At 73.4% G+C, this 52,687-nt stretch carries 66 protein-coding genes and 3 pseudogenes (2 of these 69 cut by a window edge); 31 read left to right on the top strand and 38 right to left on the bottom strand.

The window, feature by feature from the left end:
* Both ACQ614_RS35535 and ACQ614_RS35530 read left to right on the top strand, forming a co-directional pair.
* Positions 1-1,091: the 3' portion of a glycoside hydrolase family 64 protein gene (locus ACQ614_RS35535; RefSeq protein ID WP_431683241.1), read on the top strand. It extends 604 nt beyond the left edge of the window; 1,091 of the gene's 1,695 nt are visible here — the last part of the coding sequence; its start codon lies beyond the left edge, outside the window; it ends in the stop codon at positions 1,089-1,091.
* A 226-nt stretch (positions 1,092-1,317) separates the two neighbouring features.
* The gene (locus tag ACQ614_RS35530; protein WP_431683240.1) at positions 1,318-2,442 is read left to right on the top strand and encodes an NADH:flavin oxidoreductase; all 1,125 of its coding nucleotides are present in this window, start codon (positions 1,318-1,320) and stop codon (positions 2,440-2,442) included.
* 52 nt (positions 2,443-2,494) lie between these two features.
* Here ACQ614_RS35530 and ACQ614_RS35525 read toward each other — a convergent pair whose 3' ends face one another.
* From ACQ614_RS35525 to ACQ614_RS35515, 3 genes are all read right to left on the bottom strand, one after another.
* Positions 2,495-3,361, bottom strand: a complete 867-nt coding sequence (locus ACQ614_RS35525) for a glutathione S-transferase C-terminal domain-containing protein (RefSeq protein ID WP_431683239.1) — start codon at positions 3,359-3,361, stop codon at positions 2,495-2,497.
* Between the two features lie 112 nt (positions 3,362-3,473).
* A complete protein-coding gene (locus ACQ614_RS35520; protein WP_431683238.1) occupies positions 3,474-3,620 on the bottom strand; it encodes a putative leader peptide in 147 nt (48 codons plus the stop codon).
* 83 nt (positions 3,621-3,703) lie between these two features.
* Positions 3,704-3,967, bottom strand: a complete 264-nt coding sequence (locus ACQ614_RS35515; RefSeq protein WP_431683237.1) for a DUF6296 family protein — start codon at positions 3,965-3,967, stop codon at positions 3,704-3,706.
* 255 nt (positions 3,968-4,222) lie between these two features.
* On the opposite strand from ACQ614_RS35515, the gene ACQ614_RS35510 reads away from it, so the two are divergent.
* On the top strand, positions 4,223-4,642 hold the full coding sequence (locus ACQ614_RS35510) for an STAS domain-containing protein (RefSeq protein WP_431683236.1): 420 nt from the start codon (positions 4,223-4,225) through the stop codon (positions 4,640-4,642).
* Between the two features lie 23 nt (positions 4,643-4,665).
* Here ACQ614_RS35510 and ACQ614_RS35505 read toward each other — a convergent pair whose 3' ends face one another.
* The 6 genes from ACQ614_RS35505 to ACQ614_RS35480 form a co-directional block, all read right to left on the bottom strand.
* Positions 4,666-4,932 carry a hypothetical protein gene (locus tag ACQ614_RS35505; RefSeq protein ID WP_431683235.1) on the bottom strand — a complete coding sequence of 89 codons (267 nt, stop codon included), beginning with the start codon at positions 4,930-4,932 and terminating at the stop codon, positions 4,666-4,668.
* 254 nt (positions 4,933-5,186) lie between these two features.
* Positions 5,187-5,606: an ATP-binding protein gene (locus ACQ614_RS35500; RefSeq protein WP_431683234.1), complete on the bottom strand. Its 420-nt coding sequence runs from the start codon at positions 5,604-5,606 to the stop codon at positions 5,187-5,189.
* A gap of 136 nt (positions 5,607-5,742) precedes the next feature.
* Complete coding sequence (locus ACQ614_RS35495) at positions 5,743-6,114, bottom strand: STAS domain-containing protein (RefSeq protein ID WP_431683233.1); 372 nt, start codon at positions 6,112-6,114, stop codon at positions 5,743-5,745.
* 218 nt (positions 6,115-6,332) lie between these two features.
* Entirely contained in the window at positions 6,333-6,500 is a 168-nt protein-coding gene (locus ACQ614_RS35490) for a hypothetical protein (protein ID WP_431683232.1), read from the bottom strand.
* Positions 6,501-6,667: 167 nt separating this feature from the next.
* Positions 6,668-8,293, bottom strand: coding sequence for a helix-turn-helix domain-containing protein (locus ACQ614_RS35485; protein WP_431683231.1), 1,626 nt, complete (start codon positions 8,291-8,293; stop codon positions 6,668-6,670).
* A gap of 106 nt (positions 8,294-8,399) precedes the next feature.
* Complete coding sequence (locus ACQ614_RS35480; protein WP_431683230.1) at positions 8,400-8,690, bottom strand: hypothetical protein; 291 nt, start codon at positions 8,688-8,690, stop codon at positions 8,400-8,402.
* Between the two features lie 222 nt (positions 8,691-8,912).
* Between ACQ614_RS35480 and ACQ614_RS35475 the strand changes: the two genes are divergently transcribed.
* From ACQ614_RS35475 to ACQ614_RS35460, 4 genes and pseudogenes are all read left to right on the top strand, one after another.
* Positions 8,913-9,377 carry an SRPBCC family protein gene (locus ACQ614_RS35475; protein WP_431683229.1) on the top strand — a complete coding sequence of 155 codons (465 nt, stop codon included), beginning with the start codon at positions 8,913-8,915 and terminating at the stop codon, positions 9,375-9,377.
* A gap of 93 nt (positions 9,378-9,470) precedes the next feature.
* Positions 9,471-9,741 (top strand): annotated as a pseudogene (locus ACQ614_RS35470) (ornithine decarboxylase); the annotation flags it as partial.
* Positions 9,742-10,007: 266 nt separating this feature from the next.
* Positions 10,008-10,331: a plasmid stabilization protein gene (locus ACQ614_RS35465; protein ID WP_431683228.1), complete on the top strand. Its 324-nt coding sequence runs from the start codon at positions 10,008-10,010 to the stop codon at positions 10,329-10,331.
* 92 nt (positions 10,332-10,423) lie between these two features.
* Positions 10,424-11,440, top strand: coding sequence for a PP2C family protein-serine/threonine phosphatase (locus tag ACQ614_RS35460; RefSeq protein WP_431683227.1), 1,017 nt, complete (start codon positions 10,424-10,426; stop codon positions 11,438-11,440).
* Positions 11,441-11,536: 96 nt separating this feature from the next.
* Here the strand turns inward: ACQ614_RS35460 and ACQ614_RS35455 are convergent, their stop codons facing one another.
* Positions 11,537-11,938 (bottom strand): ATP-binding protein, encoded by a 402-nt coding sequence (locus ACQ614_RS35455; RefSeq protein WP_431683226.1) that lies wholly within the window; start codon positions 11,936-11,938, stop codon positions 11,537-11,539.
* A gap of 206 nt (positions 11,939-12,144) precedes the next feature.
* Here ACQ614_RS35455 and ACQ614_RS35450 point away from each other — a divergent pair, with 206 nt between their 5' ends.
* Positions 12,145-12,381 (top strand): hypothetical protein, encoded by a 237-nt coding sequence (locus ACQ614_RS35450; protein ID WP_431683225.1) that lies wholly within the window; start codon positions 12,145-12,147, stop codon positions 12,379-12,381.
* Positions 12,382-12,402: 21 nt separating this feature from the next.
* Here ACQ614_RS35450 and ACQ614_RS35445 read toward each other — a convergent pair whose 3' ends face one another.
* The 3 genes from ACQ614_RS35445 to ACQ614_RS35435 all read right to left on the bottom strand — a co-directional run bounded on the left by ACQ614_RS35445 (position 12,403) and on the right by ACQ614_RS35435 (position 14,705).
* Positions 12,403-12,894 carry a hemerythrin domain-containing protein gene (locus tag ACQ614_RS35445; RefSeq protein WP_431683224.1) on the bottom strand — a complete coding sequence of 164 codons (492 nt, stop codon included), beginning with the start codon at positions 12,892-12,894 and terminating at the stop codon, positions 12,403-12,405.
* Between the two features lie 84 nt (positions 12,895-12,978).
* The gene (locus tag ACQ614_RS35440; RefSeq protein ID WP_431683223.1) at positions 12,979-13,440 is read right to left on the bottom strand and encodes a hypothetical protein; all 462 of its coding nucleotides are present in this window, start codon (positions 13,438-13,440) and stop codon (positions 12,979-12,981) included.
* A gap of 317 nt (positions 13,441-13,757) precedes the next feature.
* Entirely contained in the window at positions 13,758-14,705 is a 948-nt protein-coding gene (locus tag ACQ614_RS35435; RefSeq protein ID WP_431683222.1) for a helix-turn-helix domain-containing protein, read from the bottom strand.
* A gap of 196 nt (positions 14,706-14,901) precedes the next feature.
* Here ACQ614_RS35435 and ACQ614_RS35430 point away from each other — a divergent pair, with 196 nt between their 5' ends.
* A complete protein-coding gene (locus ACQ614_RS35430; RefSeq protein ID WP_431683221.1) occupies positions 14,902-15,459 on the top strand; it encodes a hemerythrin domain-containing protein in 558 nt (185 codons plus the stop codon).
* Positions 15,460-15,536: 77 nt separating this feature from the next.
* Here ACQ614_RS35430 and ACQ614_RS35425 read toward each other — a convergent pair whose 3' ends face one another.
* From ACQ614_RS35425 to ACQ614_RS35415, 3 genes are all read right to left on the bottom strand, one after another.
* The gene (locus tag ACQ614_RS35425; RefSeq protein WP_431683220.1) at positions 15,537-16,016 is read right to left on the bottom strand and encodes an ATP-binding protein; all 480 of its coding nucleotides are present in this window, start codon (positions 16,014-16,016) and stop codon (positions 15,537-15,539) included.
* A gap of 87 nt (positions 16,017-16,103) precedes the next feature.
* Positions 16,104-16,592: a DUF6480 family protein gene (locus ACQ614_RS35420; RefSeq protein ID WP_431683219.1), complete on the bottom strand. Its 489-nt coding sequence runs from the start codon at positions 16,590-16,592 to the stop codon at positions 16,104-16,106.
* A 157-nt stretch (positions 16,593-16,749) separates the two neighbouring features.
* On the bottom strand, positions 16,750-17,850 hold the full coding sequence (locus ACQ614_RS35415) for a carboxylate-amine ligase (protein WP_431683218.1): 1,101 nt from the start codon (positions 17,848-17,850) through the stop codon (positions 16,750-16,752).
* A 92-nt stretch (positions 17,851-17,942) separates the two neighbouring features.
* Here ACQ614_RS35415 and ACQ614_RS35410 point away from each other — a divergent pair, with 92 nt between their 5' ends.
* Positions 17,943-18,164 carry a hypothetical protein gene (locus ACQ614_RS35410; RefSeq protein WP_431683217.1) on the top strand — a complete coding sequence of 74 codons (222 nt, stop codon included), beginning with the start codon at positions 17,943-17,945 and terminating at the stop codon, positions 18,162-18,164.
* Between the two features lie 26 nt (positions 18,165-18,190).
* On the opposite strand, the gene ACQ614_RS35405 is transcribed toward ACQ614_RS35410, so the two are convergent.
* The 4 genes from ACQ614_RS35405 to ACQ614_RS35390 all read right to left on the bottom strand — a co-directional run bounded on the left by ACQ614_RS35405 (position 18,191) and on the right by ACQ614_RS35390 (position 19,537).
* Entirely contained in the window at positions 18,191-18,571 is a 381-nt protein-coding gene (locus tag ACQ614_RS35405; RefSeq protein WP_431683216.1) for an STAS domain-containing protein, read from the bottom strand.
* 89 nt (positions 18,572-18,660) lie between these two features.
* Positions 18,661-18,891, bottom strand: coding sequence for a hypothetical protein (locus tag ACQ614_RS35400; protein WP_431683215.1), 231 nt, complete (start codon positions 18,889-18,891; stop codon positions 18,661-18,663).
* A 35-nt stretch (positions 18,892-18,926) separates the two neighbouring features.
* A complete protein-coding gene (locus ACQ614_RS35395) occupies positions 18,927-19,313 on the bottom strand; it encodes a DUF2267 domain-containing protein (protein WP_431683214.1) in 387 nt (128 codons plus the stop codon).
* A gap of 35 nt (positions 19,314-19,348) precedes the next feature.
* Positions 19,349-19,537 (bottom strand): hypothetical protein, encoded by a 189-nt coding sequence (locus tag ACQ614_RS35390; RefSeq protein WP_431683213.1) that lies wholly within the window; start codon positions 19,535-19,537, stop codon positions 19,349-19,351.
* 246 nt (positions 19,538-19,783) lie between these two features.
* Here ACQ614_RS35390 and ACQ614_RS35385 point away from each other — a divergent pair, with 246 nt between their 5' ends.
* From ACQ614_RS35385 to ACQ614_RS35370, 4 genes are all read left to right on the top strand, one after another.
* Positions 19,784-20,425: a nucleotidyltransferase family protein gene (locus ACQ614_RS35385; protein WP_431683212.1), complete on the top strand. Its 642-nt coding sequence runs from the start codon at positions 19,784-19,786 to the stop codon at positions 20,423-20,425.
* The gene (locus ACQ614_RS35380) at positions 20,422-20,703 is read left to right on the top strand and encodes a hypothetical protein (protein WP_431683211.1); all 282 of its coding nucleotides are present in this window, start codon (positions 20,422-20,424) and stop codon (positions 20,701-20,703) included. Before ACQ614_RS35385 ends, ACQ614_RS35380 begins: the two co-directional genes overlap by 4 nt.
* Positions 20,700-21,464 carry a metallophosphoesterase family protein gene (locus ACQ614_RS35375; protein ID WP_431683210.1) on the top strand — a complete coding sequence of 255 codons (765 nt, stop codon included), beginning with the start codon at positions 20,700-20,702 and terminating at the stop codon, positions 21,462-21,464. The genes ACQ614_RS35380 and ACQ614_RS35375 overlap by 4 nt, the downstream gene beginning before the upstream one ends.
* A 279-nt stretch (positions 21,465-21,743) precedes the next feature.
* Positions 21,744-22,460, top strand: coding sequence for an SDR family NAD(P)-dependent oxidoreductase (locus ACQ614_RS35370; protein WP_431683209.1), 717 nt, complete (start codon positions 21,744-21,746; stop codon positions 22,458-22,460).
* A 78-nt stretch (positions 22,461-22,538) separates the two neighbouring features.
* On the opposite strand, the gene ACQ614_RS35365 is transcribed toward ACQ614_RS35370, so the two are convergent.
* The gene (locus tag ACQ614_RS35365) at positions 22,539-23,024 is read right to left on the bottom strand and encodes an ATP-binding protein (protein WP_431683208.1); all 486 of its coding nucleotides are present in this window, start codon (positions 23,022-23,024) and stop codon (positions 22,539-22,541) included.
* A gap of 331 nt (positions 23,025-23,355) precedes the next feature.
* Positions 23,356-24,213, bottom strand: coding sequence for a SecDF P1 head subdomain-containing protein (locus ACQ614_RS35360; RefSeq protein WP_431683207.1), 858 nt, complete (start codon positions 24,211-24,213; stop codon positions 23,356-23,358).
* A gap of 261 nt (positions 24,214-24,474) precedes the next feature.
* Between ACQ614_RS35360 and ACQ614_RS35355 the strand changes: the two genes are divergently transcribed.
* From ACQ614_RS35355 to ACQ614_RS35335, 5 genes are all read left to right on the top strand, one after another.
* Positions 24,475-26,538, top strand: coding sequence for a SpoIIE family protein phosphatase (locus ACQ614_RS35355; RefSeq protein WP_431683206.1), 2,064 nt, complete (start codon positions 24,475-24,477; stop codon positions 26,536-26,538).
* A 95-nt stretch (positions 26,539-26,633) separates the two neighbouring features.
* Positions 26,634-27,002, top strand: coding sequence for a helix-turn-helix transcriptional regulator (locus tag ACQ614_RS35350; protein ID WP_431683205.1), 369 nt, complete (start codon positions 26,634-26,636; stop codon positions 27,000-27,002).
* 45 nt (positions 27,003-27,047) lie between these two features.
* Positions 27,048-27,311 (top strand): hypothetical protein, encoded by a 264-nt coding sequence (locus ACQ614_RS35345; protein ID WP_431683204.1) that lies wholly within the window; start codon positions 27,048-27,050, stop codon positions 27,309-27,311.
* Positions 27,312-27,438: 127 nt separating this feature from the next.
* On the top strand, positions 27,439-27,750 hold the full coding sequence (locus ACQ614_RS35340; RefSeq protein WP_431683203.1) for a hypothetical protein: 312 nt from the start codon (positions 27,439-27,441) through the stop codon (positions 27,748-27,750).
* Positions 27,747-28,115: an STAS domain-containing protein gene (locus tag ACQ614_RS35335; RefSeq protein ID WP_431683202.1), complete on the top strand. Its 369-nt coding sequence runs from the start codon at positions 27,747-27,749 to the stop codon at positions 28,113-28,115. Before ACQ614_RS35340 ends, ACQ614_RS35335 begins: the two co-directional genes overlap by 4 nt.
* 51 nt (positions 28,116-28,166) lie before the next feature.
* Here the strand turns inward: ACQ614_RS35335 and ACQ614_RS35330 are convergent, their stop codons facing one another.
* The 3 genes from ACQ614_RS35330 to ACQ614_RS35320 form a co-directional block, all read right to left on the bottom strand.
* Entirely contained in the window at positions 28,167-28,922 is a 756-nt protein-coding gene (locus ACQ614_RS35330; RefSeq protein ID WP_431683201.1) for a nucleotidyltransferase domain-containing protein, read from the bottom strand.
* A 1,013-nt stretch (positions 28,923-29,935) separates the two neighbouring features.
* Positions 29,936-30,319 carry a DUF4331 family protein gene (locus ACQ614_RS35325; protein WP_431683200.1) on the bottom strand — a complete coding sequence of 128 codons (384 nt, stop codon included), beginning with the start codon at positions 30,317-30,319 and terminating at the stop codon, positions 29,936-29,938.
* A gap of 513 nt (positions 30,320-30,832) precedes the next feature.
* On the bottom strand, positions 30,833-31,288 hold the full coding sequence (locus tag ACQ614_RS35320) for a MarR family winged helix-turn-helix transcriptional regulator (protein ID WP_431683199.1): 456 nt from the start codon (positions 31,286-31,288) through the stop codon (positions 30,833-30,835).
* Positions 31,289-31,407: 119 nt separating this feature from the next.
* Here ACQ614_RS35320 and ACQ614_RS35315 point away from each other — a divergent pair, with 119 nt between their 5' ends.
* Positions 31,408-31,800, top strand: coding sequence for a nuclear transport factor 2 family protein (locus ACQ614_RS35315; protein WP_431683198.1), 393 nt, complete (start codon positions 31,408-31,410; stop codon positions 31,798-31,800).
* Positions 31,801-31,844: 44 nt separating this feature from the next.
* The gene (locus ACQ614_RS35310; RefSeq protein WP_431683197.1) at positions 31,845-33,065 is read left to right on the top strand and encodes an alpha/beta hydrolase family protein; all 1,221 of its coding nucleotides are present in this window, start codon (positions 31,845-31,847) and stop codon (positions 33,063-33,065) included.
* Positions 33,066-33,207: 142 nt separating this feature from the next.
* Here ACQ614_RS35310 and ACQ614_RS35305 read toward each other — a convergent pair whose 3' ends face one another.
* Positions 33,208-34,059: a LysR family transcriptional regulator gene (locus ACQ614_RS35305; RefSeq protein ID WP_431683196.1), complete on the bottom strand. Its 852-nt coding sequence runs from the start codon at positions 34,057-34,059 to the stop codon at positions 33,208-33,210.
* A gap of 95 nt (positions 34,060-34,154) precedes the next feature.
* Here ACQ614_RS35305 and ACQ614_RS35300 point away from each other — a divergent pair, with 95 nt between their 5' ends.
* A complete protein-coding gene (locus tag ACQ614_RS35300; RefSeq protein ID WP_431683195.1) occupies positions 34,155-34,886 on the top strand; it encodes an SDR family NAD(P)-dependent oxidoreductase in 732 nt (243 codons plus the stop codon).
* A gap of 37 nt (positions 34,887-34,923) precedes the next feature.
* Entirely contained in the window at positions 34,924-35,133 is a 210-nt protein-coding gene (locus ACQ614_RS35295) for a hypothetical protein (protein ID WP_431683194.1), read from the top strand.
* Between the two features lie 29 nt (positions 35,134-35,162).
* Here ACQ614_RS35295 and ACQ614_RS35290 read toward each other — a convergent pair whose 3' ends face one another.
* Positions 35,163-36,488 carry an MFS transporter gene (locus ACQ614_RS35290; protein WP_431683193.1) on the bottom strand — a complete coding sequence of 442 codons (1,326 nt, stop codon included), beginning with the start codon at positions 36,486-36,488 and terminating at the stop codon, positions 35,163-35,165.
* A gap of 71 nt (positions 36,489-36,559) precedes the next feature.
* Here ACQ614_RS35290 and ACQ614_RS35285 point away from each other — a divergent pair, with 71 nt between their 5' ends.
* Positions 36,560-37,600 (top strand): DUF5937 family protein, encoded by a 1,041-nt coding sequence (locus tag ACQ614_RS35285; RefSeq protein WP_431683192.1) that lies wholly within the window; start codon positions 36,560-36,562, stop codon positions 37,598-37,600.
* Positions 37,601-37,680: 80 nt separating this feature from the next.
* Here ACQ614_RS35285 and ACQ614_RS35280 read toward each other — a convergent pair whose 3' ends face one another.
* A complete protein-coding gene (locus ACQ614_RS35280) occupies positions 37,681-38,700 on the bottom strand; it encodes a helix-turn-helix domain-containing protein (RefSeq protein WP_431683191.1) in 1,020 nt (339 codons plus the stop codon).
* 105 nt (positions 38,701-38,805) lie between these two features.
* On the opposite strand from ACQ614_RS35280, the pseudogene ACQ614_RS35275 reads away from it, so the two are divergent.
* Together ACQ614_RS35275 and ACQ614_RS35270 are read left to right on the top strand one after the other, a co-directional pair.
* Positions 38,806-39,144 (top strand): annotated as a pseudogene (locus ACQ614_RS35275) (aldo/keto reductase); the annotation flags it as partial.
* A gap of 98 nt (positions 39,145-39,242) precedes the next feature.
* Positions 39,243-39,650, top strand: a complete 408-nt coding sequence (locus tag ACQ614_RS35270) for a hypothetical protein (RefSeq protein ID WP_431683190.1) — start codon at positions 39,243-39,245, stop codon at positions 39,648-39,650.
* A 115-nt stretch (positions 39,651-39,765) separates the two neighbouring features.
* On the opposite strand, the pseudogene ACQ614_RS35265 reads toward ACQ614_RS35270, so the two are convergent.
* Positions 39,766-42,145: pseudogene (locus ACQ614_RS35265) on the bottom strand (FHA domain-containing protein).
* Between the two features lie 271 nt (positions 42,146-42,416).
* On the opposite strand from ACQ614_RS35265, the gene ACQ614_RS35260 reads away from it, so the two are divergent.
* Positions 42,417-43,652: a glycosyltransferase gene (locus ACQ614_RS35260; RefSeq protein WP_431683189.1), complete on the top strand. Its 1,236-nt coding sequence runs from the start codon at positions 42,417-42,419 to the stop codon at positions 43,650-43,652.
* 7 nt (positions 43,653-43,659) lie between these two features.
* On the opposite strand, the gene ACQ614_RS35255 is transcribed toward ACQ614_RS35260, so the two are convergent.
* Both ACQ614_RS35255 and ACQ614_RS35250 read right to left on the bottom strand, forming a co-directional pair.
* Positions 43,660-44,028 carry a hypothetical protein gene (locus tag ACQ614_RS35255; protein ID WP_431683188.1) on the bottom strand — a complete coding sequence of 123 codons (369 nt, stop codon included), beginning with the start codon at positions 44,026-44,028 and terminating at the stop codon, positions 43,660-43,662.
* A gap of 195 nt (positions 44,029-44,223) precedes the next feature.
* The gene (locus tag ACQ614_RS35250) at positions 44,224-44,451 is read right to left on the bottom strand and encodes a hypothetical protein (protein WP_431683187.1); all 228 of its coding nucleotides are present in this window, start codon (positions 44,449-44,451) and stop codon (positions 44,224-44,226) included.
* A gap of 427 nt (positions 44,452-44,878) precedes the next feature.
* Between ACQ614_RS35250 and ACQ614_RS35245 the strand changes: the two genes are divergently transcribed.
* Complete coding sequence (locus ACQ614_RS35245; protein WP_431683186.1) at positions 44,879-45,082, top strand: cold-shock protein; 204 nt, start codon at positions 44,879-44,881, stop codon at positions 45,080-45,082.
* 197 nt (positions 45,083-45,279) lie between these two features.
* Here ACQ614_RS35245 and ACQ614_RS35240 read toward each other — a convergent pair whose 3' ends face one another.
* From ACQ614_RS35240 to ACQ614_RS35230, 3 genes are all read right to left on the bottom strand, one after another.
* A complete protein-coding gene (locus ACQ614_RS35240) occupies positions 45,280-46,071 on the bottom strand; it encodes a maleylpyruvate isomerase family mycothiol-dependent enzyme (protein WP_431683185.1) in 792 nt (263 codons plus the stop codon).
* Between the two features lie 666 nt (positions 46,072-46,737).
* Complete coding sequence (locus tag ACQ614_RS35235) at positions 46,738-47,271, bottom strand: ferritin-like domain-containing protein (RefSeq protein ID WP_431683184.1); 534 nt, start codon at positions 47,269-47,271, stop codon at positions 46,738-46,740.
* Between the two features lie 134 nt (positions 47,272-47,405).
* A complete protein-coding gene (locus tag ACQ614_RS35230) occupies positions 47,406-47,795 on the bottom strand; it encodes a DUF6343 family protein (protein WP_431683183.1) in 390 nt (129 codons plus the stop codon).
* 161 nt (positions 47,796-47,956) lie between these two features.
* Here ACQ614_RS35230 and ACQ614_RS35225 point away from each other — a divergent pair, with 161 nt between their 5' ends.
* Complete coding sequence (locus ACQ614_RS35225) at positions 47,957-49,825, top strand: transketolase (protein ID WP_431683182.1); 1,869 nt, start codon at positions 47,957-47,959, stop codon at positions 49,823-49,825.
* Between the two features lie 100 nt (positions 49,826-49,925).
* On the opposite strand, the gene ACQ614_RS35220 is transcribed toward ACQ614_RS35225, so the two are convergent.
* Positions 49,926-50,084 carry a hydrophobic protein gene (locus tag ACQ614_RS35220; protein ID WP_431683181.1) on the bottom strand — a complete coding sequence of 53 codons (159 nt, stop codon included), beginning with the start codon at positions 50,082-50,084 and terminating at the stop codon, positions 49,926-49,928.
* A 90-nt stretch (positions 50,085-50,174) separates the two neighbouring features.
* Here ACQ614_RS35220 and ACQ614_RS35215 point away from each other — a divergent pair, with 90 nt between their 5' ends.
* Both ACQ614_RS35215 and ACQ614_RS35210 read left to right on the top strand, forming a co-directional pair.
* Positions 50,175-50,546, top strand: coding sequence for a low affinity iron permease family protein (locus tag ACQ614_RS35215; protein WP_431683180.1), 372 nt, complete (start codon positions 50,175-50,177; stop codon positions 50,544-50,546).
* A gap of 104 nt (positions 50,547-50,650) precedes the next feature.
* On the top strand, positions 50,651-51,214 hold the full coding sequence (locus tag ACQ614_RS35210; protein ID WP_431683179.1) for a hypothetical protein: 564 nt from the start codon (positions 50,651-50,653) through the stop codon (positions 51,212-51,214).
* A gap of 30 nt (positions 51,215-51,244) precedes the next feature.
* Here ACQ614_RS35210 and ACQ614_RS35205 read toward each other — a convergent pair whose 3' ends face one another.
* The 3 genes in view from ACQ614_RS35205 to ACQ614_RS35195 are tightly spaced (at most 43 nt apart) and all read right to left on the bottom strand, a layout consistent with a single transcriptional unit that may run on beyond the window.
* Positions 51,245-52,300: a proton-conducting transporter membrane subunit gene (locus ACQ614_RS35205; RefSeq protein ID WP_431683178.1), complete on the bottom strand. Its 1,056-nt coding sequence runs from the start codon at positions 52,298-52,300 to the stop codon at positions 51,245-51,247.
* Positions 52,297-52,593 carry a cation:proton antiporter gene (locus ACQ614_RS35200; RefSeq protein ID WP_431683177.1) on the bottom strand — a complete coding sequence of 99 codons (297 nt, stop codon included), beginning with the start codon at positions 52,591-52,593 and terminating at the stop codon, positions 52,297-52,299. The genes ACQ614_RS35205 and ACQ614_RS35200 overlap by 4 nt, the downstream gene beginning before the upstream one ends.
* Before the next feature lie 43 nt (positions 52,594-52,636).
* Positions 52,637-52,687, bottom strand: partial view of a monovalent cation/H+ antiporter complex subunit F gene (locus ACQ614_RS35195; protein WP_431683176.1) — the end only. Its footprint extends 231 nt past the window's final position; 51 of the gene's 282 nt are visible here — the last part of the coding sequence; its start codon lies off the right edge, out of view — the gene reads right to left on this strand; the stop codon is at positions 52,637-52,639.

Here is a 52,687-nt window from a genome sequence, read left to right as displayed (position 1 = left end):
CCGACGGGCTGTCCCGGGTCGCCGCCGCGCTGCGGGCCCAGTCCGCGGCCGACGGCAGCGACTGGAGCAAGCTGATCGTCACCAAGGGCGGCGCCGACCTGCGCGTGCTCAGCCCCAACCTGGCGATCCGCGGCAACAACGCGCTCTTCCGCGGCTACTTCGACAGCTACGTCGACGAGGTGTGGAACAAGTACCGCTCCACCGACCTGCGCATCGACACCCAGTTCACCTGGGGCACCGTCACCGGCAGGGTGAACGGCGACACGCTCACCTTCCCGGGAGTCGGCAGCTTCGCCAAGCCGTCGACCCTCTCGATCTTCTCCTGCAGCGACGCGCCCTTCACCACCGGCAACGACCAGATGGGCAACCTCAGCGCGCGGCTCGCCGCCGCCTTCAACCGCACCACCCTGCTGGACAACCCCAACCAGCCGACCGCCGAGAACCCGGCCGCCTTCTACACCCGGCCGCGGACCAACCACTACGCCCGCATCCTGCACAACACCACCCCCGACCACCTCGGGTACGCCTTCCCCTACGACGACGTGCACCCGGCCGGGGTGGACTTCGAGGGCAAGGTGCAGTCCGGCAGCCCCGGCCGGTGGACCATCACCGTCGGCGGCGGGGCCGGCGGCGGTGGCAGCACGCCGACCCCGACGCCGACGGCCACCGCCACGGGCGGCGCGGGCAGCGCCTTCGCCACCATCCAGGCCGAGTCGTTCAGCGCCCAGTCGGGAGCCCAGGTCGAGGCCTGCTCCGACACCGGCGGCGGCTCCGACGTCGGCTGGCTCTCCAACGGCGACTGGCTGAAGTTCTCGTCCGTCGCCTTCGGCACCACCGGCGCCACCCGCTTCAACGCCCGCGTCGCGTCCGGTGCCGCCGCCGGCGTCAGCGGCCTGGTCCAGGTCCGCCTCGGCAGCCCCACGGCCACCCCGGTCGGCAGCTTCGCCGTCGCCAACACCGGCGGCTGGCAGGCCTGGCGCACCGTCCCCGCCGACATCAGCCGCACCACCGGCACCCACGACGTCTACCTGACCTTCAACAGCGGCCAGCCCGCCGACTTCGTCAACATCAACTGGTTCAGCTTCGCGTAGCAGCACCCCTGCCGGGCCCGGGCGCCACCACGCCCGGGCCCGGCACCTGCCGTCACAGAGGTCGGCCACGGCGGCGAAGGCCGTGCCCACACGCACACACCGGCAAGGGTGTGACGACGATCACGGCACGGTCCCGCGGGCGGGAGGAATGCCCCGGCCGGCGGGGCGGTTGGCACACGACGAAGTAAATGCACATGCATCTGTCGCCAAGTGCCTGCGAGGACTCATGACCGCCACCGCACCGTCCGCCTCCCGCGCGGCCGAACTCCTGTCCCGGCCCGTCGCGCTGAACGGCCTGACCGTGCCCAACCGGATCGCCATGGCGCCGATGACGCGGATGTTCTCGCCGGGCGGCGTCCCGGGCGAGGACGTGCGCTCGTACTACGCCCGCCGCGCCGCCGCGGGCGTGGGCCTGATCGTCACCGAGGGCACCTACGTCGGCCACGAGTCGGCGGGGCAGAGCGACCGCGTGCCGCGGTTCCACGGCGAGGAGCAGCTCGCCGGGTGGGCGGAGGTCGCCGAGGCCGTCCACGCGGCCGGCGGCACCATCGTGCCCCAGCTGTGGCACATCGGCATGGTCCGCAAGCAGGGCGAGCCGCCGTACGCCGACGCCCCCGCGGTCGGCCCCTCCGGCCTCCGCATCGACGGCACCGAGGACGGCCGGGCGATGACCCGGAGCGACCTGGACGACGTCATCGGCGCCTTCGCGGACGCCGCGGCGGACGCCGAGCGCATCGGCTTCGACGGCGTCGAGCTGCACGGCGCGCACGGCTACCTGCTCGACCAGTTCCTCTGGGCGGGGACGAACCGCCGCACCGACGGCTACGGCGGCGACCCGGTGGCCCGCACCCGGTTCGCGGCCGAGATCGTGGCCGCCGTCCGCGAGCGCGTCTCCGCCGACTTCCCGATCATCTTCCGCTACTCGCAGTGGAAGCAGGAGGCGTACGACGCGAGGCTCGCCGAGACCCCGGAGGAGCTGGACGCGATCCTGGCCCCGCTGGCGGCTGCGGGCGTCGACGCCTTCCACGCCTCCACCCGCCGCTACTGGATCCCCGAGTTCGAGGGTTCGGACCTGAACCTCGCGGGCTGGACCAAGAAGCTCACCGGCAGGCCCGCCATCACCGTCGGCTCCGTCGGCCTGGACGGCGACTTCATCCGCGGCTTCATCGGCGAGGGCTCCCCGGTCCAGGGCATCGACAACCTGCTGGACCGGCTGGAGCGCGACGAGTTCGACATGGTGGCCGTCGGCCGCGCCCTGCTCCAGGACCCGGACTGGGCGGTGAAGGTCCTCCAGGGGCGGCACGAGGAGCTGAAGCCGTTCGACGCCGCGGCGCTGCGGTCCCTCAGCTGACCAGATCGGCGCCGGCCGGCCCGCGGGACGGGCCTGCCGGCGCCGTTGCCGTTCAGCCGGCCACGCCCACCCGGGCCTGTGCGGACGCCGCCCAGTCCACGATCGGCATCGCCGCTCCCGCGGCCTCCTCGCCCCGGCAGTGGGCGCGGTGGCGGCGGGCGACGCCGTCCAGGTCGAGATGGCGGCCGAAGGCGGGGTGGGCGGCCAGTCGGCGGGCGTAGGCCCACACCCGGGGGTGGTCGGCGATCCGGTCCACGGCGGCGGCGTTCAGGTGCCACCGGTGCACGGTGTCCAGCTCCACGAGACTCGCCCAGACCCGCACGTCCGCCAGGGTCACACCCTCGCCCAGCAGGTACTCCCCGGTGGCGAGGCGCTGCTCGAGCGCACCGAGCCCGTCCAGCAGGCTCCGCAGGGCCGCCTCGCGCGCGGCCGGGTCGATGCCGGCCAGGCCCGCGTGCTGGGCCGGGACGTCGATGCTGCGTTCGCACAGCTGCCGCACGGCCTCGACGGCGGCGCCGGACCCCTGCGGCCGGAGGTCCGTTCCGTCCCGGTCGAACCACCGGGCCAGGTCGGTGAGGATCTCACCGCTGTCGGTGCTGACGATCCGTCCGCTCCAGTCGTCGCCGAGCACGGGTGCCGCGGCCGGTCCGCGGTGCCGGTGCGCACTGGAGTCGTACAGCGGCCGCAGCGCCAGGTATCCGCCCTCGCCGTCGTCGGGCAGCGCCGGCAGCCAGGTCACCGGGAGCGTTCCGTCGAGGCCGAGCAGGCTGTGGGTGACGGCGATCTGCAGACAGTGCGGACAGGAGAGCGCCAGGTGGAGCCGGTAGCGGTGCGGCACGGCGCTGTACCCGCTGCGGGCGTCGCGCCCGATCCTGGCGCGGAAGGCGGGCACGGCGGCGGAGGGAAACGAGGCGGGCACGAGGGTCTCCCGGGCTGCGCGGGCACGCGAACGGGCGTGCCGGTATCCGGCGGGGGTGAAGGGGCGGCCAGGGGCCGCAGAAAGAGGGGACTCCTGATCCGGAGTCAGGTCGTCAGGCTGCGTGGCCGCCGCTGCGGTGAGCTGCTTGTCCCAGGCTGCTGCACACCCGCAGCAGGTCGATGTGGCGACGGGACGTCAGCATCGGGAGCAGCCGCACGGCGTGGGCCGCGCTCGCGGTGACCGGTCCGGTCTGCCTCACTGCTCTCCCGCCTACGCTCGAGGTTCTCCTGCCGGAGTTTCGACCCGCATCCGCCCGCCGTCAAGAGCGCGTGCGCCCCCAGGTCAGGGAAGCGGCTGGGCGTGCACGGGTGTGTCCGGTTCTGGTCGCCCCTCGCAGGCCAGCAGATGGACGACACCGCCGTCCGCGATCTCCACCCGGACGGTACCCTCCGCATCGGCATAGACCGGCTGGCCGTGGGGGCCGGTGTCGGCCTGGACCTCCACGACGACCGTGTCCTGCTCGCCGTGTGCACCCGGTGTCCCGGGGAAGGTCAGCAGCCAGCGCGTCGGCGCCTCGGGCATGGTGATCACGTCCTTCCGGCCCACGAGGTCCCCGGTGGAGCACCGGTCCCGCGCACGGCCACCACCACCGACGCTACGCCGGGGAGCCCGCTCCGCAAACGAACACCGGACGGCTCCGTGCACCCCTGTCGGGACGGCCGGCGCGGGCGGCGCATTTCGTCGGACGACCTGCCGGAAGCCGTGGTCTTCGCTCCGGGGGCTGCGGCCGGTACACGGGACCGTCCAGGCTTTCAAGGCAGGAATGTCCGAGGCAGGCAAACCTATCGGCAGGAGACCGATGTGCGACCCGAGCTCCGCATCACCCACCGCACCGGCCCGGATGGTGTGCGAGTCGTGGAAGTCGCCGGCGACGCCGACATGGACACCGCCGACCGGTTGCGTGCGGCCATCCTCAGGGCGGTGGCCGCCGAGCCTGCCGCGGCCGCCGTGGTGGTGGACTGCAGCGGGCTGGAATTCTGCGCCGCCGCGGGGCTCAACGAGCTGCTGCGCGGCCGAGAAGCCGCGCTCGGGGCCGGGATCGCGTTCCGCCTCGCCGCCCCCGCCCGCCAGATGCGCCAACTGCTCCGGCTGACCGAGACCGACCGTGTCTTCGTCGTCGACCGGGCCCGCCCCCGGATCGACGGCCCCGACGCGGGGCTCCCGGAGGACGGTCGGGGCGCGGACGGCCGGGGGCCCTTGACTCCCGTCCGTCCGCAATGACCGGCGCAGGCTCCGGTGTGGGATCAGCGGTCGGGGGGTGCGGAGGGGTCCTCCGGCTGTCCGGGGGTGCGGCGGGCCCTGTCGGCGGCCTCGGCCGTTGCGTCGTAGCGCTCGTGCGGGGCGGTGTCGTCGCGGGTCCGCCGGCCTGCGGGGGCGGGGTCGGGGTCGGCTTCGGACGCGCGGTCGCCGTAGGAACGGTCGCCGGCGGCTTCGTCCTGCGGCTTCACCTCCCGGCGCGGCTGCGCGGCTGCGCCGCGGGTCTCGAGCGGTGTCTGTCGGTGCCTCTTCATGACGGATCCTCCTCGCCTCGGCCCGGTGCCGACCGGCTTGCCGCGGGCACGCACGCGTCTACCCGGCTGCGGGCGTTTGCGGCCGCACAACGCGGCCAGATGCATGACAGGGCCGCACGCCGCCTGGCTGGAGGCAGAACGCGCGGCCCGCCCCGTGCCTCGCCGCAGTCGAGGCGGTGCTCGGTGGCCCCGAGGACGTGCCCGTACTCGGCGGCCGGCCTTCCTCGGCTCGCAACGGCTCTGCCCGGCGGCCGTCAGTTGTCGAAGAGCGGGTCCGGGTCGGCGAGCGCGGCCCGGCGCGCCCGGCCGGGGTCGGGTCCGCCCACCGGGGAAAGAGCGAGCTCGGCCCAGACCGTCTTGCCGCCGTCGTGGAAGGTGCAGCCCCAGGCCGCGGCCACGCGGTCCACGATGACCAGGCCGTGGCCGTTCACGGCATCGGGGCGGTACTGCTCGTGCAGGTGGGGCGGGGCAGAACTCGGATCGGTGACGGCGACCCGCAGGTGTCCGCCGTGTCGGCCGAGGTCCAGGGCGAGCGGTCCCCCGGCGTGGTCGACGGCGTTGGCCAGCAGCTCGGCCGCGGCCATGACCGCGTCGGCCGCCGCAGTGCCGGCGACGGTGCTCTCGAGGTGCCAGCCGGCGAGACTGCGGCGAGCGAAGACGATGCCCTCGCTCACGCAGCCCGGACCGCCTCCGGGCGGGAAGGCCAGCCGGCGGCGATCGACGGCCACGAGGGCGCGAGAGGAGTACATACTGACGTCCCAGACAGGCGTGAGCTGCTCTTGCTGACGCGTCTGCCCCTCGTTCCGAGGCCTATCCGCCGGGAGGCGGCCGATTCCCCGGGTGCCGCGCGGCCTCCTCGGCGGTCGCGTACACGGGGAAGACGCCGAGCGCGTCGGTCAGCTCCAGGACCCGCCGTACGCCGGAGCTCGGTGCCACGAGGACGACGGGCACTCCCCGGTCGGCCGCCTCCGTGCGGACGATGATCAGCTCGTTCAGACCGCTGGAGGTGAACAGCTCCACACCGCTCAGGTCGATCGCCAGCACCCGCGGGAGCCGGCCGAGGGCCTGCACCAGGACGCTTCGGAGCTCACCCTCGGTGTCCAGGTGGATGTCACCCGCGAAGGTGCACACCACGGCCCCGCCGACTGCGACCGTGCCGGCCCTCAGATCCGTCTCGGACACGGCACCGCCCTCCCTCGAAGAAGCAGGTGACGGGCACACGGCGTGCGCATGGCACCGGGACTCCACCGTATGCCTGCGCGACCGGCACCGGTAGCCGCACCGAAGCTGCACCGGACGGGCGCCTGCACAGGACCTGCCTCCCGCGTGCTCGTGACGGCCTGCGGGCGGCCTCCGTCGTCGCAGGGGCGACCAGCCCTTCGGGACGCCGGCAGGCCGGGTCAGACGGCGGCGGCGCGGCGGGAGGCCTCGAAGGCACTCCGGGCGCGTGGGAGCAGCGGCCCGGGCATGCGGCGGACCCGGCCCTGCGGGCCCAGCGGGGAGCGCCGGCCGGGGCGGTGGCCGCCCCGGCGGGCGGCGGGTACGGCGACGGGGTGGCTCGGTCTCACGGCTTCCTCCGGGTGGTCGGCGGTCGGAAGTACCGGGGTGGCTACCCGGTGCGCGGGGTGCCAAGCACCGCCGGCCTGCGCCGGGTGTCTGCCGTTCCCCGTCGGCGTGCCGGGCAGACGCCGGCCCTGGCACCGCGGCAGCCGGGCCGCCCCTCCGTCCCTCCCGGTCAGGTCCGCCAGCGCAGCACGGCTCCCACACCGCCGACCGGGCCGTCCGTGTCGTCCGGCACGGGGATCGCCTCGGCCCGCGAGGCGATGGCGCAGCGCAGCAGGGCGTCTCCGGCGGGCGCCTGCACGGGGTGGGCCACACCCATGCCGCGTACCTCGCCGCGGTCGACGCCGATGTGCTCGGGCTCCGGGCCGATCCACACCTCGCGGTGGGTGTCCGGGCCGTCCTCGCGGAGCAGCAGGGTGGCGAGTTGGCGCTGCCGGGCGGCGGCCATGACGGCCGGAACGCCCTCCGCCGCGGCTCCCGGCGCGATCTCGGTTCCCGCGCCGTCCGTCCGGTGCTCGCCGGGCCGCCCGGTGCCGCTGCGGAACCGGTCCAGGACTTCCTCGGCACGGTGGCGGCGGAATTGCCGCCACGCCTCGTCGAGCCGCCGTTCGAAGGCCTCTGCGCGGATGCCGCCGGCCCGGCCGCCGCCGTCCACTTCCACGGTGAGGGGCTGGAGCTCCTGCGGCAGCCGTTGGTGGACGGCGCGCCGCTCCCGGGCGTCGCCGGTGAGGACGACCAGCTCCGCGCCGAACTGCGACCGGGTTCCGGCGAGCTGCTCGGCGATGGTGTCGGCGGTCCGGTCCCAGTCGTCCTGTTCCCGGTGCCGGTAGTGCCACTCGTAGCGGTCGGCGGGCGGTGCGCGGTGCCCTCTGCCCTGCCTGGTCACGCCGTCCACCCTGCCGACGGGTTGGGGTCTGCCGAGGCGGCGGGTCTCCAGGTCGGCGCCCGTGCGGTCGACGGCCGCGACCAGGCATTCGGCGGCCGCGGCCTCCAGGCGCCCGAGCAGGTTGGACAGGTGCGGCAGCGGCCCCCAGGCGGTCTCCACGCCGACCGGTGCGGTGGTGAGCGGAACATCGAGCACGACTTCGCCGCCCGCGGCGAACAGGGCCCGCCCGGGCGGGGAGTCCGAGACGGGCTCGTTCTCGAGGTGCTCCCAAACGGCTCGGCAGACACCGGGGTCGGCCCCCCGGTCGATGAGTTCGCGCACGGCCGCCCGCCGGAGCAGCGTCTGCCGCTGCGCGGCGTCCTCGGTCGTGCGGGAGGTGTCGAGGCAGACCGTGGCCCAGGGGCCGGGCCGGTCGACCAGTGGTGCGAGGAAGCCGATGTCCATGGCGCGCTCCTCGGGAGGGTCCGATTCTTCCCTGCCTCGCGGCTGCCCGGCCCGTCGGCCCGGAAAACGGATGTGCCGGCACGCACCTTCCGGCGTGGCGGAGCACCGGCGGCGGGCTCGGGCCCGGGTGGCGGGCGTGGTGCGCGGGGCGGTCCGGTAGGCCTCGCGGTACGAGGCGGCGAACCGGCCGGGGTGGCCGAAGCCCCGGCGTGCGGCGATCTCGGTCACCGTGGTGGTCGCCGGGTCCGCCGCAAGCAGGTCCCGGTGTGCCGCGTCCGGGCGGACCCGGCGCAGGTGGGCCGGCGGCGTGGTGTCCAGATGGCGGCGGAACGCGTACTGCAGGAGGCCGCTCGGTCTCGGGCAGACGCCGCGCGGAGTGTCCGCGAACAGCCCGGAGGTGCCGGCGTCCGGTGTCGGGAGCAGCGGGGGATCCGTTCCGCTCGGGCCCGAAACGGTGGTGCCGGCCATCGCGGACCACCTCCTCGACGGCGGTGCGGGACGGGCCGGACACCACCGGGCGTCTCGGCACCGCACCGCCTCAGCGGCTACGCGCGTGGACGGGAACCAAGCGCCGTCAGCCCCACCAATGTCCGACCGGGCCCTCGGCCGGCCGCCGGTCGTACTCCTCCCGACCGCTGCCGGTCTCGACGAGCACGCCCAGTACGGCAGCCGCTGCCGCCACCGCCGGTACCGCCTCGGTCATCGCGTGGTAGGCGGCCTGCCGGTCCCCGGCCTCCCAGGACTCCACTGCGCCGGCCGCCAGCTCCCGCAGCTCGGTGAGCCTTGCCAGCGCGGCCTGCGGCAGAGCCTCCGAGGGCAGCGGCTCCTGGGGCAGGGCCCCGTCGTCGGACGAAGAATCAGTCATCCGCTCATCATCACTGCAGCGCCCGGCGGCGGCCCGCCGCAACGCCCGGTGCGGTGCGCCCGAACGGGTGCCGTCCGAGGTGCCGCCGGGGTCACCGCGGTTCCCGGACAGGCGCTCGTTCACCCGCGGGTGTGAGGACAGACCGGTGGCTCCCGTTAGAACCGCGGCCGACCGGGCAAGCGCGTGGCGGACCTGTTGGACGAGTAGAGACTGGAGGCCGGCATGAGCATGGTTCAAGAGTCCGTCGAGGTCGAGGTTCCGCTGCACACCGCGTACAACCAGTGGACGCAGTTCGAGGACTTCCCCCGCTTCATGGAGGGTGTCGAAGAAGTCACCCAGGTCGACGAGCGGCACAACCACTGGAAGACCAAGGTCGCCGGGGTGAGCCGGGAGTTCGACACCGAGATCGTCGACCAGCTGCCCGACCAGAAGATCGCGTGGCGGACCATGGGAGGGGACGTCCGGCAGATGGGCGTGGTGACGTTCGAGCGCCTGGACGACCGCCACACGATGGTGCGCCTGGCGATGGACTTCGAACCGGGCGGCGTCGCCGAGAAGGCCGCGGACGCCATGGGGATGGTCGACCGCCGGGTCAAGGGCGACCTGAAGCGCTTCAAGTCGTTCATCGAGCAGCAGGGCATGGAGAGCGGCGGCTGGCGCGGCCGGATCTCCCCCGGCAGCTCCTGACCGCAGCAGGGGCGGCGGGTCGCCGGGCTCGGTCCCGGCGGCCCGCCGTCGCGCGTGCACGGCTTTCTCGCACAGGCCGAGGGGACAGGCGCCGCCGCGTTCCGCGAACACCCCGACGCCCGCGGAGCCCTCGTCACCTCCCCCACGCCGTACGGCACCTGCGCCGACCTGCCGCGGTCGCCGAAACCGCCCACCGGCACGGCCGGCCGCTGATCGTGGACGAGGCCTGGGGCGCCCCCTGCCGTTCCGTCCCGGGCTGCCGACCCGGGCCATGGACGCGGGCGCCGACGTGTGCGTCACCTCCGTCCACAAGACGGTCTCCGCCCTCGAGCAGAGTTCCGTCTTCCACCTCCAGATCGACCTGCACGTGTGCGACCACCGCCGGGATGCTCACCCCGTGCCCGCCGGGCATTCCGGCCGCCCCGCCTGGCGAGCGCCTGAACGGCGACGTCCTCGCCTGCCTGCGCACCGGGTCGAGGCCGGCATGCTCGTCCCCGACGCCGCGGACCCGCAGCCGCAGACCGCGCGGGTTGCCGTCGAGACCTGCCCCCGGCAGCGGCGGGACGAATGGGCGGGAGTCCGCCGGGTAGGCGCGCAGCCAAGCAGACGGCACGAGCACGAGGAGGAGCCATGCCGGCCGGCTCGAGCAAGAAGAGGGAACGCCAGTACGAACACATCAAGGACAGTGCGCTGGACCGGGGCGAGAGCGAGAAGCGGGCGAAGGAGATCGCCGCGCGTACCGTCAACAAGGAACGCGCCCGGCACGGCGAGTCGAAGACCGCCAGCCGCTCCTCCATCCAGGACATGTCGTCCTCGCGTCGCGGCGGGCAGCGCTCGCACTCCGGGTCCGAGGGCCCGACCTACGACCAGCTGTACAACGAGGCCAAGCAGCGCAACATCCACGGCCGTTCGAAGATGAACAAGAAGCAGCTCGCCGACGCCCTCGGCCGCTGAACGCGGCGGCGGCCGCCCCACGGCGGCCGCCCCGCCCGGCGGACACCGGATCGGCCGTACGTCCTTCGACCGTACGTCCGGAGGGCCCGAGCATGGACACTCCCACCGAGAAGGCACCCGACCTCACACGGCGCAGACGACCCGACCCGGCCGGTCCGGACACGGAACTCGACGCGGCGCTGGCCGCGGCCGTGCACCGGGCCGGCGCGTCCGCAGGCGCCGTCTTCCTCCTGGACCGGGACCCCGTCCTGGTCATGGCCGTGGCCTACGGCCTGCCCTCGGGACTCACCGCGGCCTGGCGCCGCATCCCCCTCACCTCGCCGCTGCCGGTCTGCGACGCCGTACTTCAGGACCGGTTCGTGTGGGTCGGCTCGCAGGAGGATCTGGCCCGGTCGTACTCCCGCATCGCCGTGGCCCTGCCCTACCGGCTCGCCCTCGCGGCCGCCCCGCTCAGCGGGACCCGCCGGGTCTGGGGTGCCCTCCTGCTGATCTTCCCGGCGGACCATCCCGAGCACGCCACGCCCCGCGAGCGCAAGGACATCACCACCCGGGCGCGCCTCCTCGCCCGCCTCCTGGACGACGCCGAGCGCCCGCCCGCCCTCATGGGCCAGGTCCGCACCGCCGTGCACGCCCACGCGACCGCCGGTGCCGCTCCCGACCAGGTCCTCACCCGCACCAACCGGCTCCTCGCCGACCTCGACCCCGGCCTCCTCGTCTCCTGCCTCTACGCCCAACTGGACCTCACCCGGCGCCAGGCCACCATCGCCTCCGCCGGCCACCCGCCCCCGCTGCTGCGCCGGCCCACCGGCCGAGGCCACGTCCTGACCGTCGAGTCCGGCCCGCTGCTCGGTGTCGACACCACGGCCGCCTACCCGCTCACCACCCTTCCGCTCCCCGACCGCACACTGCTGGCCCTCTACACCGACGGGCTGGTCGAAGTCCCCGGCACCGACGCGTCCCGGAACGCGGCCGAGCTGGCCGGTCTCCTCACGCACAGCCGGGCCGCCACCCCCGACCGGCTCATCGACGGACTGGTGCACCACACCTGGCCGACCGGCCGGCACACCGACGACATCGCCCTGCTCGTGCTGGACGTCGCACCGCCCTAGGCTCGGGCACCCCGCGGGCGGGGGGCGGAGTCCTCGGCACGCGCCTGCCCGGAGCAACCGGGATCCGTCCACGGCCGGTCGGGGGTGGCGGTCCGGTCAGGGGGCGGGCAGGACCGCCCACACGGTCTTGCCGCTCGGTGCGGGCGTGACGCCCCAGGTCACGGCGAGCCGGTCCACGATGTGCATGCCGTGGCCGTGCGGCTCCTGCGGCCGGTAGGGGCGCACCACCGGCGGCCGGGTGCTCGCGTCGGTCACCGACACGGTGAGGGTCTCGTGGTCCAGGTCGAGGTCCAGGCAGAGCGGGCCCGGCGTGTGGCGGTAGGCGTTGGCGAGCAGTTCGCAGGCGACGAGCAGCGCGTCGTTCGCCTCCGGCCCTTCGAGGGGTGCGGGCGCCGAACCACGGGCCAGCGCACGGCGGACATAGGCCACGCCGACCTGGAGGCCGTGGCCGTCGACCGGTCCGAGAGGAAGGTGCCAGTGACCCGTTCTCCGGTCCACGCTCGTCTCCCGCGTCCGATGGGCCCCCGGGGGAGCGTGTAGCCGTTCCCTCCCTGCCGTAACGCCCGGGTGCCCGCCGGCCACAGGAGTTCGCTCTGCGGTCGTTCGGGCCCGGACGCTTCGTCTGCCGGGGTGTGGGAAGACACCGCGGGAACCACCCGTCGAAGGGAGCCCTGCCGGGTACCCGTGGCGGAAGGAGCGGATCCATGGACACGGAGCTCCGCGTCACGCCGTGCCCGGCTCCGCCCGGGGTGCGGATGCCGGCCGTGGCCGACCAGAAGGAGGCTCTGGGCAGTGCACCTGCTCCGGACACGCCGGTGGTGGACTGCCCGGCCCTGGCCGCACCCACATCCCGGATGAGGCGCCTGCTCCGGGTGACCGAGGCCGACACCGTGCCCGGGATCGGCCCGGCCGAACAGCCGCCCGTGAAGGACGGCTGCTGACCTGCCGGGTGGCGGTGACCGTCAGTACACCGGGAGGTCGTCCCGAGGCCGGTCGGCCGGAGAGCGGTGCACCTTGTGGAGCCTGCCGGATCGGGCCCGCTCGCCCGCGTCCGCCAGTTCCTGCTCGGATGCGGCGGCGCCGAGGTCGCGCAGAAGCAGTGCCTGCTCCTCGCTGGCGTGGCCGGTGACCTCCCGTACGAGCAGTGCGACCTTGCGGTCGAACAGCGGGACGGCTTCGCCGAGCCGCGAGAGGTCGTCGAGCAGCGCCCCCATGGTGGCCAGGCCGGCCTGCTCGCGTACCACGACCTCCCGGCGGTCCGGCAGGGTGCGCAGCGCCAGCGGGTAGAGGATCTGCTCCTCGACCGCCATGTGGCGCTCCAGCAGGCCGGCGGCCTCGTCCAGGAGTTCACGGCGCAGCGGGTCCCCGAGCGGGGTACCGGCCATGCGGCCGAACAGCATCCGGAGCCGGTCGTGGTCGGCGACGAGGACGTCGATGAGGTCGCCGGAGGTCATGGTGCACCTCGTTCCTTCCGTGCTGGGTCGTTCGATCGGACTGCAACGTGTACCCGGGAGCCGGCGGGCCCAACCGGGACGGGATCAGAGCAGTGCGAGCCCGGCCGTGCCGTGCAGCACCACGCCCTCGTCGCAGGCCGCGGCGACGCTGTCGGTGAGCCCGTCGGCCTGCTCCTGCGGGTCGCGCTCCGCCCCCTCGCCCACGCACGTGCCGGGCGGGAGCACGACGACCAGGACCTCGCCGCGTTCGCGGGCCGCGGTCCGCCACTCGGGCGATGCCGCCGGCCTGGGCACGGGTTCCCACACCTGCCGGCCGCCCACGAGGACCAGCCGCTCGACCAGCGCGCCGCGCATCTCCAGCACGGCGGTGCTCTGCGGTGCCTCGCCCACCGCCAGCAGGAACCCGCTCTCCAGGGCGTGCTCCAGCAGCTCACCGTGCCACCGCGGCCCGACTTCGATGAACGCCTCCGCGACGGGAGGCCCGGGCGGCTGTTCCTGCACGGTGAGTGCCCACACCGCGGATTCCGAGTCGAAGGCCTCGCTCACGGGCCACCTCCAGGTTCGGGAGCGTCGGTGCGAGCCGCGCCTACCCGGGCCCGCCCGCTCCACGCACACCGCGTGTATGCCCCGGCAGGTCACGGGCAGGCGCGCGACCGTGACGTCCCTGCCCCACCGCGAACCCCGCCGCAGGCGGTACCCGCTGTGCCCACCCGCGCACTTCGCCGTCAGCTGCGCGATCAACCCGTGGATGGACCCCGGCCGACGGGCACAGGGTTTGAAACGTCCCGTGCTGACCAGAGGCGCAGCGCGGGTGCCACGGCTCCGCCCCCTGCCGTGACACCCGCACGCGCAGGGCGCGGCGGTCACCTCTTCAACGTGACCGAGGGGGCGACCCCGTAGGCGCGCCGGTAGGCCTCGGCGAAGCGGCCGGGGTGCGCGAAGCCCCAGCGGGCGGCGACCTGGGTGACCGTCGTACCGCTCTGCAGCGTTGCGGCCCTGAGTTCGGCGTGCGCCCGTGCCATCCGGACACGGCGCAGGTGGGCCAGCGGGGTGCATCCGGCGTGCCGGCGGAACGAGTACTGCAAGGCCCTGGGCGTGACGAAGGCCGCCGCGGCGATGGCGGCGAGGGTGATGTCCAGGTGGGCGTTGTCCTCGATGAACGCGACGGCCCGGCGCAGGGTCGCGGGGGTGGCGTCCCGGGTGTCGGCCAGTGCCGGGTCGGTGCGGGCGGTGTGCGGGAGCGCGGCCAGCGTCGCGGCCGCCAGGTGCTGGGCGGCGGTGGACACCACCAGCTCCGACTCACGGGCGACCGGGTTGTCCAGGACGCCGTCGCGCAGATAGGCCACCGCCGCGGTCAGCTGCCGGTTCGCCGCCGCCGTGACCGCGCGGTGCCCGGTCAGCCGCACCGGCCCGCGGCCGTCGGCGAGCGCCGGGGCGACCTCCGTCAGCAGGGCGGGGTCGAACATGGCGATGGTGTAGCGGGCCGCCTTGACCTCACCCCGGTAGGGGCGGTCGGGCGGGGCCACCAGGAAGGTCTCCCCGGCGGAGAACACCTCCTCGCGGCCGTCGGTCCGGTCGACCAGCGCGCCCTCGTGCATGCTGATCAGGCAGACCTTGCCGAGGCTGCCGGCGTCGTAGCCCATGTCGTAGCCGAACGACAGGCGGTCCACCGACAGGTTGCCGGCCGCGCGCCGGCTGATCCGCACCCGTGCGTCCTCGACCGGCCCGCCGATCCGCATGGGTGTGTAGGCCGCGGAGAGGAACTCCTCCGTCGCCTCCAGGCTCGCGCTGTCGAACACGAACGACTCCATCACCACCTCCGGGCACGGGAACGGGCCTGCTCCGACGCTACTCCGCGCCGCCCCCCGGCGTACCCGTCGGCGGCGGTGCGACACGACAACCCCCCGATTCTGCTCCTTCGCCCGCACAGCACGTGTGCACCCGGGCCCACGGGGCAGCCGCCGGCTACCGGCCCGCACCGAGCGGGCCCGACCCCAGGAGGCTGCGATGGCAGGCCACGGCGGCGACGTCGTCAAGGAGCTGGAGACCGACCACCGCGAGGTCGAGGAACTCTTCGCGCAGATCCTCAGGGCCACCGGAGGACACCGCAAGGCCCTGCTCGACGAGGTCACGATCGAGCTCGTCCGGCACTCGGTCGCGGAGGAGGCCCACCTGTACCCCGCGGTGCGCAAGCACGTGCCCGGCGGCGACGCGATGGCCGACCGCGAGGTCGAGGACCATGCGAGGGTCGAACGGCTGCTGAAGGAGATCGAGGACAGGGACGCCGACGACGCCGCGCTGGCGGGTCTGGCGACCACCCTGGTGGAAGAGGTCACCTCGCACATCCGCGACGAGGAGCAGAACCTCTTCCCGGCCCTGCGCGCGGCCTGCAGCAAGGCCGACCTCGACCAACTCGGCGACAGCGTGCGCCTCTCCAAGTCGACCGCACCGACGCACCCGCACCCCGGTGCGCCCTCCTCCCCGGCCGCCCGCAAGCTGCTGGCCCCCGGTGTCGGGCTGATCGACCGGGTACGGGACTACGTCACCGACCGCGGCACGGCGTAGGAGGCGCACATCACGACCATCCGACGCAGGGGCCGGGGGTACCGGGAGCTCTGCACGCCGTATGACGACCGGCCGCGTCACCGCAGGCGGCGCCGGCGGCGCGGACCGACGGGCACCCCGTTGACGGGGGGAAGCGGCGGGACGAGTTCGGCCCACACGGTCTTTCCGCCCACGGCAGGTGTGTGCCCCCAGCGCAGCGCCAGTTGGTCCACGATGTGCAGGCCGTGGCCGGTCGGCGCCTCGGGCCGGTAGGGGTGTCGGAGGACCGGCGGCCTGAGGTCCCCGTCGGTGACCGCGATACACAGGCGCCGGCCGGCACGGTCGAGTTCGAGGCGCGTCGGCCCGGAGGTGTGCGCGCAAGCGTTGGCCAGCAGTTCGTCCGCCACCAGCAGAGTGTCCTCCCGTGCACGCCTCACCTCGGGCCCGTCGCCGCGGACCGGGTACCAGTCGTCCAGGGTCTGCCGGACGAAGGCCATGGCCGTGGCCAGAGCGCGTTCCTGCCCGGGCCGCAGGTACCGGACGCGGCGGTCCGGCAGTCCTGCGCGATCGTCGATCATGGCGTCCTCCCGACGCCGATTCCGACTCCTATGGTTTCCGGCCGCCCCCGGCGCAGCGCCGCTCGTACGCGGAGGTGCGCCGTCGGATCAGGCGATGATGCGCGCCACCATGAACACGATGACGCAGAGGACGAGCAGTCCGATGACCACCAGCGGCCACGGGCCCCAGGCCCGGCGCAGTTCCGGTGGCTCGGGCACCGAGATGCCCGCCGTGGTGCTCCCCTCGGCCGGTGGCGTCTCCCCGGGCCGCTCGGCCGGGGTGATCTGGGCCTGCCCGGCCGGGCGGTTGCTCGTGGAGGCGGTTGCCGGGGAGGTGTCCGCCTGCAGTTCCCGCATGGTCGCGGGGAGGTCGAGTTCGACGACACCGGTGCCCGGGCCGGAGGCCCTGGCGTAGGCGAAGGCGCCGTCGTGCGAGAAGACGGCCATCAGCGAACGTCCGGGCCGGCTGAAGAGCATGCGTTCGTTCCGAGTCCGGTCGGCGGGCTCGCGGCGCACGGCCCAGCCGAGTTCGGCGGCCCGCTCGTAGAGGGCTGTCTGCTGCCTGCTCAGCGGCAGTCTTCGTGCGACGGTGCTCATGGCTGTCCACCCACTCCGGTCGGCCCGGTCCGCGAGCCGGCGCGTCGTTCAGGCGCCGAAATCGCCTGAATTCGAGCGTTTGCCCGCAAATCGCCGTTCCAATCGCCGTTCCGATCGCCGTTCGCTCCCGGACGGCCGCCGGGCTGTCCGGGCCGCCTCAGAGCAGCACACCGCCCGTCTCGTCGGTGATCATACGGACGAGGCCCTTGCGGCCGGTCTGCCGGAGCCGGCGACGTTGGCGGACGGCGCCGTTCCCGCCCGTGAGCAGGCGGCGCAAGGCTTCGTCGATGCGTTCCAGGTCGCCGGTCGCCCGGAGCTCCGGCCCGACGGCGGCGAGGAGGGTTCCGGCCGCCTCGGAGGCCGGGCCGAGGGTGCCGGTGGCGGGATCGGGCAGCCGCTCGGCGATGCCGTGGCGGGCGGCGTACCAGGCGGCGGTCTGCAGGAGCTCCGGCGGGGCGGACGGCACGGCGGCAGGCCGGTCCGGGTCCAGGATGCGGGTGGCGAGGGCCCGTACGAGCCCGGCGAGCAGGACGGCCTCGTCCGCCCGCATCTGGACGTCCATCGCGCGGACCTCGATCGTCGGGTAGCGCTCGGACAGCCGGGCCTGCCAGTACAGCTGCCCGGTGTCGCGAACGAGCCCGGTGGCGACCAGCCGGTGGATTCGCCGGTCGTAGTCGGCGGCGTCGGCGAAGAACGGGGGCACGCCGCTCGCCGGCCAGCGGCCGAAGACGACGGTGCGCCAGCTGGCGAAACCGGTGTCCCGGCCGCGCCACAGCGGGGAGTTGGCGCTCAGCGCGGTCAGTACGGGCAGCCAGGACCGCAGCCCGTTGAGCACGGCCACGCCCTCCGCCCGGCCGGGGACACCGATGTGCACGTGCATGCCGTTGATCAGCTGCTCGTCGGTGAGGGCGGGGGCGTCCCGGCGCATCCGCCGGTAGCGCACCGAGGGCGTGACGGGCACGGGGAGCCGGTCCGTGAACGGGGCGGAGCCGCAGGCGGCGAGTCGGCAGCCGCAGGCCTCGGCGGCATCGCTGAGGCAGTGGCGCAGCCGCAGCAGGTGGCCGCCGAGTTCGTCGAGGCCGCGGCAGACCGGGGTGGCCACCTCCAGCTGGGCCTGGAGCAGTTCGTGCTGCACCTCGCCGTGCTCCACCGCCGGGTGCAGGCCGGCCGCGGCGAGAACCTGGGCGGCGCGCGCGACCGGCACCCCGGTGGCCGGGGAGACGAGGAGGTACTCCTCCTCCACGCCGATGGTGAGCACGTGCGGCGGCTACCCGGCGGGCCGAGGGTCAACCGTGAGCGAGCGGACGCGGTCGGGGTTTGGCTGCTTCCTCACCGGACAGGCGTCGCGTCATGAACTGGGAACGCGTGGCACAACCGACCGACTGGACCGGGATCGCCGCCAACGGCGCCGGTCCGCACCTGTGGCTGATCGCGGCCGGCGCAGCCCTGGTCGTCGTCCTCGTCCTGGCGTTCGTGCTGGGTCAGCGCCGCAAGGACCGGGAGCCGCCGCCCGTGGACACCCACTACGACGGTCGGCGCACCACCGGTGACCGGCCGGACGACCCGGTGTAGGAGCTCCCGGCCGCCCGTTCCGGCCGTCACGGGACGGCGACGTGCCAGCCGCCGACGTCGACCAGGCCGAGTGCGTGGCGAACGGCGGAGTGCGGTCCGACGAAACGGAGTTCGACTCCGCGTGCTGCTGCGGCGCTCAGCGCCTCACGCAGCACCGCGATGCCCGTGTCGGAGCACCGGGACAGCGCGCACAGGTCGACGGTGACCGCCCCGCCGGGCGTGCAATGGCCGATTTCGCTGAGCAGCGCGCGACGCAGCAGGGGCGCGGTGGCGCTGTCCTGGCCGCCCTCCGCGGTCAGGTGTCCTCGGCGCCGCGGCGACGGGGCGTCCCGCCCGGCCGGCTGCCTCCGCAGAGGAGGCGCTGCCGGGGACTCAGGGCGCAGGGGAGGGACGAGTGGCCTGGTCACAGCACCAGTGTGGACCGTACGAAGGTCGAAGTCAGCCCCCGGAGCGAAGTACGCGCTGCGCGGACGGCCGGGCCGGGATGCGGTCACGCTCACGCTGTCGCGCCGAAGTCGGGGAGACCGCCGGAGGCTTCGGCCCCGGGGCGGCGCACGACGACCGGCGGCCGCCGCCGGAACCTCGCTTCGCCCGGTCCGAGGGCGGTGAGTTCGTCGAGGAGTGCGCCGATCGCGGCGAGCGCGTCCCTCTCCCGGCGGACCTTCTCGGCGGAGGGCCCCTCGGGGTGTCGGGCCCGGGCGCGGTGGGGATGCGGTTCGGTGGGCATGACGGCGTCCTCCTCGGGTTGGTGCTGCGCCGCTCTCAGAAGAGTTCCGGGTGGCCGAAGAGATCGGCGAACCCTGCGGGCAGCCCGTTCACCAGGTCGTCGAGTTCGCTGTCGTCCACGGCCTCGGCCACCGCCCGCAGGACGGCGGACGCATCCACGGCCGCTTCGTCGACGGTGGTGTCACGTGCCTCGGCGATCCGGCCGAGGAATGCCTCCGCCGTCCAGCCGGACGGCTCCCGCTCCGGCCCGGAGACCACCAGGTCTCCGAGCTCCTCCGGAAGTTGGTCGGCCAGTGCCTCGGCGGGGCCGGTCCCGAGCAGTTCGCCGAGCAGGGCGAGTACGGCGGCGACGGCCTCGTCCGCGCCACCGTTCTCGTAGCCGCCGGCGTCGCGCACCAGCAGCAGGAATTCATGGTGTTCCACGGGCCCTGCCCTCGGTCTTTCACGTGCGGTGGGGCTCAGTCCGACTCTCGGCCGCCCTTGCCGTCCTGCTCGGTGTCGGACGGCGGGTGTTCGGTGTCGGCGTCCTGCTCGGCCACCGGGGTGCCCGCGCGCACCGTCTTCACCGTCGGGGTCCGCCGGTCGTCCTGTTCGTCGTCGTGGTGCCCGGGCACTCCCCCGGCACCGCCCTGCGGGATGTCCTCCATGGATCCTCCTCCGATCGCGGAGTACCGGGCTGGTCGCCTGCCCGGCCGCGGGGGGCGGCAAACGCCGACGTCCGGGCGTACCGCCCGTCCGCCTGGCGGTTCCGGTTTCGGCCGGGCGCCGCTGGCTAGAAGCCGGGCAGCCCGCCCCTGCGGCGGAGCCCGACAAGGTGCCCCGGACGGAAGGCCTGCCGCCCGGGCGGTCGGACCGGCGTCCCCGACCGACCGGCGTCCACAGGAGGTCCCAGCGTGTCCGACTCCGGTGTCTCCCGTATCGAGCAGGCGACGACCCCCGCGGCCGCATCGGGCGGTAACGGTGCCCGGGACCCTTCCCAGGGCATCCTGGAGGCCACCAAGCAGGTGGCGCGCCTGCTCAAGGCCAGCGGCCACCGGTTCGCGCTCGCCGGAAGCGTGGCCGCCTATGCGCACGGAGTGCCGCGGAGGACACTGCACGACACCGACTTCTGCGTGCTGCGGGACGAGGTCGACGCCCTGACCGAGGTCCTCAACACGGCCGGGCTGCGCGTCTGGTCCCCGCCGGACGACTGGCTGGTCAAGACCGAGTTCCAGGGGCAGCAGATCGACCTGATCTTCTCGCTCTCCGACCGTCCGGTCACCGAGGACCTGCTGGAGCGCGCGGTCTCGCGGCCGGTGGACTCGGTGTGGATGCCCGTCCTGGCACCGACCGATCTGATGGCCAGCCAGCTCACCGCCTTCTCCGAGCACCACTGCGACTTCGGCAGGGTGCTGCCGATCGCGAGGACCCTGCGCGAGCAGATCGACTGGGCCGAGCTCCGGTCGCGCTGCCGCGGGCTGCCGATGGCCGAGGCCTTCCTCTACCTGCTGGAACGCCTCGACGTGATCGAGCCGTCCCGGGAGGCGACACCGTGAAACCCGTCGACCGCACGTCGGGCCCCGAGGGTACGGGCCATGCCGAGTACCGGGCGGCCCGGCTGCAGGAGCGGCTCGCCGCCGGGCCGTTCGCCGAACTCGCCCTGCAGATCGACTTCCGCGGCGACTCCGTGCTGGTGCGGGCCGTGGCGGCCACCGCGGCCTGCCGCAGCTACCTGCTGGACGCCGTGGCGGAGGAGTTCGCCGGACTCCGCGTCCACACCGACATCGCCCTGGCGGACACCGGCGTACCCGACCACCCGGAGACCGTGCAATGACCGGCCGCGCCGTCCGGGTCGCCGCCGTGGGCGACATCCACCTCGCACCCGACACGGCGGGCCGCTACCGCCCCGCCTTCGAGAGCCTGGGCGGGACGGCCGACCTCCTGCTGCTGGCCGGCGACCTCACCCGGCACGGCACGGTCGACGAGGCCCGCACCGTCGCCGCGGAGGTCGTCGGCCTGCCGGTGCCCGTGGTCGCCGTCCTCGGCAACCACGACCACCACCACGGCTGCCCCGGCGACGTGGTGGCGGTACTGCAGAAGGAGGGCGGCGTCACCGTGCTGGAGGGCACCGCGGTGACCATGGCCGTCGACGGACGGCAGGTCGGCGTCGCCGGCACCAAGGGCTTCGGCGGAGGGTTCGCGGGGCGCTGCGGTTCGGAGTTCGGCGAGGACGAGATGAAGGCCTTCGTCCGCTACTCCCGGTCGCTCGCCGACGGGCTGCGCACCGCGCTGGACGAACTCTCCGCCTGCGACCTCAGGATCGCGCTGACGCACTTCTCCCCCGTGCCGGACACGCTGGCCGGCGAGCCGCTGGAGATCTACCCCTTCCTGGGCAGCTACCTGCTGGCCGAGGCGATCGACGAGGGCGGCGCCGACCTGGCCGTCCACGGCCACGCCCACGCCGGTACCGAACGCGGCATGACCGCAGGCGGGGTCCATGTGCGCAACGTGGCGCAGCCGGTCATACGGCATGCCTTCGCCCTCTACGAACTGCACCCGACCGACCGGGCCGAGGACGGGAGGTCCGCCGGCTGAGGCCTGCCGCGGCGCCGGCAGGCGTTCGCGGCCGGAGAGGAGGGCAGCCGGATCATCGGCCTCCTGGATAAGCGGGCGGCCCGGCGCAACGCCGGGCGCGGAACCGCTTCCACAAGACGTCACGCATGCGAACGGCCAGGGCCGGTACCAGAATGTGCGCAGGCCGACCGGACCCGGCATCCGGGTGGTCGAGCCGGGCCGCGGGGGTACACGCGACCGAGGTCCCGAGCGGGTACCGCCGTTCACACCACGCGGCTGCACAGACGGAAGACGAGCGACATGGCACTGATTCTGGTCACCGGCGCAGCCGGCGGACTCGGACACCACACGGCGAACGCCTTGGCCGACGAGGGGCACGACGTGGTCGTCCACGTGCGCAACCAGGCCCGCCTCACCGGCACGGATGTCGGCGGCGGCCGGTGGAAGGGCGTAATCGTCGGGGACCTCGCCCAGCCGGACGAGATCCGCAGCGCTGCCCGGCAGGCCCGGGAGTTCGGCCGCTTCGACGCCGTCATCCACAACGCCGGCGTCCTGCACTCGCCCGACGTCCTCACGGTCAACACGATCGCCCCCTACCTGCTGACGGTCCTGATGGACAAGCCGGCCCGGCTCGTCTACCTCAGCAGCTCCATGCATCGCACCGGCTCCACCGACCTTCGGCGGCTGACCGCCGGCACCGTCTCCTACGACGACAGCAAACTCTGGGTCACCACGCTCGCCCTCGCGTTCGCGTCCAGGTGGGAGGGAACCACCAGCCACGCGGTCGACCCGGGCTGGGTCCCCACCCGCATGGGCGGCGCCGCCGCACCGGACGACCTCGCTGCCGGGCACCGGACCCAGGCGTGGCTCGCCACCCACCACGACGTCACCCCGGCCACCGGTGGCTACTGGTACCACCAGCAGACACAGGCAGCCCACCCCGCCGCACGCGACGAAGCGTTCCAAGCCCGTCTCCTCCACGCCCTGGAGAACCGGACAGGCACCCCGCCCGACTGACTGCACGCGCGGGGCGCCCCGGGGGTCGACGTGTGCGGGACACCCGTTGCAAGGCCTACGGCGTTGGCGGGGCGGCGTTCAGGCGTCGAACAGCGGGTCCGGGTCGGCGAGTGCTGCGCGGCGTGCCCGCCCGGGGTCCGGGTCGGCCGCGGGCGGCAGGGGCAGCTCGGCCCAGACGGTCTTGCCGGTGAGGTCCGGGAGGCAGCCCCAGTCGGCGGCGATGCGGTCGACGATGACGAGGCCGTGCCCGCGCGGGACCTCCGGGCGGTGGTGCCGGCTTGGGCGCGGCGGAGCCGGGCTCGCGTCGGTGACGGCGATCCGCAGTCGGCCGCGGCGCCGCTGCAGATCGAGGGCGAGCGGGCCACCGGCGTGCTCGGCTGCGTTCGCGAGCAGTTCGGCGACCACCAGCCCGGCCTCGTCTGCGGCCCGGTGGCGGCTCAGGTGCCAGTCGGTGAGGACACGGCGGGTGAAGTCGAGGCCCCCGCTCACACAGCCGCCGCCCGGGCGGGGCGGGAAGTCCAGTCGGCGGTGCTCGAGGACCGCGGGGGAATGGGAGGAGCGCATGATGGTTCCCGGTCGAAGCCGAAGGTTCTTCGACCCGTCCGCCTACCCGGCTCGACGCAGCCTACGCGCCGGAAGCCTGCGGCAGGGGGTACGGCCGGCCGGCTCCCGGACGGTCACGCCGACGGGAACTCGCCGGTGTCGTCGTCTTCCCGGTGTGGCCGTGGCCGACCACCCCGGCCGTCCTTCTCGGGCGCGAACTCGACGCCGAACCCTCCCGCGAACAAGCCGTCCGCACCGGTCGAGGTCGGCACGGGGATGACCGGCACGCCCGAAGGGACGCCCGGCGCCCGGCGGACGCGAGCGGAAACCAGTGGGGCCGGCCCCCGAACAGCTAGACCTTGCTCGCCCGCATGGTCGTCGGAAGGCGGGTCGTGGAGAGCTGCGCGGCCAGGGCCGTGGCCCCTGCGCGGTCGAATCCGCCCGTGATTTGCGTGGCGCCGCTGGTGATCGCGGACGCCACCCGCGGATGGGAGATGACCGTGCCGTCCAGTACGACCGCGACCTGGTTGGCAGGCTCGGTTCCGGCGGCCACCGCGGTGGTCAGGTCCGCGAAGGCCTTGCCCCCGCTGGCCGTAAAGGTCAGCTTCACCTCCCAGCCGTCCGACAGCGGGCTGTCGAAGGCCACGGCCTTGGCGATCTGGGCGCCGTCGACCGCCGCCGCGCCGAGGACGAACGCACTGGTGCCGCCCCCGGCGGCAGCCGGCTCGCGACCGCAGGCCACCATCTCCCCGACGGGTTCCGGCCGGGCCGGGCGGGCGGCGGCAGCCGTGCAGTCAAGAGCGGAGAACTGCTGCCGAAGCGCATCCGGCACCGTGCCGACGACGGAGGCACCCGGCGCCCCGACCGCCACCACCGGACGGAAGGAGAGGGCCCCGCGACCGCCCAGGGCGGACAACTCCTGCGTCACGTCGCCCCCGGCGGAGACCCGGACCGCCGAGCCGACCACCTCCGCCGTGACGTGGTGGAGGCCACTGCGCTCGGCACGGCGCCCCAGCAGATCGGCCGCAATCCTCAGCTGGGTGTCGTTCAGCGGCTCGTCCGGCGTGTACAGCACGGCAGAACGGCGCTCGGGGGTGGAATCGTCCACCATCGTCGCCGAGCAGGCCGTCATCACCGGGGCAGCCAGCAGTACGGCAGCGAAGGCGGCAGCTGTCCGGGCGGCGGGCCCGGCGGTGCGGGTGATCGTCATGCAGCAAGTCTGGGAGCCCGGCGCACGCGGCCGGGGCATGTCGACCCGACTGTGACGGCTCCGCAACGCCGGCCACTTCATCCGGCCGGATCACCGCTGCCGATTCCTGGAGTGGCGCTGGAGACACGGTCCGGCGCAGCCGGCGGGCCTCCGGCGCGTGGCGTCGACGCCGATCGGGGATCATGGAAGGCGCGGGCTCCGGAGTACTGGGCCAAAGCGCGCGGCCGCTGACCGGGCGGGGACGCGGAAGGAGGGTCCGCGATGGGCGAGGCGGAGTCTGCAGGCGGGCCCGCGGCGAGCGTGCCGTCGGGCCCCAGCGGGCTGATGGACCTCCTGGGCGTTGCGGCGGTGCTGCTGGAGAGCCACGGGCGGGTCGACATGTGGAGCCCGAAGGCCGAGGAGCTGTTCGGCTACTCCGCGAGCGAGGCGGTCGGCCGGTACGCTGCGTCGCTGCTCCTCCATCCGCAGCACCGGGACCTGGCGGTGAGCCTGTTCGCCGAGGTCCTGCGGACCGGCCGGGGATGGGCGGGCGCCTTCCCGGTCCGCCACAAGGACGGCAGCACCAGGCTGGTCGAGTTCCGCAACATGAGGCTGACGGACAGCGTCGGCGACTTCTACGCCCTCGGGCTCGCCACCGACCGGCTGAGGCTGCGCGAGGTGGAACGCGACCTGGCGCTGTCCACGCGGCTGGTCTCGCAGTCGCCGATCGGGCTGGCCGTCCTGGACACCGACCTGCGGTACGTGACCGTCAATCCGGCGCTGGCGCGGATCCACGGCGTTCCCGAGGAGGGCCATCTGGGCCGCCGCTTCCGCGATGTCATGCCGCCGGGCCAGTTCGGCACCGCGGAGGAGCGGATGCGGAAGGTGCTGGAGTCGGGCACGCCGGTGATCGACCGGTACACCGTCGGCCGCACCCGCGCCGACCCGGACCACGATCACGCCTGGTCCGTGTCCTTCTTCCGGCTGGAGGACTCCAACGGTCAGGTCCTGGGCGTCGCGAACTCGGTGGTGGACGTCACCGACCGGCACCGGGCGACCATGGAGGTCGAACGGGCCCGGCAGCGCCTGGCCCTGGTCGCCGACGGCTCCGCCCGCATCGGCACCACGCTGGAGGTCGAGCAGACCGCCCGCGAACTGGCGGACGTCGTCGTGCCGGCCCTGGCCGACGTGGTGGCCGTGGACGTCCTCGACTCCATGCTGCACGACGGCTCCGCGGAGGGCCGCGACGACCCGATGCTGTTCCGCGCCCTGGCGGTCAAGGCCGCCTACCCCACCGAAGCCGCCCGGGCGGTGGTGCCGCCCGGACACATCACCGCCTACCACGCCGACCACCCGGCGGCCCACTGCATCCGCACCCGCCGCCCGCTGCTGATCACCCACGTGCGCGGCCCCGATCTGGAACGCATCGCCACCGATCCCGGTGCGGCACGGCTGCTCGCGGAGGCCGGCGTCCACACCGACATGGCCGTCCCGCTGATCGCCCGCGGCCAGATCCTGGGCGTGGTCGGCCTTGCGCGGGCCCGCAACCCGCAACCGTTCGACGAGGACGATCTCGCCCTCGCCTGCGAACTGGCCTCCCACGCCGCGGTGTGCATCGACAACGCCCGCCTGCACCAGCGCATCCGCGGCGCCGCCGAGACCATGCAGCGCAGCCTGCTCCCCCGGCTCCAGCCCCACCACCCCCACTTGGAGCTCGCCGCCCGGTACCGGCCCGCCCAGGCGTTCAGCGAGGTCGGCGGCGACTGGTACGACGTGATCCCGCTCGACGGCGACAGGACGGCGCTCGTGGTGGGCGACGTGATGGGCAGCGGCATCGCGGCCGCCACCACCATGGGCCGCCTGCGGACCGCCATGTCCACCCTCGTCGGCCTCGGCCTCGACCCCGCCCGGATCCTCGGCCACCTCGACCGGATCACCCAGGGCCTGGACCCGTACATCGCCACCTGCATCTGCGCGCTGTACGACACCCGGGCCCGCCGGTGCTGCGTGGCCACCGCCGGCCACCTGCCGCCCGTTCTGGTGCCCGTCCACGGGCCGCCGGAACTGCTCGACCTGCCCACCGGCGCACCGCTGGGAGTCGGCGGCCAGCGGTTCGAGTCCGCCGCCTTCGACCTGGGACCCGGCGACCGGCTCGTTCTCTACACGGACGGACTGGTCGAGACCCGCGACCAGCCCATCGACGAACGCCTCGACCTCCTGCTGAGCCTCCTCGCCTCGCCCGACGGCTCGGTGGAGGAGACCTGCGACCGGCTCCTGCACGAACTCCGCCGCCCTTCCGACCACGACGACGTGGCCCTCCTGATCGCCCGCGTCCGGTCGGCATAGGGCCCCACGGCGGTGTGGATGCCGGCTGCCCGACGGAGTCGTCCGACTACGGATTCAGGTCTGGCAAAACCGGAATTCCGGTTCATACTTGTGGTGTGGCGGACGAGCACGAGCCCCGCACGAGCTGGACGTTCCTGACCCAGCACGCCCGGGTGCTGCTGATGATCTCGCGTGACCCGCAGGTACGCGTGCGGGATCTCGCAGCCTCGTGCGGGGTGACGGAGCGGGCCGTGCAGGCGATCATCACCGACCTGGAGAGCGCCGGCTACCTGACCCGCACCCGGCACGGCCGCCGCAACCACTACCGCGTCACAGACCACACGCACTTCCGCCATCCCGCCGAGGCCCGCCACGAGATCGCCGGCTTCCTGGAGCTGTTCGCCGACCTCTCGCCGCCCCCCGGCGCCGAAGGCAACCACGGCACCCGTCCCGGTGGCCGGCACGAGCGCAACGACCGTTCCTGAACCAGTCCGCCGAACGGATCCCCCGACGTACAGGGGAGGGCACCGATGACCGACGACCGCACGATCACGAGCGACGACGCCCTGCCGACCGCGGCCGCCGCCAAACTCGCCGAGTTCAAGGACCTGGCCTGCATCGCAGTGGACCGCTGGAGCAACGGCGACCGGAAGGGCGCGTTCGACGCCCTCGCAGCGGCCGTACCGGCGGCCGCTGCGGCCGCCACTGCCCTGAACATCCTGCTCGAACTCGACCGCGCCGCCGAAGCGAGGGAGCGCAGAGACATGGACGGCATCGCCGCGGGGTGGGGATGAGGGCCGGTACCCGGCGATCCCGGCCGCACGTCGCCGGCCCGCACGCAGCGAACGGCCCTGAGCCGGACCGCTCCCGCGTACGGGCCCGGAAGACACGACAGCTGCTCCACCCGGAAGGAGCGCACCCGTGAGTACCCGACACCTCTCGCCCTCCCCCGCCCACCGCGACGCCGCACCCCTGCCGCGGATCACCGCCACGGACGTTCCGCGTGCGGCGGCGGTCCTCCACCTCGCCGCCCGGGTCGGACGCCTGCTGGAGAACACCGGCACCGACCGGCTCTTCACCATCCGCAGCAGCGTCCGAGCCGCCCTCGGCGGCCGACCCGGACTGCACCAGCAGCCCGCCTACGCCCCGCAGCCGGACCCACACGGCTCGGGCGGCAAGTGGGAACACCCCCGGGCCCGAGCGGGCTCCGGCCCAAGGGGCGCTGAGCCGTGACGGGTCGACTGAAGAGCTGCACCACGCAGGTGGGAGCAGCAGTGGTGTGCACGTTCGCCGGCGACCTCCACATGGACACCGAGCCAGGGGTACGTGCGGTGCTGAACGAGGCGCTGGGCCTTCTGCCGGGGGTGCTGGCCGTGGACCTGAGCGGGGTGGAGCTGTTCACCTCCAGCGGGTTGAACGCCCTTTCGCAGGCTCGTTCGGCAGCGGCCGACCGAGGGGTGCCCGTGGTGCTGCTGGCACCGAGCGGCGCGGTGCGCCGGGTGCTGGAGCTGACCGAGGCGGCCGGCCTGTTCCTGGTCTGCGCGTCCGCGGAGGAGGCGGTCCGGCACGCCCGGCCGCCGCAGGTGTTCGGCACGTAGGCGTGGCTACCGGCGACGGGTCCCTGGTCGACGAAGCGGCGCAGCTGTTCCTCAGGGCCGCCGGCCCGCCAGGACCTCGTCGATGGCCCGTGCGAGGAAGCCGCGTGTCAGTTCGGCCCGGCGGCCGGTCCACTGCGGTGGGGTGGGGGCCGGACGACCGTACCGGCGCTGCCGGATGTCGTGCACCACGTCTGCGGGAGCGCCGAGTTCGGCCAGGACGTCGAGCGCCTCGGACTTGGTGATCAGGCATCCGCTCTTCAGTGTCGTGGCCGCCCGTGCCAGGGTGAGCAGGCCGAGGTCGACCCAGATGTCCTGGTGCCACCGTTCGGGGTGGTCGAGAGCGGGGCGCCAGTATGTCCTCAGGTCGTCGGCGACGAAGTCGGCGAGCTGCCGGTCGGTGATGCGCGGCACGAGGTCGCCCGGCGGTGGTCCGTACAGGACCGCGCCGAACCGGTGCAGTTCGCGGCGGGTCACCGCCGTGACCGGGCGGTGCATCAACTCCTCGTGGGCCCAGGTCGGGTGCTGCATCGCGAGGTCGTCCCATTCGCCCGCCGCGACGTAGCTGCAGTGCAGCTTGGACGCGAGCGGGGCGTCCGCTGCCAGGGTTTCGTGGACCTCGACGATCTGCGCTTCCCGGGCCGGATCGCAGCGGTGCTCCACCACGGCGATCAGGTCGAGGTCGCTGCGGCCCGGCCGGTAGTCGCCTCCGGCCAGCGAGCCGTGCGCCCACACCGAGATCAGCGACGGCGTTGGCCGGAGGAGGCCGACGAAACGGTCGAGGAGCTGACGGGTCGGGTCGTCTGCCATGGTCGGCATCATCCCCCATCCGACGCCGTGGAGGGCCGAATTGGGGCATTGGCGCCTTCCGGGGGTGCGGTGAGGACACTGCGTCGCGCGGTAGATCAGCTGCGCCCGCCCGGGGACACCCCGGTTTCTGCACATCGATGGAGCAGGACGAACGGACCTGCCTCGCATCGGGGTGGGTGTGATCACGGCGAACGGAGCGCCCTGCGGGTCCGAGGCCACCAGCACGCGGCCCAGGTTGGCGACGTCCACCACCGGCGCGACCACGGTGCCGCCCGCGGCGACGATCGCGTCCTGGGTGGCCCGGGCGTCGGTTCTGGCCAGGTGGGTGGTCCAGACGGTGGGGGCTCCGGCATGCCTTCGGGAGCCATGGCGGGGGCGATGCCGGCGACGGCCTTGCCGTTGGGCTCGCAGACCGCGTACCCGCCGAACTCGGCGGGGCCCGGTCGGCCCTGCCGGCGGAGCAGGTCGCGGTAGAAGTCCAGCGCGGCCTGCTGGTCCTTGGCCATCGGATCGGCCCGGCACGGGATGCCGGTCGAGTACGGCACGGCGGCTTCGGGCATTCGTCCCCGTTTCTGACGGTAGCTCCGGCGTGAACCGCGCGGGCCGGCCGTCAGGGGGCCGGCACCGGGTGCGGCTCGCCGAGGTAGGGGAAGAGGGTGAGCAGGTGTGCGGGGGAATGCGGTCGTCGGTGATCTTCCCGTTGGAGATCATGGCGAGCCGCGCGGAGGTCACGTCGTCCACGAGGGTCCGCCCGTTCGGGTAGGCCGCCGGCCGGCTGCGGTCGTAGCGCAGCACGTCGGGCAGGACGGTCCGCAGGGCGGTTTCCGCCTCCTGCGGCCCGTAACCGCCGGTGTGGGACAGGACCGCCGTCCAGGCCTCGCGGTAGGTGTCCCAGTCGTCGGCCGGCTCACCGGCGTTGTAGGCGTCCTTGACCTCTTCCGCGTTGAAGTACGCAGTCAGGGACGGATGCGCGCCGCGGTCCACCGACACCAGTTCGCCGTTCTGGCGCAGGCTCACGCGCGCCCAGACGCGACGCCGGACACGCGGTCGAAGGCGACGGCGATGTCGGACATGACGGCCGGTCCGGCGGCGTCGCGCTGCTGGGCCTCGGGCCCCTCGGCCCTGTGGACGGTGACGGTCTGGGCCCCGTCGCGGGGCGGGGAGAAGACGAAGCTGTAGGCGATGTCCGCCCGGTTGTCGCCGTCGGTGTCGATGTTGATCCGGTAGACCGCGTCCGGGTGGAACGCCTCGCCCTGGGTCGGGGCGAACGGGTTCACGTTCATGATCAGGACCGTGCGGCCCGCCTCGGCCGCGGGGAACACGAACAGGTCGGTCAGGTCCAACCGCGCGTCGCCCTTCGGGGAGCGCAGGTTCGGACCGCTGAGGCGGTGGGACACAGGCGCTCCTTGTCGTTCGCCGCAGTCGCGTTGTTCGCCACAGTCGCCCGGCAACGAAAGCCCCCGCCACTTGCGCCCGATCCTCCCAGCGGCTCCCCGGTGCGGCACTCGCGCAACGCGGCGGTGCGGGCCCGTCACCCGAACAACCCAGTCACACCGACCATCCCGTCCAGCGGCCGGGCCGGTGGTAGCGGTCGGCAGGCGAGCCGCGCGCGGGCAGCCCGCCGACCGAGGTGGACGACGAGATGCTGCCGCATGTGCGGCGACCGGGGACGGCGGGCCCCACGAGCGGTCGACGATCTCCTGCTCGCCGAGAGCGACAGCGCGGGCAGGGATCGGACACCGCACCCGCGCCGACCGTTGTCCGGGAATTCCAGCAGCGGGCCGGCAGGCCGATCCCGGCGACGGCCCTGCGGCCGAGCGGGGAATACGGCGTTCCCACTGACGTCCCGGCGTACGCGGTCCGCGGTGCCGACACGAGCCGAGCCGGAACGCCCGGTGAGCGGGTGGCAGTCAGCCGTGGTCGGCGGTGAAGGGTCCCTCGTCGACGAAGCGGCGCAGGAGTCGGGCGAAGGCCTGGGCGTCGGCCTGTGGCCAGGTGGCGAGCGAGTCCTCGATGCCGGAGGCCAGCCGCTGCCGGGTGGCCGAGATGACGGTGTGGCCGCCATCGGTGAGGGCGAGCAGGGTAGCGCGGCCGTCGGCCGGGTCCGGCTGGCGCTGGAGCAGGCCGGCCCGCTCCAGGCGGTCGGCGCGGCGGGTGACGGTGGTGCGGTCGAGTCCGATCTCGCGGCCGAGGTCGGCGGCGCTGGCGGGGCCGGTGCGGGCCAGGCCGCTGAGGACGGGGTAGGTGAGCTCGTCGACCGCCTCCCCCAGCCCCTCGGTCAGGCGGGTGTAGAGGCGGGCGCGGGTGCTCCGCCGCAGGAGCAGTCCGAGCGCTTCGGCGATGTCGTGTCCTGTCGAGTTGTTCACCCCTCCAGATTAGCGTGCTCGACGCACGCTTTTCCTGCTACAGTCATAAGCGTGCTTCAGGCACGCATCCCTGCCCGATCCACGGCGGGGCACTCCCGTACGCAACCGAAGGAACCCCCATGACCCGCACCGACATCCGCGCCGCCCTCACCGACCTGCTCCTCACCCCGGGCCTCGACCTGGACGAGGCCGCCGACCGGCACTTCGCCCCCGACTACCGCCAGCGCACCGACGGCGACTGGGCGGACCGCACCGAGTTCCTCGCCCACATCGCCCACCTGCGCACGGTCGTCGCCGACGGCTCGGTCGAGGTCCACGACGAACTCTCGTCCGGCGACCGCTACGCCGACCGCCACACGATGGAGGTCGTCAAGACCGACGGCTCCACGGTCCGCATGGAGGTCTACGTCTTCGCCGAGTTCGCCTCCGACGGCCGCTTCCGCCGCATCGAGGAGACCACCCTCATGCTCGAGGGCGCCGACAGCGACCGGAACCTCGGCAGCGCCCGCTGAACCCCGCACCGTCCGACCAGTTGTCACACCTCCAGGAGGCCGCCGTGAAGCCGTTGCTGTTCCCCGACAACCCCCAGTTCTGGTACGAGACCCTGCGCTCGATGAGCCACATCGCCTACGGCGGAGCCGACTTCGGCGAGGTGGTCTCCACCTGCGAGCGCATCGAGGAGGGCGACCACGGCAGCTGGCACGACGAGTGGCTCGCCACCGCCGACCGGGTGGCCGGCCGGGCCCGGCAGGCCCTGGACGCCGGCCACGACATCAGCGCCCGGGACGGATTCCTGCGGGCGTCCAACTACTACCGCTCGGCCGAGTTCTTCCTCCACGGCCACCCGTGCGACCCCCGCCACGACCACGCCTACGACCAGAGCGTGGCCTGCTTCCGGGCCGCGGCGGCCCTGTACACCCCGCGCATCGAACCGGTTGCCATCCCCTACGAGGGCACCACCCTGCCCGGCTACCTCTACCGGGCCGACACCACCGGGGCACCGCGGCCGACCCTGATCATGCACAGCGGCTTCGACGGCACCGCCGAGGAACTCCACTTCAGCGGCGCCCTGGCCGCCGTCGAACGCGGCTACACCGTGCTGACCTTCGACGGACCCGGGCAACCCGGACCGCGGCACCGCGAGGGCCTGGTCTTCCGCCCCGACTGGGAGAACGTCGTCACCCCCGTCGTCGACTTCGCCGAAAGCCTGCCCGAGGTCGACAACAGCCGCATCGCACTCCTGGGTTCCAGCATGGGCGGCCTGCTCGCCCCCAGGGCGGCGGCATTCGAACACCGGCTGGCCGCACTGGTCACCGTCGACGGCGTCCACGACCTCGGCGCGATATCCGTCCGCAGCATCCCCGGCGACCGCGAGGAAGCCGAACGGCGCCTGCGCGCGGACTCCGACCCCCAACTCGACGCCCGCTTCCGGCAGATCATCGCCCAGGACGCCACCGCACGGTGGGCAATCAACCACGGCATGTACGTCATGGGCGTCGACACCCCCCGGGCCTTCAGCGCCTCCTACCTCGACTACACCCTCCGGGGCGGCATCGCCGAGCAGATCCGGTGCCCCACGCTGGTGTGCGACGCCGCCGAGGACGAATTCTTCAAGGGACAGCCCCAGCAGCTCTACGACCACCTGACCTGCCCCAGGACCCTCATGGTGTTCACCGCCGACGAAGGAGCCGGCGCCCACTGCCACCCCGGCGCCATGCGCCACTCCCTGGCCCGCGTCCTCGACTGGCTCGACGACACCCTCGCAACGACCCCCTGAAGCAGCCGGCACCCGTCCTCACCACGGCTCGGGGCCCGAACTCCGGTGCGGGCAAACCGCCGTCCCGACCCGTCCGGTCAGCCGGCGACCTCCACCACCGACCTCGCCGGACAGCCGCCGGCGCACCGACGCCCGGGGCGACTCACTGGAGACGTGTCGCAGTCCGGACAAGGTCGGCGACGGCCCTGGAGCGGCTGTGCGGCGGCCAGGCGATCACGGTGGTGACTGTCGGCGCGTCCAGCACGGGCACGGCGGCGACGTCACCGTGCAGTTGGGCTCGGCACGACTCCGGCGAGACCGCGCAAGCACGGCCCAGCGCCACGAGCTGCAACAACTGCGCGTGGTCACGGACCTGCGGGCCGGGGCCGGGCGGGTAGGTGCCGTCGGGGCAGGGCCAGCGCGGCAGGGGCAGGCCGGGCAGCCCGGTGATGTCGGCCATGTGCACGTGGGTCCGGACGGTGAGCGGATGCCCCGCCGGCAGGACCACGACCTGACCCTCCGTGCCGAGCTCTTCGGTGTGGAACCCGGCCGTCGAGTCGAACGGCCGGTGCAGCAGCGCCACATCGGCCCGGCCCTCGCGCAGGAGTCGCGCCTGCTCGGCCGGGCCGCACAGGATCACGTCGACGGGGACTGCGCCGGGTTCGGCGGCGTACGCGTCGAGCAGCTTCGCCAGCAGTTCGCGGGACGCGCTGGCCTTCGTGACCAGCACCAGTCCGGGACGGCCGGTCGCGGAGAGGGCGGCGCGGCGGGTCCGGCGCTCGGCAGCGTCGACCGCATCGAGGGCCGACCGGCCCTCCGCCAGCAGCACCGCGCCGGCCTCGGTCAGCGTGACAGTGCGGCTGGTCCGGTCCAACAGCGGTGCCCCGAGCCGGCGTTCGAGCTGCTGGATCGCCCGTGACAGCGGCGGCTGCGCGATCCCGAGCCGCTCCGCGGCGCGCCCGAAGTGCAGCTCTTCGGCGACAGCGACGAAATATCGCAGTTCCCGTGTCTCCATGCGGCCACGCTACTCCGGATCAATACCCGGACGGTATCGCTGCCCACCCGATCGGTCTTGGACCCCCACCGGAGTCCGAGGGCAGCATGGCCCCTATGAACGAGCGAACGACTGCGCTGGTCACCGGCGCGAACAAGGGAATCGGCTACGAGATCGCCGCGGGCCTGGGCGCCCTCGGCTGGAGCGTGGGCGTCGGCGCCCGTGACGATCAGCGCCGCAAGGCCGCGGTGGAGAGGCTCCGCGCGGCCGGGGTCGACGCGTTCGGCGTACCGCTGGACGTGACCGACGACGCGAGCGCAACCGCCGCCGCACGGCTGATCGAGGAACAGACCGGGCGCCTCGACGTGCTCGTCAACAATGCCGCCATCACCGGCGGCATGCCGCAGGAGCCCACCCGGGTCGATCCCGCCACCATCCGGACGGTGGTGGAGACCAACGTGATCGGCGTCATCCGCGTCACCAACGCGATGCTGCCACTGCTGCGCCGCTCCGCCGCTCCGCGGATCGTGAACATGTCCAGCGGTGTCGGCTCCCTCACCCGGCAGTCGGGGGCCGCTGATGAGCAGACGATAGGTCCGGTGGCCGCGGCGTACTCGCCGTCGAAGACGCTCCTGAACGCCGTCACCCTCCAGTACGTCCGGGAGCTGAGGGGCACGAACATCCTGATCAACGTCGGCTGCCCCGGCTACGTCGCGACCGACCTCAACGGCTTCCGCGGCGTGCGCACCCCCGAACAGGGCGCGGCGATCGCCATCCGACTCGCGACCCTGCCCGACGGCGGCCCGACCGGCAAGTTCTTCGAGGACGCCGGCGAAGTGCCCTGGTGATCTGTACGAGGGTCATCACCCGTCGACGGAGGCTGCCGTGGAGAGACTGCGGATCAACGCCCGCCGACGCGCGGACGCCACCCTGCAGTCGGTGAAGCTGCGGGCGGCGTCGCCGAGCGCCCGGCGAGGGGTCAGCCGGGGGCAGCGGCAGCGGAGCAAGGACGGGCTCCGCAAGGCCGACCGCGAACGGGAGGTCGAACGAGTTCGCACCCGGGGCAACCGGGTCTACCTCTCGCTATCCGACTGACGCTCGTCGGAGCGCCGCCCCAGGGGCCTTCACCCCTCGGGGCGGCGCTCGCTCGGTATCGTCGGCGCAGCGGGGACCGTCGGTCCGGGCAGTCGGCGCCGGGTGCGCAGCGGTGAGAAGAAGATCGGTATCCAGACCGTGGCGAGCCCGGCCGCCCCGAGCCACAGGGCGGCCCGGACGGAGACGAGCTCGCCCAGGAGGCCGGCCAGCGCCGCGCCGAGCGCGAGCGAGCCGGTCAGCACGACCCGCATGGTGGCGTTCATCCGGCCGAGCAGCCGGTCCGGGGTCACGCTCTGGCGGAAGCTGACCTTGATCACGTTGTCGATGCCGACCTTGAACGTCGTGACCAGCCAGCCCCCGGCGGCCAGCCAGAGTGCCGGACCCCGGTCGACCGGCGCCATGAGGACGCCGAACGGCGCGACGGCGAGGCCCATCAACCACAGCACCCGGCCCGCACCGAACCGTCGGGCCAGCCACCGGGCCGACAGCGAACCGGTGAACACGCCGAGACCACCGGTGGCGAAGAACAGGCCGATGACGCCGCCGGAGAGCCCGAGCTCACGGACGAACAGCACCGGGAGCACGGTCTGACACAGCTGGACGGACAGGTTGGTCCATGCTCCGGCGAGTGCGACGGGTCGTAGGACCGGGTGGCCGAACACGAAGCGAAGGCCCTCGCCGATCTCGCGGGACAGGCGGGCGCTGCGCGAGCGCTGCGGCTGTGGCTCTGCCCGGCGGATTCGCAGCAGGAGGACCGCCGACCACACGTAGCCGGCCGCATCGACCGCGACCGCCGTCGGAGCGGACAGCAGGGCGGTCAGGAAGCCGCCCGCGCTTCTCCCGCCGACCAGGGTGAGCGCATCCACCGTCACCAGGTGGGCGTTGGCCTGGGTGAGCCGATCCCGTCCGACCAGATCGGGCAGATGGCTCAGAGCGGCCACATCGAAGAACACCGTGGCCAGGCCTGTCAGGAGGACCACCAGACAGAGCTGCTGGATCGTCAGGCATCCGAGCAGCCAGGCCACCGGGACCGAGCACAGGAGCGCCGCCCTGGTCAGGTCGGCGGCGATCATCACGGGCCGCTTCCGCATCCGGTCCACCCAGGCTCCGGCCGGCAGGCCCATCAGCAGGAAGGAGAGCGTGCTCATCGTCGCCAGCAGGCCGACCTGCCCTGCCGATGCGTGCAGGGCCAGCACGGCTGTCAGAGGCATCGCCAGGAAGCTCACCGAGGTGCCGAGCTTGCTCACGGCTGCTGCGCCGACGAGCAGGCGGAAGCCGGGGTCGCGGAGGACGGAACGGCGCGGCGCGGGCGTGGGAGCGGTCGTGTCCGCTCGCGCGAGATCAGCGGTGGTCATGGAGTGAGCCTCTTGCCGAGGAGGCCGGGCGACCATGAATTTAGGCTGTGCTGAATCCTGGCCTCTTGGCAGTGGGATCTTCTCGGCAGAAGGGCTGCACCGTGCTGGACCTGGCGTTCTCCGTCCGCGACCTGGCCCGCACCAGGTTCGCCCTGTCGCCGCTGTGGGAAGTGGTGGCCAGCATCAGGGTGCTGAAGCACCCGGCCGAGCACCCGCTCTACCGGCGGTGGAGCGACGAGGCCGGCCGGCGGTTGGCCGCCTCGGGGCTGGACTGGGGCCTGCTCGCGGACCTGGTCCCCCAGCCACCCCTTGCGATACCGGTCTTCATCGCGCCGCCGCCGACGACGTCGGTCGCCGATCTGGGACTCGAGCTGGCCGTACTGCGGTCCACCCCGGCGGAGCAGGTCCGGTCGGGCCTCGGCGGCAGGCGGGCGCCGCGCTCCGAGCGGATCGAGCGGCTGCGGAGCGATCCGTTTCGAGGTCTCGCCGAACTCGCCGACACCGTGGCGGCGTACTGGGAGATCGCACTCGCGCCGTACTGGCCGCGCGTGCGCTCCCTGCTGGAGGGCGACGTACTCCACCGGGCCAGGGTGTTTGCCGAGAGCGGGGCACAAGCACTGCTCAACGACCTGGGCACCAACGTGACCTGGGACGACGACACGCTGTACGTCGGACACCACTACGCCCGTGGCCGGCGGGCACTCGGCGGACGCGGCCTCCTCCTCGTGCCGTCGGCGTTCGTCTGGCCCCGGGTCTTCTCCGTCACCAGCCCGGCCTGGCAACCCACGCTGCGTTACCCGCCGCGCGGCGTGGCCACGCTCTGGGAACGGCGGACCGAACTCCCGCAGAACCTCGCATCGGTCATCGGCCGCTCCCGGGCCCACCTGCTGGCGGAACTCGACACGCCCGCATCGACCACGGACCTGGCCCGCCGCACCGGGATCACCGCCGGAGGCGTCTCCCAGCACCTGACCGCCCTCCGCGCCGCCGGGCTGGTCGACGCGCACCGCAGCGGCCGGTACGTCCTCTACGTCCGGACCGAGGCAGCGGAGGTCCTGTTGGCCGCCGCGCACGCACAGCGCGACGAGGTGAACGTGCCGCCTTCGGGCTGAAGTCGTCCCCCGACGAAGATCGGCAAGAGCATCGACGGCGGCCCCGCGGCAAGGGCTCCCGCCACGCACCGGCCGCGGCGCTACGAGAGCGTTCCGTCCAGAGGACGGTGTTCGGCGCGGGGTTCGGCGCGGGGTTCGGGTGTCGTGGGGAGGGAGGCGCGCGTCCGGGTGCGGAAAGTGCGGCGGTAGGTGTCCGGGGGGACGCCGACGGTGCGGCTGAAGTGGCGGCGCAGGGTCGTGGCGGTGCCCATGCCGGTGGCCGCCGCAATGGTGTCGATGCTGTCGTCGGTGGTCTCCAGCAGTTCCTGGGCGTAGCGGATCCGCTGGGCCAGGAGCCACTGCAGCGGGGTGGTGCCGGTCACCGACTTGAAGTGGCGGCCCAGATGACGGGAGCTCATCCGCGCCTGGCGGGCCAGGTCCTCGACGGTCAGCGGGTGGTCCAGGCGGGCCATGACCCACGGGAACAGGTCGGCGAGCGGGTGGTTGCCGGGCGCGGGCACCGGGGTGGTGACGAACTGCGACTGGCCGCCGTCCCGGTGCGGCGGTACGACCAGGCGCCGGGCCACCACGTTGGCCACCGACGAGCCGTGGTCGAGGCGGACGAGGTGCAGGCACAGGTCCATGGCGGCGGCCTTGCCCGCGGAGGTGAGCACGCGGCCGTTGTCCAGGTACAGGACGTCCGGGTCGACCTCCACCTGCGGGTAGCGGGCCGCGAGGGCCTCCGTGTGCGCCCAGTGCGTCGTGGCGCGCTTCCCGTCGAGCAGGCCGGCGGCGGCCAGCACGAACGCGCCCGTGCACAGGGAGGCCACGCGGGCGCCCGCCTCGTGGGCCTCGCGTACGGCGTCGACCAGTTCGGCGGGCGGGTCGACGTCGATGTCGGCCCAGCCCGGAACGATGACGGTGTCGGCGTGGCGCAGGTGGTCGAGCCCGTGGTCGGGCGCCAGCCGGAATCTGCCGACCTGCACGGCGGCCGACCCGCAGACGGTGACGTCGTACCAGGGGACCGCCACGGCGTCCGGGGCGGCGCCGAAGACCTCGTAGGCCAGGGACAGTTCGAAGTGGAGCATCCCGTCGGTGACGGCCAGGGCGACAGTAGCCATGTCCGGAATTGTACGGGGTGCGTCGTTTCGGACACTAGTCGTCAGACACCCGCTCTCGCCAGGATGTTGCGCAGTTGATCGTCCGGGAGAACGAGGGGACGGACCATGGGATCGGGGCAGACGGTCGCGGTGTTCGGCGCGTACCGGCACACCGGGCGGTTCGTCGTGTCGGAGCTGCGGGAGCGCGGATTCGTCCCGGTCCTCTCCGGCCGCGACGCCGTCAGGCTGGAGGGGCTCGCGACGGAGACCGGGATGGAGATCACCCGGGTCGGCTTCGGCTCCTGGGCGGTGGCGGGATCTGGCTGGCAATTCGGCTGGGGCGGGACCGACGACGCCGAGTCGGTCGCGGCGATCCGGCACGCCGTGACGTCCGGCGTCAACTGGATCGACACTGCCGCCGCCTACGGCCTGAGCCCCCGGATCACGGCCGGTGTCCCCGTGAGCTGATCGACCCGCGGCCGGCGTTCGTCCACCGGACCCGCCTGCACCAGGCGGCACGCGTCCATTGCCGCACACCGCACACCACCACAGAGGACCACACCATGACCAGACGCACGACGGCGGCCCGAGGCGGCGCCCGCACATTCCTCAGGACCGCGATCGCCCTGCAGACCCTGACCCTGTTCCTCCAGGCGACCAGCGCCGGACTGCTGCTGTCCACCTCCTACGGCGAGACGCTGCACAGCGTCGGAGCCCGCGTGATGTACGGCGCGTCGATGCTGTACGTGCTTGCCGCGGTCCTCCTGTGGCGGCCGGGCGGCGGATCACCCCGCCCCATCCTGTACGCCACCGGCTTCCTCGGCCTCGCGTCGGTCCAGGTCGTGCTGGGCGTCGCCCACCTGCCGGCGCTCCATGTCCCCTTGGGCGTCCTGATGTTCGGCCTCAGCACCGTGGCACTGGGCCGGACGCTCTCCACAAGCCTGCACGGCCGCACCGCCCTTCCGTCGTAGCCACCACCGACCCGGCCCGGGGCCCCACGCCGGCCCGGCCTCCGAGCTGGCGTGGGGCCCCGGGCCGTGGACGGGAACGAACCCCGGGTTCGCCCGAAGACGACCAGATGTCACGCTACTTCCGCATGATCGCCGGTTCCTGTCGGCGCAGCAGGGCCAGTACGGCGAGGCCGAGCGCCGCCGAGAGGGCGATCAGCATCACCATGCAGCGCAGCCAGCGGGAACGGTCCGGCCGGAACAGCGGGTCGGCGGTGATCCCGGTCGGGAAGACCGTGTGCAGATCGATGGTCTGGGCCATCGCGGCCAGACCCCAGCGGGACGGCACCAGCCAGGCGAACTGCTCCAGGCCGGGCACCCCGTACACCTTCAGCATGGCGCCGCTGAACACGATCTGCACCACCGAGAGGAGCACCAGCATCGGCATGGTGGCCTCTTCCTTGAGGACCAGCGCGGAGACCAGCAGGCCGAGCATCATGGAGGCGAACGAGAGCAGCGCGACGGCGATGATCAGCTCGACCAGCGGCGGCAGCACCACCCCGCTCTCCACCTGCTGTCCGTTCGGCAGGGTCGGGCCGAGGTCGACGCCCGCCAGGCCGACGGTGGTCAGCACGGCCGCCTGCGCCACCGTGACCGTGCCGAGCACCACCACCTTGGAGACCAGGTAGGCGGATCTGGACAGGCCGACCACGCGTTCGCGCTGGTAGATCGGCCGTTCCTTGACCACCTCGCGGACCGCGTTGGCGGAGCCGGTGAGCACGCCGCCGATGCAGAGCGTGAGCACGACGTTGATCGCGTTCTCCGAGGAGATCGATGCGCCGGCCATCGCCCGGCACATCACGCCGATGACGAACGGCAGGGCGATCATCACGGTGAGGAAGAGCCGGTCGGCGGCCAGCACCGAGGTGTACCGGCGGACCAGCGTGGACAGCTGGGAGAACCAGCTCTGCGGCTGCTCCGGACGGATCGGGCTCCCGGCGGGGCGCCCGCCGGCCGGCGCGGCCGGATATCCGGGCCCGCCTGCGCGCCGCCGCGGTGGCCACGTACTGCTGGTACTGCGGGGACTCCCGGAACCGGCGCTGCCAGGCGGCGTGGTCCTCGCTCTCGAAGGCCTCGAAGGCCTCGGGCCACTCGGTGTAGCCGAAGAACGGCAGCGCCTCGTCGGGCGGGCCGTAGTAGGCGGTCCGGCCGCCGGGGGCCAGCACCAGCAGCCGGTCGCAGACGTTCAGGCTGAGCACGCTGTGGGTGACCACGACCACCGTGCGTCCGTCGTCGGCGAGGCCGCGCAGCATGTGCATCACCGAGCGCTCCATGCCCGGGTCCAGCCCGGAGGTCGGCTCGTCGAGGAAGAGCAGCGAGGGCTTGGTGAGCAGCTCCAGGGCGACGCTGACGCGTTTGCGCTGGCCGCCGGAGAGGCTGGAGATCACCAGGTCTGCGCGGCTGTCCAGGCCGAGCTCGCGGATCACCTCGGCGACCCGGGCCTCCCGCTCGTGTTTGGAGGTGTCGCCGGGGAAGCGTAATTCGGCCGCGTAGGAGAGCGCGCGACGCACGGTCAGCTGGGTGTGCAGGATGTCGTCCTGCGGCACCAGGCCGATCCGGCGGCGCAGTTCGGCGTAGTCGCGGTAGAGGTCGCGTCCGTCGTAGAGGACGGTGCCCTCGTCGGCGGGGCGCAGCCCGGTGAGCGCGTTGAGCAGGGTGGACTTGCCGGCGCCGCTGGGGCCGGCCACCGCGAGCAGCGCCTTCTCGGCGAGCGGGAAGCCGACGTCGTTCAGCAGCACCCGCCGGTCCGGGCCGACCCGGACCACCAGGCCCCGGACGTCGAGCGAGATCTCGCCGATGTCGGTGTACTCGACCAGCTCGTCGCCGGAGAGGCAGAGTGCGGAGTGGCCGATGCCGATGATGTCGGCCGGGCCGACCAGGGCGTTGAGCACCGGCTGGCCGTTGAGGTAGGTGCCGTTGTGGCTGCCGACGTCGGCGATCTCGAAGCGGCCGTCCGACAGGATGCGCAGCTCGGCGTGGTGCCGGGAGACCTCCAGGTCGTCGAGGACGAGGTCGTTGTCGCCGGCCCGTCCGATCCGCACCGTCCGGCCGACCAGCCGCAGCACGGTGCTCGGCTCGCGGAACACGCCGGAGGCCTGCGGGGCGATCAGCGAGGTCCGCTCGCCGGCGGCCGGTGCGGCCACGTCGGCGAAGGTGGCGGACGGGCCGTCGGCCGGGTTGCCGAACCGCAGCCGGCTGCCGGGGCCGATGTCCTCGTGCTGGATCCGGCGGCCGTCGGCGAAGGTGCCGTTGGTGCTGCCGACGTCCTCCAGCAGCCAGTGCCCGGCGGCGGCGCGCAGCACGGCGTGGTGCCAGGAGACCCTGGGGTCCCTGAGGACGATCTCGCCGGTCGGGTCTCGGCCGACGTGGTAGGCCCGGCGCGGATCGATCAGCTGCGAGTCCGTGTCGGTGACGAGAACCAGTGGCGGCGCGGTGGGCGCGCCCGAGCGCTCTCCCATGATGCTGATTCTAAGGCTTGTCCGTCACTGATCTCTCGGCGGTCGAAGCGAGTTGACGGACGCAGCGGCTGTGTGCCGGGTACTGCGAGGAAGCCGGACCGTTCGGCGGGGTCGTCACCGCGATGAGGTGGCCGACGGTGAACGGAGGCGGTTTCCCACTCCTCGCCGTTCTCAACGTATAGCGCACAGGGGGGCTTGTGGGAAGACCCCGGTCGTGCCGCAGAATCTGCATCTCAGGGAAAGAGCTCGGAGAAGGTGGGGGATTCACGAAATGCGTGTGCTGTTGTCCACGTACGGGTCACGCGGAGACGTCCAGCCCCTTGCGGGGCTCGCGGTGCGGTTGCGGGAACTGGGTGCGGAGGTACGGGTGTGTGCGCCGCCGGACGAGGAGTTCGCGGAGCGGCTGGCCGCTGTCAATGTGCCGATGGTGCCGGTGAGCGAGTCGGTACGCGCGCTGGTGACCGGGGCGCCGCCGGCCGCGTCGGACTTTCCCCGGCGCGTGGCCGCGTTGGTCTCTGCGTACTACAACGCGATCGTGGCGGAGGCCGAGGCAGGTGCAGTGGTGGTGGCGACCGGCCTGTTCCCGAGTGCGGCCGGCGCGCGGTCGGCGGCCGAGAAGCTGGGTCTCGGGTACGTGTACCTGGGCCTCCAGCCGACCGTCCTGCCCTCTGAGCACCGCCCGCCGTTCCAGTACCCGAGCCACCCGTACCCGCCGGAGGTGACCGACAACCGGGAGCTGTGGGACCTCAACATCGGGACCATGAACGCGTTGTTCGGTGAGGCGGTCAACACCCACCGGGCGTCGGTCGGCCTTCCGCCGGTGGACAACGTCCGCGACTACGTCCTCACCGACGGCCCGTGGCTGGCGACCGACCCGGTCCTCGACCCGTGGCGGTCGGCCGGTCTCGACGTCGTGCAGACCGGCGCGTGGATCCTGCCGGACGAACGCCCGTTGCCGGCCGGGTTGGAGGCGTTCCTGGACGCCGGCACACCGCCGGTGTACGTGGGCTTCGGCAGCATGCCCCTGCGCGGGGCGGGGGACGTCGCCCGGGTGGCCGTCGAGGCGGTCCGTGCGCAGGGCCGACGTGTCGTCATCGGCCGCGGCTGGGCGGACCTGTCCCCGATCGACGAGAAGGACGACTGCTTCGTTGTCGGGGAGGTCAATCACCAGGCGCTGTTCGGCCGGGTGGCCGCCGTCGTGCACCACGGCGGCGCGGGCACCACGACGGCGGCCGCCCGGGCCGGCGCGCCCCAGGTGGTGGTACCCCAGATCGTGGACCAGCCGTACTGGGCGGAGCGGGTGGCCGAGCTGGGCATCGGCGCGGCCCACGACGGTCCGGCTCCGACCGTCGGGTCCCTGTCGGCCGCGCTCAGGACGGCCCTGACCCCCGGGACCCGCGAACGGGCGCGGGCCGTGGCCGGCACGATGCACACCGACGGGGCCACGGTGGCCGCGAAGCTGCTGCTCGGGATGGCACGCCGGGAAAGGCCGTCAACGTCCGTGTGACCCGATGTCATTGTCGGACGTCGGAGTAGCTGAGGTCCCCGATTGTCCAGCTGCTGATGTCTTCGATGGCGATGCGGTACATGCCGCCGGTGTGCGGTAGCCCGAAGTCGCCCTGCAGGATCTTCGCCCGGTGGAGGTGGAGGTGGGTGGGCCGCGCGGGCGCGCTGTCGACGGACGAGGCGAAGAGCGCGGCGAACGGCTTCAGGTGGTCCGAGGCCTGGAGGACCTCCGCCACCCGCTCCCACCACAGGCTCACCGGTGCGAGCCTGCCGGTGATCACTGCGCCGGGAACCACCACAGTCAACGACATCTGGTTGCTCTGCTCGGACTCGACCATCGCGGCGATGTCAACGAGAAGCCCGTCAGGGTTCGACATGGCTCCCAGACTAGGACATGGCCGTCGGCTCGGGTACCCGCCCCGAGGCAGTGTCCGCGATGTGTGCCGGGCGTGTGGCCGACCCATGAGGCCGGCCTTCGACGGATGCGGGGCTGCCGCGGTGCACCGGACGCCTGCGATCCGGTGCACCGCAGGAGCAGGGACGGGACTGCGAGGGCCGGGACCGCACCCTGGTCAGAGTTTGAACATCGCGGTGTACGGCTGGGTGATGCGTTCCTGCCGCGACCCGAAGTCGACGAGTACCGCGATGTCGGCGTCGCCTTCGACTCCGATGACCCGGCCGAGGCCGTAGCTGTCGTGAGTGACGCGGTCACCCACGGCGAACCGCTTGAGTGGCGCCTCGGTCCTGGCTTTGAAGGGGCTGGTGGGCAGATGCCGCCGGAACTCCGATGGTTTCTTCATTCCATCCATTATGTGTCGGAAACCACGGGATCGGGCCCTTCAGGAGGACCTGATGCAAACGGGCACCCCGCCCCGGACCTGTCCGCGTCGCGCTGACGATGGAGCCGCCGGCCGGGACCGCGCGTGCGAGCATGCCTTCAACCAGCCTGCTCGCACGGCGTGTTGATAGTCCTGGCAGCCCGGTGGCGACACCTTGGAGGAAGGCTTCCGAAAAACTGGGGACGCAAAATTCCGCCGCGGCGGGCCGGGGCCTGCTACAGTCGACTCAGTTGCAGTAGTGGTTTCCCATGAACTTTGTGTGCGCCTGCTGATGTATCTCACAGCAGGCGCATTTTTGTTCCCGGATGTTCCCGGGTGGGTGCTCATCGCGGCGACTCGAAGCCCGCGCCGTGCGCGCTTCGAACAGCCCCTTGAAGGAGATTTCTTTATGGCTAATGGCACTGTGAAGTGGTTCAACGCGGAGAAGGGCTTCGGCTTCATCGAGCAGGACGGCGGCGGTCCCGACGTGTTCGCCCACTACTCGAACATCAACGCCGGCGGCTTCCGCGAGCTGCTCGAGGGCCAGAAGGTCGAGTTCGACGTCACGCAGGGCCAGAAGGGCCCGCAGGCCGAGAACATTCGCCCGCTGTAGTTCTTCTGCCACGGCACCCGCCCGGCAGCAAGAGGCCCGCACCGCGCACATGCCCGGTGCGGGCCTCTTGGCATTGCTCCACGCCACACTCCTGGAGCGGCCCGTCCACGCCCCGCTCCTCCTCGTGACACGCCGCCCTTGAGGCGGCGAGCACGGCCGCCCCGCCCGTCCCCGCTCCCCCGCCGGCCCCGGCGGACTCAGAACGCGGAGTTGGCGAACCAGTGCGCCAGCAGCTCCCCGTCCCCCTCGTACGCAACGGCGTCGGCGCCGAGGGAGAGGCGGCCGTAGACGAGCAGCAGGAGGTCGGCCGCGGTGCCCCGGACGGTCGCGTCCGCGGTGCCCGATCCGTCATCGGCGGGGTCGAGCCCGAAGCCGTCCGGCCGCAGCCGGACCAGCCAGCCGGCGTCCCCGTCGGTCGTACGGAACCGGATCGTGCGCCCGTCCGCGCGGAGGTCGGCCACCCTGGGGGCGAAGAAGCCGGCGAAGGGGAGGTTCACCAGGAACTCGTCCACGCCGTCGGCCGCGAGCGCGCGGTCGATCTCCGGCCGCACTCCGAGGGCGAGCTCCGCGTCGGCCCGGTGCACCAGGGTCTCGAACAGCATCCGGCGCGCCCAGAACCGTGCGTGCTGGTCGGCGCCCCACGCCCACATCGGGGTGTCCGGGCCGGTGGCCCGGAACGCGTCCGCCGCCACCGCCGCGCTCCCGGCCAGCCAGTCGGCCCACCCGCCGTCCCCGGCCGGAAGCTGCAGGTCGACGTCGCGGCTTCGCGGCGGCTCCTGGATGCGCCCGTGCAGCAGCACCGAGAACCAGCGCTGCACGCTGCCCGCATGCCTGACCAGGTCGGCCAGCGTCCAGCCGGGGCAATTCGGCACCGGGGTTGCGAAGTCGGCGCCCTGGACCGCTGCCGCAAAGCGGGCGGTCTCCACGCCGACGGCCGCACGGTGGTCGATCGGGGCGGACCCGGGGACCGGGCGGACGGACGTCGTCATAGTGGTCGTGCCTCTCTGGACGGAGCGGTGTTCCGAGCGGATCGAAGGTCTCTGCGGATGCGAACCTCGCGTGCCGACTCGACCGTAGACTCAATAGTTCATATGGTCAACCATTGAGCTCGCCACTCGATCCGTGTCCGACATCACCTTCGGGCGCGAAGCCGCGAGGGGTTGCGGACGCCCGCTCAGCCGGCCTTTCGCCTCCGCCTCCCGCCGGTCGTGCGCGTGGCCCCGTTCACCGGACGGACGGAAGAACAGCCGGGCATCGGCGACGTCTGCAGTCGCGGCGGGCATCTTGCTGGGGATGCAGCCTGTTCCGACCGTGCAGGCCGACGGCTGAGCCCGTCGAGGAAGTACGAGAGCGCTGCGCGCCGGAGCCGATCGGCCGTAGACGCTCCGTCAGTACGGCAGCGGGCGGCCCGAAGGGGTCCGCAGATCGAGCGGGGGCCGCGGGCGGCCTCGACCGGGCCGTACGGTGATCCGAATCCTGGTCATCACCCTCACCTCCTGGGTCCTCGGGCTCGGAGTACGTCTGCCCGGCCCGTGGCCGCTCCACGCATACAACTACTCTGCGCGGCAGGGTGACTTCGGTGTGGAGGCCGTGAAGCGCGCTTCCGCCGAAGGCAGTCGGGCCCGGGCGGGGCCGACTGCCTTCGGCGGCACACCCTAGACGGCCAGCAGGTCCGTCAGGTCGTCGGCGTGTTCCTCCTCCTCCTCGAGGATCGACTCGATGAGGCGCCGGGTGGTCGGGTCGTGGTCGCCGAGCCAGCGGGCGATCTCCTGGTAGGTGGAGATGACGATCCGTTCGGCCAGCAGGTTGTGCTCCAGCATGGCCTTGAGGTCGCGGCCCGCCGGCGTGGTGTAGTCGGTGTGGGCGCGCCCGGCGATGGTGGCGGGATCGAAGTCCGGTTCGCCGCCGAGCTGGGAGATGCGTCCGGCCGCGCGCAGGGCGTGCTGCATCTCCGCGGCGGCGTGCTCGGTGAACTCGGCCGCCACCTGTGCCCGGTCGATGCCGGTGGCGGAGATGGCGTGCCGGGTGTAGCGCAGCCAGCAGACCACCTCGGTCGCCACGACGTCGTTGAGGACGGCGATCACCTTGTCGGCGTCGAGGCCGTAGGTGGCGGTGACGGGCCCGTCGGCCATCTTCTGGCGGGCCTCGTCCCGGATCCGCGTCACATCGATGACGAAGTCGTCGGCCATGGGAACTCCCAACAGGGTCTCGAACAGGTCCCGCCACGCCTTCCCCGGCACCGGCCGGGGCACTCGGGCCGGCGCCAAATCCACCGGTTCGCCGTACAGGCCGGGCTCCCGGCCGGAGCTCCCCGGGATCGCGGTCACCGGTCCCGGCGCGGCGCCCGGCCCTGGCCTGCGGCCATCCGGCGGCGGATCACCATCAGGTCGAGTGCGGCGATTCCTGCGAAGGCCACGCAGACCGCGGCGAAGACGGCGAACGTCCAGCGGTTGGGCGCCGGGCCGGTGCCCTCCAGCCCGGCGATGACGGAGAACGCCACCGCGCCGAACACGAAGATGCCCAGGAAGACCCGGGAGAGCAGGCGCCTCAGTTCCAGATCGGTGCGCGCCGTCACCGGCTCGCTGCCGCGGCGCACCGGCCCCTGGGGCCGCCACTGCGGTGTCGTGCGACCGGGCCCGTGCGGGGTGTGCGGGAAGTCGTGCCGTTCCCCGGGCCTGCGGTCGCCGTGCGGGGTGTGGTTCCGGCTGGTCATCGGGGGCTCCTTGCTGCCGGCTGCTCCTCCTGGCGGCTGCCCGTTCCGGGGCCCGGCACGCGGGTCCGCCGGGCCGGATTCCGGTGGCGCCCCATTCCGGCTGTGCCTGATTCCGGTGGCGCCGACCGGGCAGGCGCGGGAGAAGACGGAAGGAGAGCGCCATGGCCGCCGAACGCACACTCACCGCTCCGATCGATCCCGGCACCGATCTGCGGCACGTCTTCGAACTCGCCCAGCAACTTCGGGTCGATGCGGTGCGGGCGAGCACTGCGGCGGGGTCGGGACACCCGACGTCCAGCCTGTCGGCCGCCGACCTGATGGCCGTCCTCATGGCGCGGCACCTGCGCTACGACTGGCTCGACCCGGGCAATCCGGCCGCCGACCACCTGGTCTTCTCCAAGGGCCACGCCTCCCCGCTGCTGTACGCCATGTTCCGGGCCGCGGGTGTCGTGGGCGAGACCGAGCTGCTGACCACGTACCGCCGCATCGGTGCCCGCCTCCAGGGCCACCCCACGCCGGTGCTGCCCTGGGTGGACGTGGCCACCGGTTCGCTCGGCCAGGGCGTGGCGTACGGGGTGGGCATCGCGCTGGCCGCCCGCGAGCTGGACGAGCAGCCGTCCCGGGTGTGGGTGCTGTGCGGGGACAGCGAGATGGCGGAGGGCTCGGTCTGGGAGGCGCTGGGCGCGGCGGGTCGCCACCGCCTGGCCAACTTCACCGTGATCGTGGACGTCAACCGCCTGGGGCAGTGCGGGCCGACCGAGTTCGGCTGGGACACCGACGCGTACGTGCGGCGGGCGGAGGCGTTCGGCTGCCGCGCGGTCACGGTGGACGGCCACGACCTCGAGGCCGTCGACCGGGCCCTCTCCGAGGCCTCGGACGGCGCGGCGCCCACCGTGGTCGTCGCCCGGACGGTCAAGGGCCGGGGCGTGTCCGAGGTCGCGGACGCCGAGGGCTGGCACGGGAAACCGCTGCCCGAGGACCTCGCCGAGCGGGCCGTCGACGAGCTCGGCGGGGTGCGCGGGCTGACCGTGCGCGGGCCCCGTCCGCCCGCCACGACCCCCCGACGGACGGCCCGCCCCGGCCCGGTCGACCTGCCGCGCTTCGAGATGGGCGAGAAGGTCGCCACCCGGTCCGCCTTCGGCAAGGCGCTCGTCGCGCTCGGTGCCCGGCCGGAGATCGTCGTCCTCGATGCCGAGGTCGGCAACTCCACGCACACCGAGGACTTCGCGAAGGCCCACCCGGAGCGGTTCTTCCAGCACTACATCGCCGAGCAGCAGATGCTCGCCACCGCCGTCGGCATGGCCGTGCGCGGCCACCACCCGTACGCCGCCACCTTCGCCGCCTTCCTCACCCGCGCCCACGACTTCGTCCGGATGGCCTCGGTCTCCCGGGTCACCATGACCCTCTGCGGCACGCACTGCGGGGTGGAGATCGGCGCGGACGGGCCGTCCCAGATGGGGCTGGAGGACCTGGCGATGATGCGCGCCGTGCACGGCTCCACCGTGCTCTGCCCCAGCGACGCCACCTCCGCCGCCGCGCTCACGGCCGCCGCGGCCGACCTGGACGGCATCTCCTACCTGCGGGCCACCCGCGGCGCCTACCCGGTTCTCTACGGCCCCGACGAGACCTTCCCGGTCGGCGGGGCCAAGGTCCTGCGCTCCGGCGAGCACGACCGGGTCACCCTGGTCGGCGCGGGCGTCACCCTCCACGAGTGCCTGGCCGCCGCCGACCTGCTGGCCGAGGAGGGCACGGCGGCGCGGGTCGTCGACCTGTACTCCGTCAAGCCCGTGGACGGCGAGACCCTCGCCCGGGCCGTCCACGACACCGGCCGCCTGGTCGTCGTGGAGGACCACCGCCCCGAGGGCGGTCTCGGCGAGGCCGTGCTCGGAGCCCTCGCCGAACGCGGCCTGTGCCCGGCGTTCGCCCACCTCGCCGTGCGGACCCTGCCCGGCTCCGGCACCTCGGCCGAACTCCTGGACGCCGCCGGCATCTCCCGCACCCACATCGCCGCCGTGGCCCGGCGCCTGTGATGCACGGCCACACGCGCAGCTCGGCGGGGCCGGGACACCTCGGTGCTCCCGGCCCCGCCGACCCTGCCTCAGGCGTTCTCCGTGAGGCGGCCGTCCCTCGTCACCATCGGTACCACCGGGAACCCGAGGGGCCCCGGACGAAGAAACCCACCACCCACAGGACCAGGGCGACCAGCGCGACCCACCACAGCAGGTGGAGGGCGAACCCGGCGCCGAACAGCACCAGGATCAGCAGCAGTACAAGCAACAGCGCAACCATCTTCGATCACCTTCCCGATCGGCGTGTGCCCGGCCGTCACCGGGATAATCCACACAGTTTCCGAACGAATGGGGACGAAAGGACGGGGCCATGACCCTGCAGCATCCGGCACGGAAGGGCGAGGACGGCCGCAGGGGCCGGTTCGAGCAGTTCGCCGAGCTGGCGTCGAACTTCACCAGCTCACCCCTCTTCGCGGTCCTGTGCCTGCTGCTGGTGGCGGCGTTCGTCGCGGTGCACGCGGCGGGACTCTCCGCGGAGACGCAGCTCGTGGTCGGGGACGCGATGGCCGCGGTCACGCTGCTGCTGCTGGCCATGCTGAAGAACTCGGAGCGGCGCGCCGAGCACGCGATCCAGCGCAAGCTCGACGCGATCGCCGAGGCGCTGCTCGAACTCCAGGAGGGCCAGCCGGGCGAGGCCCACGACCGCCTCCGCGAGGCCGTCGGCATGGAGGAGCGCCTGTAGGCGCACACGCGGCCCCGCCGTGTCGTTTCCGCCCCGCCCCACCGGGCAGCCGCCCCACCAGAACTCCGGAGCGGGCACGCCACAGCAGACGAAGGAGCGGCACGATGTCGGACCCGAACGGCGAGCGGCTGCTCGCCATCTACCTCAACGACCATCTGGCCGGCGCGTACGGCGGTGCGGCCCTGGCGGCCCGGATCGCGCGCGAGCACCCGACCGGACCGGATGCGCCCGATCTGCGCGGCCTGGCCCGCGAGATCGCCGAGGACCGCGACGAACTCGTCCAGCTGATGCAGACGCTCGGCGTACGGCCCCGGCGGCACCGGATGGCCATGGGCGCGGTCGCCGAGAAGGCCGGCCGGCTCAAGCTCAACGGGCGGCTGTTCCGCCGCTCCCCGCTGAGCGACCTGCTCGAGACCGAGGCCATGCGCTCCGGCGTCCAGGGCAAGATCGCGCTGTGGCGGGCCCTGCAGGCCGTGGCCGATGACGACCTCCTGACCGCACGGCTGGAACGGCTGGAGGGCAGGGCCCGCGGCCAGGCGGAGATCCTCGACGCCCGGCAGTCCGAGGCCGCTGCCGTGCTGCGGCGCGCCGTCGCCGAGGCATGGCCGGCGGCCGGACGCCCCGATCCCGTCCACGGCATGAGGCCGCAGCATGCCGGGCGACGTTGACCCTCACGGGCCGTCCGGTGTGCCCGGCGGTCAGCTCTGGGCGGCAACGGCCGCGCACAGCACGGCGATGCCCAGGGCGAGCCACGCCAGGTAGTCCCCGAGGTGCCCGGAGTGCAGGCGCCGCAGGCCGCGGACGGCCCGTTCGGCGGGGCGCAGCGCGGGCCGGGGGTCCGGCCGCCGGGACACGGTGAAGAGCGCGAGGGCGACGGCGAGGCCGGCCGGGAGGCAGCCCAGGGCGAGCCCGGGCGCAGCCCACCAGGCGGACTCCTCCGCGTGGGAGACGGTGGCCGTTCCGGCGGTCACGGCGGCGCGGTAGGCCTCGGGATCGGTGAACGCCGCTGCGCCGTGCGCCAGGGCGGGCACGACGGCGGGGAGGCTCCCGAGAAGCAGGGCGAGGAGGAGCAGCACCCCGGGGACGGCGAGCATGGCCGGCGGCAGTGGCCGCTCGGCGGCGCGGATCTCCGGTTCCTCGCCCTCGCCGGTGATCTCCTCCTCGCCGGGCCCGGCCTGCGGCGCGGGGCCGGCGCCCCAGAAGATGCGGAGGGCGGCGCGGAGCACCGCGGCCCCGGGGGCGGCGGACGCGACGACGAACACGGCGGGCAGCCAGGGCAGCCAGTGCCCGGCGTCCTCCTCGGTCGGGGCCTTGCCGAGGCCGGTGCCGAACGGCGGGAGCCCGGTGAGCGCCAGGGCGCCGACCACGAACAGCACTCCCGTCGGGCGCATGGCGCGCGCCCTGCCGTACAGCCCGTGCTCGTCGACCGAGCCGAAGCGGTCGAGCAGCGCCCCGGTCAGGCCGAACAGGGCGGCCTTGGCCAGGCCGTGGCCGGCGACGTAGACGGCAGTCCCGGTGAGGCCGTGCGGGGTGAGCAGGGCGATGCCGACGAGGAACAGGCCGACGTGGCTGATGGTGGAGAACGCCAGGAGCCGCTTGAGGTGGCGCTGCTGCCAGCACATCAGCGCACCGGCCAGGCCCAGGCCCAGGGCGGCGAGCACCACGGCCTGGCGTGCCGGGTCGCGGGTGAGCACCGCCACCGTCGCGGCCACGACGACGGACGCCAGCGCGGCCCCGATCAGCCAGTCGTTCACTCCGCTCCCCCGCCCTCGGCCTGCCGCGAGGCGCGGCCGACCGCGATCGTGGTCACCGTGCCGCCGACGGCGAACAGCAGACCGATGAACAGCGTCTTGACGGCCGCCCGGCCCGGGCCCTGGTCGACGGCCACCGCCGCCGCGATCAGCGGCACCCCCGCGCAGGACGCCGGTGCCAGTGCGTGCAGGCGCGTCAGCGTCCCGCGGAGCCGGACGAGGGCGACGGCGGACAGCAGAACGAACCCCACTCCCGCCCACAGCAGCACCAGTGCGACGACATGACTCGGCGTCATCCCTCTCCCTCGGACGGTCGGTGGTCCATGCGCGGACGGGCGGTCACGTTCCGCCGTCGCGGTCCCGGTCCTCGCTCCGGCCTGCCACGAACCG

The organism is Kitasatospora dryopteridis, from assembly GCF_050749075.1.
Classification (GTDB): domain Bacteria; phylum Actinomycetota; class Actinomycetes; order Streptomycetales; family Streptomycetaceae; genus Kitasatospora.
The sequence above is the reverse complement of the archived record's forward strand: the minus strand, read 5'-3'. Positions and strand labels throughout refer to the sequence as shown.

Bases quoted from the DNA above. Each gene is read 5' to 3' on its own strand.
- ACQ614_RS35530 (WP_431683240.1), top strand. From the start codon at position 1,318: ATGACCGCCACCGCACCGTCCGCCTCCCGCGCGGCCGAACTCCTGTCC.
- ACQ614_RS35505 (WP_431683235.1), bottom strand. From the start codon at position 4,932: ATGAAGAGGCACCGACAGACACCGCTCGAGACCCGCGGCGCAGCCGCG.
- ACQ614_RS35485 (WP_431683231.1), bottom strand. From the start codon at position 8,293: ATGGCCGGCACCACCGTTTCGGGCCCGAGCGGAACGGATCCCCCGCTG.
- ACQ614_RS35480 (WP_431683230.1), bottom strand. From the start codon at position 8,690: ATGACTGATTCTTCGTCCGACGACGGGGCCCTGCCCCAGGAGCCGCTG.
- ACQ614_RS35475 (WP_431683229.1), top strand. From the start codon at position 8,913: ATGAGCATGGTTCAAGAGTCCGTCGAGGTCGAGGTTCCGCTGCACACC.
- ACQ614_RS35465 (WP_431683228.1), top strand. From the start codon at position 10,008: ATGCCGGCCGGCTCGAGCAAGAAGAGGGAACGCCAGTACGAACACATC.
- ACQ614_RS35460 (WP_431683227.1), top strand. From the start codon at position 10,424: ATGGACACTCCCACCGAGAAGGCACCCGACCTCACACGGCGCAGACGA.
- ACQ614_RS35450 (WP_431683225.1), top strand. From the start codon at position 12,145: ATGGACACGGAGCTCCGCGTCACGCCGTGCCCGGCTCCGCCCGGGGTG.
- ACQ614_RS35445 (WP_431683224.1), bottom strand. From the start codon at position 12,894: ATGACCTCCGGCGACCTCATCGACGTCCTCGTCGCCGACCACGACCGG.
- ACQ614_RS35435 (WP_431683222.1), bottom strand. From the start codon at position 14,705: ATGGAGTCGTTCGTGTTCGACAGCGCGAGCCTGGAGGCGACGGAGGAG.
- ACQ614_RS35430 (WP_431683221.1), top strand. From the start codon at position 14,902: ATGGCAGGCCACGGCGGCGACGTCGTCAAGGAGCTGGAGACCGACCAC.
- ACQ614_RS35425 (WP_431683220.1), bottom strand. From the start codon at position 16,016: ATGATCGACGATCGCGCAGGACTGCCGGACCGCCGCGTCCGGTACCTG.
- ACQ614_RS35420 (WP_431683219.1), bottom strand. From the start codon at position 16,592: ATGAGCACCGTCGCACGAAGACTGCCGCTGAGCAGGCAGCAGACAGCC.
- ACQ614_RS35410 (WP_431683217.1), top strand. From the start codon at position 17,943: ATGAACTGGGAACGCGTGGCACAACCGACCGACTGGACCGGGATCGCC.
- ACQ614_RS35400 (WP_431683215.1), bottom strand. From the start codon at position 18,891: ATGCCCACCGAACCGCATCCCCACCGCGCCCGGGCCCGACACCCCGAG.
- ACQ614_RS35390 (WP_431683213.1), bottom strand. From the start codon at position 19,537: ATGGAGGACATCCCGCAGGGCGGTGCCGGGGGAGTGCCCGGGCACCAC.
- ACQ614_RS35375 (WP_431683210.1), top strand. From the start codon at position 20,700: ATGACCGGCCGCGCCGTCCGGGTCGCCGCCGTGGGCGACATCCACCTC.
- ACQ614_RS35370 (WP_431683209.1), top strand. From the start codon at position 21,744: ATGGCACTGATTCTGGTCACCGGCGCAGCCGGCGGACTCGGACACCAC.
- ACQ614_RS35365 (WP_431683208.1), bottom strand. From the start codon at position 23,024: ATGCGCTCCTCCCATTCCCCCGCGGTCCTCGAGCACCGCCGACTGGAC.
- ACQ614_RS35360 (WP_431683207.1), bottom strand. From the start codon at position 24,213: ATGACGATCACCCGCACCGCCGGGCCCGCCGCCCGGACAGCTGCCGCC.
- ACQ614_RS35355 (WP_431683206.1), top strand. From the start codon at position 24,475: ATGGGCGAGGCGGAGTCTGCAGGCGGGCCCGCGGCGAGCGTGCCGTCG.
- ACQ614_RS35345 (WP_431683204.1), top strand. From the start codon at position 27,048: ATGACCGACGACCGCACGATCACGAGCGACGACGCCCTGCCGACCGCG.
- ACQ614_RS35330 (WP_431683201.1), bottom strand. From the start codon at position 28,922: ATGGCAGACGACCCGACCCGTCAGCTCCTCGACCGTTTCGTCGGCCTC.
- ACQ614_RS35315 (WP_431683198.1), top strand. From the start codon at position 31,408: ATGACCCGCACCGACATCCGCGCCGCCCTCACCGACCTGCTCCTCACC.
- ACQ614_RS35305 (WP_431683196.1), bottom strand. From the start codon at position 34,059: ATGGAGACACGGGAACTGCGATATTTCGTCGCTGTCGCCGAAGAGCTG.
- ACQ614_RS35300 (WP_431683195.1), top strand. From the start codon at position 34,155: ATGAACGAGCGAACGACTGCGCTGGTCACCGGCGCGAACAAGGGAATC.
- ACQ614_RS35290 (WP_431683193.1), bottom strand. From the start codon at position 36,488: ATGACCACCGCTGATCTCGCGCGAGCGGACACGACCGCTCCCACGCCC.
- ACQ614_RS35280 (WP_431683191.1), bottom strand. From the start codon at position 38,700: ATGGCTACTGTCGCCCTGGCCGTCACCGACGGGATGCTCCACTTCGAA.
- ACQ614_RS35270 (WP_431683190.1), top strand. From the start codon at position 39,243: ATGACCAGACGCACGACGGCGGCCCGAGGCGGCGCCCGCACATTCCTC.
- ACQ614_RS35260 (WP_431683189.1), top strand. From the start codon at position 42,417: ATGCGTGTGCTGTTGTCCACGTACGGGTCACGCGGAGACGTCCAGCCC.
- ACQ614_RS35255 (WP_431683188.1), bottom strand. From the start codon at position 44,028: ATGTCGAACCCTGACGGGCTTCTCGTTGACATCGCCGCGATGGTCGAG.
- ACQ614_RS35250 (WP_431683187.1), bottom strand. From the start codon at position 44,451: ATGAAGAAACCATCGGAGTTCCGGCGGCATCTGCCCACCAGCCCCTTC.
- ACQ614_RS35245 (WP_431683186.1), top strand. From the start codon at position 44,879: ATGGCTAATGGCACTGTGAAGTGGTTCAACGCGGAGAAGGGCTTCGGC.
- ACQ614_RS35240 (WP_431683185.1), bottom strand. From the start codon at position 46,071: ATGACGACGTCCGTCCGCCCGGTCCCCGGGTCCGCCCCGATCGACCAC.
- ACQ614_RS35235 (WP_431683184.1), bottom strand. From the start codon at position 47,271: ATGGCCGACGACTTCGTCATCGATGTGACGCGGATCCGGGACGAGGCC.
- ACQ614_RS35230 (WP_431683183.1), bottom strand. From the start codon at position 47,795: ATGACCAGCCGGAACCACACCCCGCACGGCGACCGCAGGCCCGGGGAA.
- ACQ614_RS35225 (WP_431683182.1), top strand. From the start codon at position 47,957: ATGGCCGCCGAACGCACACTCACCGCTCCGATCGATCCCGGCACCGAT.
- ACQ614_RS35220 (WP_431683181.1), bottom strand. From the start codon at position 50,084: ATGGTTGCGCTGTTGCTTGTACTGCTGCTGATCCTGGTGCTGTTCGGC.
- ACQ614_RS35215 (WP_431683180.1), top strand. From the start codon at position 50,175: ATGACCCTGCAGCATCCGGCACGGAAGGGCGAGGACGGCCGCAGGGGC.
- ACQ614_RS35210 (WP_431683179.1), top strand. From the start codon at position 50,651: ATGTCGGACCCGAACGGCGAGCGGCTGCTCGCCATCTACCTCAACGAC.
- ACQ614_RS35200 (WP_431683177.1), bottom strand. From the start codon at position 52,593: ATGACGCCGAGTCATGTCGTCGCACTGGTGCTGCTGTGGGCGGGAGTG.